General features: G+C 42.8%; 38 protein-coding genes (1 of these 38 cut by a window edge). 31 read left to right on the top strand and 7 right to left on the bottom strand.

Annotated features, from left to right (window positions below; all coding sequences use genetic code 11):
• The first annotated feature begins 5 nt into the window (after positions 1–5).
• The 7 genes from MHI37_RS22135 (at position 6) to spoIIP (ending at position 7,915) form a co-directional block, all read left to right on the top strand.
• Positions 6–1,010 carry a globin-coupled sensor protein gene (locus MHI37_RS22135; RefSeq protein WP_076337217.1) on the top strand — a complete coding sequence of 335 codons (1,005 nt, stop codon included), beginning with the start codon at positions 6–8 and terminating at the stop codon, positions 1,008–1,010.
• A 227-nt stretch (positions 1,011–1,237) separates the two neighbouring features.
• Positions 1,238–2,695, top strand: coding sequence for a circularly permuted type 2 ATP-grasp protein (locus MHI37_RS22130; RefSeq protein ID WP_076337216.1), 1,458 nt, complete (start codon positions 1,238–1,240; stop codon positions 2,693–2,695).
• A 20-nt stretch (positions 2,696–2,715) separates the two neighbouring features.
• Positions 2,716–3,714 carry an alpha-E domain-containing protein gene (locus MHI37_RS22125; RefSeq protein WP_076337215.1) on the top strand — a complete coding sequence of 333 codons (999 nt, stop codon included), beginning with the start codon at positions 2,716–2,718 and terminating at the stop codon, positions 3,712–3,714.
• On the top strand, positions 3,711–4,601 hold the full coding sequence (locus tag MHI37_RS22120; protein ID WP_076337214.1) for a transglutaminase family protein: 891 nt from the start codon (positions 3,711–3,713) through the stop codon (positions 4,599–4,601). The genes MHI37_RS22125 and MHI37_RS22120 overlap by 4 nt, the downstream gene beginning before the upstream one ends.
• A 157-nt stretch (positions 4,602–4,758) precedes the next feature.
• Positions 4,759–5,382 (top strand): YhcN/YlaJ family sporulation lipoprotein, encoded by a 624-nt coding sequence (locus tag MHI37_RS22115; RefSeq protein WP_076337213.1) that lies wholly within the window; start codon positions 4,759–4,761, stop codon positions 5,380–5,382.
• Between the two features lie 88 nt (positions 5,383–5,470).
• Complete coding sequence (locus tag MHI37_RS22110; RefSeq protein ID WP_306010674.1) at positions 5,471–6,205, top strand: polysaccharide deacetylase family protein; 735 nt, start codon at positions 5,471–5,473, stop codon at positions 6,203–6,205.
• Between the two features lie 450 nt (positions 6,206–6,655).
• On the top strand, positions 6,656–7,915 hold the full coding sequence (gene spoIIP, locus MHI37_RS22105; RefSeq protein ID WP_144023692.1) for a stage II sporulation protein P: 1,260 nt from the start codon (positions 6,656–6,658) through the stop codon (positions 7,913–7,915).
• 99 nt (positions 7,916–8,014) lie between these two features.
• On the opposite strand, the gene MHI37_RS22100 is transcribed toward spoIIP, so the two are convergent.
• The 3 genes from MHI37_RS22100 to MHI37_RS22090 are packed head-to-tail and all read right to left on the bottom strand — an operon-like array spanning position 8,015 to position 11,614.
• The gene (locus MHI37_RS22100) at positions 8,015–9,118 is read right to left on the bottom strand and encodes a Ger(x)C family spore germination protein (protein WP_076337211.1); all 1,104 of its coding nucleotides are present in this window, start codon (positions 9,116–9,118) and stop codon (positions 8,015–8,017) included.
• Positions 9,111–10,199, bottom strand: coding sequence for a GerAB/ArcD/ProY family transporter (locus MHI37_RS22095; protein ID WP_256710540.1), 1,089 nt, complete (start codon positions 10,197–10,199; stop codon positions 9,111–9,113). The genes MHI37_RS22100 and MHI37_RS22095 overlap by 8 nt, the downstream gene beginning before the upstream one ends.
• 2 nt (positions 10,200–10,201) lie before the next feature.
• Positions 10,202–11,614: a spore germination protein gene (locus tag MHI37_RS22090; RefSeq protein WP_076337210.1), complete on the bottom strand. Its 1,413-nt coding sequence runs from the start codon at positions 11,612–11,614 to the stop codon at positions 10,202–10,204.
• A gap of 486 nt (positions 11,615–12,100) precedes the next feature.
• Between MHI37_RS22090 and MHI37_RS22085 the strand changes: the two genes are divergently transcribed.
• Positions 12,101–12,868 carry a DUF817 domain-containing protein gene (locus MHI37_RS22085; protein WP_076337209.1) on the top strand — a complete coding sequence of 256 codons (768 nt, stop codon included), beginning with the start codon at positions 12,101–12,103 and terminating at the stop codon, positions 12,866–12,868.
• Positions 12,869–13,105: 237 nt separating this feature from the next.
• Here the strand turns inward: MHI37_RS22085 and MHI37_RS22080 are convergent, their stop codons facing one another.
• Positions 13,106–13,423 carry a nucleotidyltransferase domain-containing protein gene (locus tag MHI37_RS22080; RefSeq protein WP_076337208.1) on the bottom strand — a complete coding sequence of 106 codons (318 nt, stop codon included), beginning with the start codon at positions 13,421–13,423 and terminating at the stop codon, positions 13,106–13,108.
• A gap of 176 nt (positions 13,424–13,599) precedes the next feature.
• Between MHI37_RS22080 and MHI37_RS22075 the strand changes: the two genes are divergently transcribed.
• From MHI37_RS22075 to MHI37_RS21995, 17 genes are all read left to right on the top strand, one after another.
• Positions 13,600–14,718 carry an alcohol dehydrogenase catalytic domain-containing protein gene (locus MHI37_RS22075; protein ID WP_076337207.1) on the top strand — a complete coding sequence of 373 codons (1,119 nt, stop codon included), beginning with the start codon at positions 13,600–13,602 and terminating at the stop codon, positions 14,716–14,718.
• A gap of 4 nt (positions 14,719–14,722) precedes the next feature.
• The gene (locus MHI37_RS22070) at positions 14,723–16,267 is read left to right on the top strand and encodes a response regulator (protein ID WP_076337206.1); all 1,545 of its coding nucleotides are present in this window, start codon (positions 14,723–14,725) and stop codon (positions 16,265–16,267) included.
• Position 16,268: 1 nt separating this feature from the next.
• The gene (locus tag MHI37_RS22065) at positions 16,269–18,026 is read left to right on the top strand and encodes a sensor histidine kinase (protein ID WP_076337205.1); all 1,758 of its coding nucleotides are present in this window, start codon (positions 16,269–16,271) and stop codon (positions 18,024–18,026) included.
• Positions 18,027–18,163: 137 nt separating this feature from the next.
• Complete coding sequence (locus tag MHI37_RS22060; protein ID WP_256710539.1) at positions 18,164–19,519, top strand: extracellular solute-binding protein; 1,356 nt, start codon at positions 18,164–18,166, stop codon at positions 19,517–19,519.
• Positions 19,520–19,631: 112 nt separating this feature from the next.
• A complete protein-coding gene (locus tag MHI37_RS22055; protein ID WP_256710538.1) occupies positions 19,632–20,552 on the top strand; it encodes a sugar ABC transporter permease in 921 nt (306 codons plus the stop codon).
• On the top strand, positions 20,552–21,355 hold the full coding sequence (locus tag MHI37_RS22050) for a carbohydrate ABC transporter permease (protein WP_076337204.1): 804 nt from the start codon (positions 20,552–20,554) through the stop codon (positions 21,353–21,355). The genes MHI37_RS22055 and MHI37_RS22050 overlap by 1 nt, the downstream gene beginning before the upstream one ends.
• 23 nt (positions 21,356–21,378) lie before the next feature.
• The gene (locus MHI37_RS22045; RefSeq protein WP_076337203.1) at positions 21,379–24,198 is read left to right on the top strand and encodes a glycoside hydrolase family 2; all 2,820 of its coding nucleotides are present in this window, start codon (positions 21,379–21,381) and stop codon (positions 24,196–24,198) included.
• A 1,175-nt stretch (positions 24,199–25,373) separates the two neighbouring features.
• On the top strand, positions 25,374–25,667 hold the full coding sequence (locus MHI37_RS22040) for a hypothetical protein (RefSeq protein WP_144023691.1): 294 nt from the start codon (positions 25,374–25,376) through the stop codon (positions 25,665–25,667).
• A gap of 1,179 nt (positions 25,668–26,846) precedes the next feature.
• Positions 26,847–28,988, top strand: a complete 2,142-nt coding sequence (locus MHI37_RS22035; protein WP_179090225.1) for a helix-turn-helix domain-containing protein — start codon at positions 26,847–26,849, stop codon at positions 28,986–28,988.
• 220 nt (positions 28,989–29,208) lie between these two features.
• A complete protein-coding gene (locus MHI37_RS22030; RefSeq protein WP_083676289.1) occupies positions 29,209–30,114 on the top strand; it encodes an ABC transporter permease subunit in 906 nt (301 codons plus the stop codon).
• A 15-nt stretch (positions 30,115–30,129) separates the two neighbouring features.
• Entirely contained in the window at positions 30,130–31,008 is an 879-nt protein-coding gene (locus MHI37_RS22025; protein ID WP_083676288.1) for a carbohydrate ABC transporter permease, read from the top strand.
• A 60-nt stretch (positions 31,009–31,068) separates the two neighbouring features.
• The gene (locus MHI37_RS22020; protein ID WP_076337199.1) at positions 31,069–32,613 is read left to right on the top strand and encodes an ABC transporter substrate-binding protein; all 1,545 of its coding nucleotides are present in this window, start codon (positions 31,069–31,071) and stop codon (positions 32,611–32,613) included.
• Between the two features lie 323 nt (positions 32,614–32,936).
• Positions 32,937–39,212 carry a cohesin domain-containing protein gene (locus MHI37_RS22015; protein ID WP_144023690.1) on the top strand — a complete coding sequence of 2,092 codons (6,276 nt, stop codon included), beginning with the start codon at positions 32,937–32,939 and terminating at the stop codon, positions 39,210–39,212.
• A gap of 82 nt (positions 39,213–39,294) precedes the next feature.
• Entirely contained in the window at positions 39,295–40,968 is a 1,674-nt protein-coding gene (locus MHI37_RS22010) for an S-layer homology domain-containing protein (protein WP_076337197.1), read from the top strand.
• 92 nt (positions 40,969–41,060) lie between these two features.
• Entirely contained in the window at positions 41,061–42,383 is a 1,323-nt protein-coding gene (locus MHI37_RS22005; protein ID WP_076337196.1) for an alpha-L-fucosidase, read from the top strand.
• Between the two features lie 88 nt (positions 42,384–42,471).
• Positions 42,472–44,583, top strand: a complete 2,112-nt coding sequence (locus MHI37_RS22000) for a right-handed parallel beta-helix repeat-containing protein (RefSeq protein ID WP_076337195.1) — start codon at positions 42,472–42,474, stop codon at positions 44,581–44,583.
• 1 nt (position 44,584) lies between these two features.
• A complete protein-coding gene (locus MHI37_RS21995; protein WP_083676286.1) occupies positions 44,585–46,240 on the top strand; it encodes a GDSL-type esterase/lipase family protein in 1,656 nt (551 codons plus the stop codon).
• Between the two features lie 167 nt (positions 46,241–46,407).
• Here MHI37_RS21995 and MHI37_RS21990 read toward each other — a convergent pair whose 3' ends face one another.
• Positions 46,408–47,859, bottom strand: coding sequence for a SpoVR family protein (locus MHI37_RS21990; RefSeq protein ID WP_076337194.1), 1,452 nt, complete (start codon positions 47,857–47,859; stop codon positions 46,408–46,410).
• Positions 47,860–48,092: 233 nt separating this feature from the next.
• Between MHI37_RS21990 and MHI37_RS21985 the strand changes: the two genes are divergently transcribed.
• Positions 48,093–48,833: a YceI family protein gene (locus MHI37_RS21985; protein WP_076337193.1), complete on the top strand. Its 741-nt coding sequence runs from the start codon at positions 48,093–48,095 to the stop codon at positions 48,831–48,833.
• A 40-nt stretch (positions 48,834–48,873) separates the two neighbouring features.
• Here MHI37_RS21985 and MHI37_RS21980 read toward each other — a convergent pair whose 3' ends face one another.
• Positions 48,874–49,782: a GGDEF domain-containing protein gene (locus tag MHI37_RS21980; protein WP_076337192.1), complete on the bottom strand. Its 909-nt coding sequence runs from the start codon at positions 49,780–49,782 to the stop codon at positions 48,874–48,876.
• Between the two features lie 320 nt (positions 49,783–50,102).
• On the opposite strand from MHI37_RS21980, the gene MHI37_RS21975 reads away from it, so the two are divergent.
• The 5 genes from MHI37_RS21975 (at position 50,103) to MHI37_RS21955 (ending at position 56,965) form a co-directional block, all read left to right on the top strand.
• Positions 50,103–51,611: an alpha-N-arabinofuranosidase gene (locus tag MHI37_RS21975; RefSeq protein WP_076337191.1), complete on the top strand. Its 1,509-nt coding sequence runs from the start codon at positions 50,103–50,105 to the stop codon at positions 51,609–51,611.
• Positions 51,612–51,700: 89 nt separating this feature from the next.
• On the top strand, positions 51,701–52,621 hold the full coding sequence (locus MHI37_RS21970; protein WP_076337190.1) for an ArsR family transcriptional regulator: 921 nt from the start codon (positions 51,701–51,703) through the stop codon (positions 52,619–52,621).
• Positions 52,622–52,720: 99 nt separating this feature from the next.
• On the top strand, positions 52,721–54,451 hold the full coding sequence (locus MHI37_RS21965; protein ID WP_076337189.1) for an ABC transporter ATP-binding protein: 1,731 nt from the start codon (positions 52,721–52,723) through the stop codon (positions 54,449–54,451).
• 49 nt (positions 54,452–54,500) lie between these two features.
• Complete coding sequence (locus tag MHI37_RS21960) at positions 54,501–56,306, top strand: ABC transporter ATP-binding protein (protein WP_144023694.1); 1,806 nt, start codon at positions 54,501–54,503, stop codon at positions 56,304–56,306.
• 95 nt (positions 56,307–56,401) lie between these two features.
• A complete protein-coding gene (locus MHI37_RS21955) occupies positions 56,402–56,965 on the top strand; it encodes a YkvA family protein (protein WP_256710537.1) in 564 nt (187 codons plus the stop codon).
• 80 nt (positions 56,966–57,045) lie between these two features.
• Here the strand turns inward: MHI37_RS21955 and glsA are convergent, their stop codons facing one another.
• A protein-coding gene (gene glsA, locus MHI37_RS21950) for a glutaminase A (RefSeq protein ID WP_076337187.1) crosses the window boundary here: on the bottom strand, positions 57,046–57,671 show its 3' portion. Its footprint extends 316 nt past the window's final position; 626 of the gene's 942 nt are visible here — the last part of the coding sequence; the start codon falls outside the window, past its right edge — the gene reads right to left on this strand; its stop codon occupies positions 57,046–57,048.

Below are 57,671 nucleotides of genomic sequence, written 5' to 3'. Positions count from 1 at the left end.
GTTATTTGATTAAATTATCAGCAGAGCGTTTGAGACAGATTGAGTATATTGGCATTACAGAACGGGATTTAAAATATCTTGCTGAATGCAGACCTATTTTCCAGAAGATTGTTGATGAAGTGGTGGACCGATTTTATGAAAGCGTAGGCAAGCAGCCCCAATTAGTTGAGCTTATTTCCAAAGTCAGTACGATTGATCGTCTTAAGGAAACACAGCGGTGGTATTATATGTCGCTTACCGATGGAGTCATTGATCAAGCATTTATTGATAATCGTATAAAAATTGGCGATGTTCATTCTCGAATTGGTTTGACGACAGATTGGTATCTAGGTACATATATGACTTATTTGGACATATCAACAAATGTTTTGCAAAGAGTTCTTCCAGACAGTTGGCAGGAAGTCGTACATACTTTGACGAAGATGTTTAATCTAGATTCACAATTTGTATTGGAAGCCTACAACAAGCAAGAGCAGTTGAAAATTCAGGAGCTTGCGGATGACCGCTCCGCAATGCTCACTACGGTGACCAGTGCAGTGCAGGAGCTTGCTTCGCTTATGCTTGAATTGGACAAGGGTGCGCAATCCATTGCGGCAACTGCTATTTCAACCTCGCATTCGCAGGATAAGACGCATACACTAGTAGGAGAGCTCCGCGTTGAGCTTGACGGCATTCATGAAATGGGCACGTTAATTCGTGGGATAGCCGATCAGACGCATTTGCTCGGTCTTAATGCTGCGATTGAGGCTGCAAGGGCAGGCGAGCATGGGCTCGGCTTTGAGGTAGTAGCCAATGAAGTGCGCAAGCTTGCTTCATCGTCCCGGAATGCGCTTGAAGGTATACAAGCGAAGCTTGAGGAGATTGATAAGAAGTTATCCTCGGTGCGTAAGGAATCCGAACAAACCTCGATTGAAGCACGCGACCAAGCGGCTCGGTCGCAGGAGCTTGCAGCGTTTGTGAATATGGTCGATAAAGTTACAAGCGATTTGCAGCAATTAAACCAATATTAGAATGATACGCAGCTTAGAAAAAGCAGGAATTCTCTCATTCGGGGGTTCCTGCTTTCGTGTTATATAAGTTGACATACATTACCTAATTCAGTATGATAATCTTAACAATAAGAAGCGCATATCCCACTAATGTTAAGTTTTTTAACTAGTTATGTAACATATCATCGTAATTATTCACCGATCTACACCCATTTGGTATATTGCTCATCATGGAGGAGGCGGTTGTCATGTCGACGGCCAAACAGTCGCAATCGCAATATTATGATTCCCAATCTTTTTACGATGAAATGTTCGAAAAGGACTTATCTGTTCGAGCGCACTATGATAGTGTGCATAGATTATTCGGGAAAATCAAACCGGCAGAGCTGGCGATTCGTCAAAATGCAATTAACCAAAGAATGCTGGAGGAAGGGATTACGTTCACACTTTACAGCGAATCTCAAAACGAGCCGCTGGAGAGGACTATTCCTTTTGATTTCATTCCCCGCGTCATTCCTAAACATGAATGGGAAGTGGTTGAACGCGGGGTAAAACAGCGGATACGCGCGCTCAATGCATTCCTTCATGATGTTTATCACGGACAACGAATTGTATCAGATGGTATCATCCCTCGGCAGATGATTGTTTCAAATACTTATTTTCGACCGGAAATGGCTGGTCTACATGTTCCCTGCGGTGTATATATTACAGCATCGGGTATTGATTTAATTCGTGATGAAAAAGGCCGTTATTATGTTCTGGAGGATAATTTGCGATCTCCTTCCGGTTTTTCTTATCTTTTTAAAGGCAGGACGTTAATGAGCGAGCTTTTCCATGATTTATATTTATCGAGCTCCGTTCAAAGCATTGACCGCAGCTTAAATTGCTTTTTGAGCTCGCTTCGTGCTTTATCCCCTAATGGCAATCGCGATCCGCTAATTGTACTGCTTACCCCGGGTGCATATAATTCAGCTTATTATGAGCACACCTTTTTGGCGCAGCAAATGGGTATTCATCTCGTAGAGGGAAGGGATCTTGTCTATAAGGATCATAAAATATATTTGCGCGACTTGCGCGGTCTGCGCCAAGTAGATGTGATCTACCGCCGCATAGACGATGATTTTCTTGATCCGCTCGCATTCCAGCCAGACTCCGTTCTAGGCGTTCCGGGATTAATGAATGCTTATCGCGCAGGAAATGTTGCGATAGCAAATGCGCCTGGTACAGGAGTTGCTGACGACAAGGCGGTTTACGCATATGTTCCAGACATGATTCGCTACTATTTAGGTGAAGAGCCCCTCCTGCAAAATGTTCCTACCTATATTTTATCGCGCGAGGAAGAGCGTAAATATGTGCTGAATCATTTGAATCAGCTGGTAGTAAAGGAAACCTCGCTGTCAGGCGGATACGGCATGTTGATTGGACCATGTGCAACTTCAAAGGAAATTCAAACGTTTGCCGAGGCTATCGAGCGCGAGCCTGGGCGATATATTGCACAAACGACGATGATGCTCTCTCGGGCGCCTGTTATGGTGGATGGCGGCATGACGCCTCGTCATATTGATTTACGCGCATTTGCATTGATGGGAGAAGAGACACATGTCATTCCGGGAGGTTTAACCCGAGTTGCAATGAAGGAAGGCTCTCTTGTGGTCAATTCATCTCAAGGCGGCGGAGTCAAGGACACTTGGGTTCTTAATCGATAAATAAATTTGGAGGGAATGCGATGCTGAACCGGAATGCAGAGGCATTATTTTGGATTGGTCGTTATATGGAGCGTGCTGAAAATCATGCCAGGCTGATTGATGTTCACTATCACTTGCAGGTGGACGATGAGATGGTCAGCATCGAAGGAAAGCTTAATGCAGAAGCATCCGAGCCCTCCTACTCCAAGTGGGTAAGAATCGTTGATGCCTTAGGCAGTCGGGAAGCTTACGAGCAGCAGTATGGCAGCTATAATGAGCGAGATGTCCTCTTTTATACGACGCTTGATCGGGATAATGCGAACTCGCTTGTCTCCTGTGTCAGTCATGCCCGCGGCAACCTCCGCACGCTTCGCGAGAAGGTGCCAAGTGAGATGTGGGACGCGACAAATGGTTTTTATTTGTGGCTGAGGGAGAAGCAGCCGGATGACCTGTTGAATGAGTCTCCACATTTGTTTTTTGGGCGGATCAAGGAATGGACGGCATTGTTCCAAGGTGTAAGTCAATCGGTTATGCCCAGAGAGAACGAATGGCATTTCATTGAATGCGGCCGTTACTTGGAACGCTCGGAAAATACGCTGCGAATTATAAAAGCAGTAGGCAATGCGGCAAGCGGAGAGGGCTTTAATAGTGCGAGTGCCTATTCTTATTTGCAGGCTGTGCTTCGTTCTGTCAGCGGCTACCAAGCATTTCGCCGTTATTATGCAGACGGGATTTCAGTTGAAGCGATCGTTGAATTTGTTGTCCTAAATGATGCGTTTCCGCGTTCTCTCCATTTTGCGCTTCATACGCTTGATGATCATATGCGGGATATCGAGCTGCAGGATAAACAGCTGCGCACCGCACATGAGCGCGTGCTCCGTCAGGTAGGCAAGGTGAAGGCTGATTTGGCTTGTCTCGAGCGGGAGGATATGGTAATTGATCGCAGCGGCACGATCGTTGCGCATCTGCTTGATGCTTGCCAGCAGCTTGGTATGTCGTTTGCCAAAACCTTTTTTCGAATGGGGGAGGCAAGCGCATGAAGCTGAGTATATCTCATGTGACACAGTACGAATACGCAGAATCGGTTACGGACAGTGTCAATGAAATTAGACTGACACCCAGCACGAATGAGAGACAATCCTGCTATCAGCAGGCCATTTCCATTGAGCCGAATGCTTCGTTATTTACGTATGAGGATTATTTCGGCAACCGTGTCCATGCTTTCTCGGTCAATGGTCCACATAAGCGGCTTACGATACGCACTCAAATGACCGTTGTAACGAAGCAGGCGCCTTCTTCGGAGGAGAGAGCGCAATATTTAAGCAAACGCCCAGTAGAGCAGGCGTGGGGCTGGCTGCAAACAGAGGATGCGGCTAATCGCTTTACTGAATTTCTGCTTACGACAGAATACACAGCCGTTACCGAAGAGGTTGAGCAATTTGCGAATGAGCTGGAAGGCTTAACCGAGAGCGGCCCGCTGAGTGTATTGGACTGGCTTAGTGCGTTATCGACCAAAATTCGCAATGAATTTATTTATGATCCGGAAGCGACGGATGTGAAGACAAGAGCGTCAGATATGTTTTTGAGCAAACGCGGCGTTTGTCAGGACTTTGCTCATTTGATGATTGCTAGCTGCAGAGCGTTTGGCATACCTTCCAGATATGTGAGCGGGTATCACTTTGTAGGCGATTTACAGGGCGGAAGCGCTGATTTTGAGCAGGCCTCTCATGCATGGGTGGAGGCATTCGTGCCTGGCCTTGGCTGGTGCAGCTTTGATCCTACGAATATGGACCCTGTTGGCGAACGGTATGTGAAGCTTGGACATGGACGGGATTATAAGGATATTGTGCCAGTTAAGGGTGTATATCGCGGAACAGGCGAGCAAATTTTGCATGTCGCCGTGGACGTCACAAATGTTGAGGATTAATACATGAATATTCCAATGTGAAAAAGGAACGGTAAGCCGCAGTTGCGGTTGAGCTGTTCTTTTTTTTGTTTGAACAAGCGCAGGTGAAATGTTTTTTCCATGTATGATGGCTCGTAAATAGTACACATTATAAGCATCAAACAGGAGGTGCACAGAATTGAAAAAAACGATTAAACCCGTATTGACGTCTGTTATGGTGCTCGCATTAGGTTTCTCTTTAGCCGCATGTAGTCAAGACCATACCGTAAAACAACAAACAAGAAGAGTGGAAAACAGTCTGAATCGTGTTGAAACGAAGAACGTTCCTAATGGTACAAGAATGCTGGATAACCGACACTATGGGACTAATAGAAACTATGGTACAGATGGGACTTACTCACCGAATAGCGCTTATGCACCGAATGGAATAAATAATAATACAATGGATGGCCGCGTGACTGGCAATAATTCATCAATAGGCGCTGAGCAGTTAGTTGATCGAGCTGAGAAGGTTAGCGGAGTGAAAAAGGCGACTGTAGTATTGCATAATAAAGATGCGATTGTTGGTCTGGATATAGATAATGTGGGCAAAAAATCAATCATTGAAAAACAAGTTTATGCCGCTTTGAAAGGACAATATCCGCAATATGACATTCATGTGACCTCAGATCAAGGCATGCATCAGAAAATAAGATCAATGAATACCGATATGACAAGCGGACATCCGATCAAAACATTAGCGAATGACATTAATATTATGATTCGCGACATCGGCGATGCTTTGACTGCTCCTATGCGTTAAAAGCATTAAAGGAACGGTTGGCAGCTTCCTTGGAAGGAAGCTGCCAACCGTTCTTTCTACATATTGAATGCTGCTAGGAGGAAAAATAGTGTTCATAATCAAACGCAGCCTACTCTTATTGCTTATCCTCTTATTTATTGCAGGCTTCAGCATCCCGATAAAAAAAGATCGATTCTTTTATGAGCAAAGAGGCGAAATTGTATGGGAGGTTCCGACCAAGGATAAAAAACTTTCTTTAACCTTTGATGATGGTCCTTACCCGGAAATGACAAATAAAATATTGGATTTATTGAAAAAATATAATGCAAAGGCGACTTTTTTTGTTTTGGGAAATAAAGTTGAGCGATACCCGGAAACGATAAAGCGAGAGATTGCAGAAGGGCATGAGGTCGCTAATCATACATTTAATCATGTGTATTTCCAGCGTTCTATTAGTCAAGCGACGATTAAGGAAGAAATTGTAAGAACGGAAAATGCATTAGAGGCTCTAACGGGGAAAAAGCCGCTGCTGTTCCGCCCTCCGGGAGGCTATTACAATGAGCAGTCTATACAAATTGCTAAAGCGCTTGGCTACACGACGATTATGTGGTCTTGGCATCAGGACACGAACGATTGGAAGAGCCCTGGTGTGGACAAAATTGTCAACAAGGTGTTGAACAATGCTCGAAACGGAGATATTGTGCTGCTGCATGATTATATTCCAGGCTCAATGCAAACGGTAAAGGCTTTAGAGACGATACTGTTTGAGCTTAGCAAACGCGGCTTCGAATTCGTGACCGTAACGGAGCTCATGAATACGATGATAAATATACCGATACAGTAAATTGCCAAACGATAGCTCGGGGATACTAGGTGAGGCTATAAATGGCTGCTGCCAAGGAAGCAGCAACGGTGGTTTTGTCAGTTATGAAAATAGGCTTAAGAGTATGAATGCGCTGCGTACGGCAGCAGCGGTCATACTCTTTTTTCTGCGGCTATAAGCAGACTAGCTTGGAGGCAGATTTGAACTCGTCGAAAATAACTTCTCATACTCTAGGCTAAAGGAGAGTAGTTACGAGGATTGCTGGAGAATGAGCATAATGTTTGAGCATGAGGTATGGAAGAGACGAAATATGCATGAATCTATCTTATTTAGTATTTATAGAGCTAATTCGCTATTTCCACTTAGGTTTTCCTCTCGATTTTGCTCTGCGAATTTAACGTCAAGAAGGATTTTCCTTTATTGCTGTCGAAATTTCGTAGAGTAAGTTTTTGGAATGGGGGAAAGCAAGCTTTGAGACTTCGAAATCAAATACTGAGTGGAACTGCTGTTTTTGTTTTATTATCCGGAGGAGCCGATGCCGCATATGCGTCTATTCAGAGCAGCTCGCTAGGAAAAAGCATCAGCGTGGGAGCACAGCAATATGTGCAGTCTAATTCCATTAAAAATAAAACAACCGTTGCTAATATTGTAAATACGACTAATTTGCGCAAAGGACCTGGGCTTGATTATGATATTGTAGCCAAGGCTAAGGCGGGAGACTCGTTGCCGATCGTAGGAACTAAAGGAGATTGGTATCTCGTATCGCTTTCAGGCAGCAGCAATGCTTATGTTGCTAATTGGGTCGTAGAAACCGATGTCGTTGACAGCAGCAAGATCTCTTCAAATGCTGGACAAAATTCAAGCAGCACTGCTGAGAAAAATAGTGTACAAGATAAGAAATCGGTTGTTAGTATTGTGGACACGACTAATTTACGCAAAGGGCCAGGCCTTAATTACGAGATTGTAGCCAAGGCAAAGGTGGGGGAAGCCTATTCGATCATTGGATCGAAGGGGGATTGGTACCAGGTTTCGCTGCCAAGCGGTGGAACGGCTTATGTTGCCAACTGGGTTGTAAAGACGGGCACTGCTAGCCAAAGTGATAATAAAGTGTACATCTACCATACCCATAATCGTGAGTCTTGGAAAAATGTTTCAAGCAACACGAAGGGAGTATCCATTGATGACCCTAAAGTGAACATTACGCTGGTAGGCAAGCAATTGGCGCAGAGCTTACAGAAAAAAGGAATCCCTTCTATTATAGAAGAATCTGACTTTGCGAATAAGATGACTGAGCAGAAATTAGGCTACTCACAGGCCTACTCCATATCGCGTAAAGCTGTTGATCAAGCGATTCAATCGAATTCTTCCTTGTCTTATTTCTTCGATATTCATCGGGACTCCGACGTTCCGCGCAGCAAAACAACGGCTTTAATTAATGGGAAATCATACGCACGCATTATGTTTGTCATTGGAGATGCTAATCCAAACCATAAAGAGAACAAAAAATTTGCCGAAGCATTGATTGAACTGCTGAATAAGAAATACCCGGGCTTATCGCGAGGTATTTTACTGAAAAGCAGCCATCAAGGAAATGGGGAATACAATCAATCTATCTCAAATGGGAGCTTGCTGCTTGAAGTGGGAGGCGTCAATAATACATTACAAGAAAGCTTGCTTACAGCAGAGGCTTTTGCGAATGTATTCGCTGAATATTATAAATCTAATAAATAAAGGTAAAGATGACGACGCTCACTGAATAGATGAAACAAGTACTAGCCATCTGTGAGTTAAGAAAAAGTAGGGCGTGGGAAATGCTGCGCCCTACTTTTTTTAATAGCGAAACCCATGATCCGTGATCTTAATGTTTACTATGCATTGTACATTTATTTGAGGATATAGCTCAGGCCACCCCAATGATTTCCACGCTTTATGCGTCATGCTATTTCTGACATGGGTTCCTATTCCCAAACTGTCGGCGTTCTTCTCCTGCAGCAGTTTTACGATGCGATTTGCTTGTTGAGTTGTAATCATTGAAATTTCCTGCTCAAGCTTCTTTTTGTCAGAATCATTACTTAGTTTTAATTCACCGATGTATTCGATTACAGATGCTGTCACCTTAGCCCTTACCTCTACATTGATGTTTCCGTTTTTTTCATGCTTAATGGAAATTTTTCTTGAGCTTTTTAATGAGGATAACATTAACGCTTTACTATCTTTTGTTTGTTCGCTCAGATCCATGCTCATTTCACCATTGTCTAATTTACCATGTAAAAAAGCATAGGTCATTAAATCATCTGGATTTATTTTGCCTACATATATGTCATCTTTAAAAAGAGCGATTCCATCGAGGATGATGCTTTTCCCTGTATCTTTAATGATAGGAGCAACTGGATCAACTCCATCATCATAATAATCACGAGTAAAGGAATACAAAGTTGCATCCGATATCGTTTGATTGTTAACTTCCTTTTGAATAAGCCGATCGATATATTTGCTTGTTTGCGGGAATTCTGGATAGTTTTTTTTGTGCAAGCTTTCAGCGTCCCCGTTAACAATTATAATTTTTAATTTCTCGGCAATAGTCGGATCTCTCATGAACGTATCCATATAACTCCAAATCCCCGTTTTTGCTAATGAAAGACCAAAGAGAGTGAGGCGTGCTTGTCCGCTTACTAATATAAGATTAGTTTGTCTAGCAAATATGGTTCGGGCTTCTTTACTGCTTTCTGCTACAGTTGAAAAAAAACCCCGGTTTGCTTTTATCACAGGATTAGCAAGAGGAATACTTATTGCATTCTTTATTTTTCCATCTTCTGCTAGATCATAGCTTATGGATTGAATGAATCCAGTTTCCTCTAAAATACGCTGGTCCCTGCAGCCAATAAGTAGAATCGGGAGGATGAGCAAACATTTCAATAAGCGATTTTTATTCACTAGGCTCGCCTCTTTTTCCTTGAATTAACAAAATAACGATTAAGCACACTGGAAGCAGATAGGCCACACCTAATTCAGTAAACCCCAAAATCGCTAACCACTTTTCCGCATGATTTAATGAGTCTGAAAAAAAGGAGATGCCAAAAGAGAAAGCAAGGATAATAATCGTAATGGCTTTGTTATTAATAGAAAAAACTCTCTGGATTACTACCCTTGCACTCCACCAATACATAACTGAAGTTATAATAATGGAGAACATTAGAAAGGCATAAAGCAAATTTTCTGTCCCCTGAATGAAGGGGAATTGTATGTATGCCATCATATTGAGCAATGGAAACTGAAGTGTTTTTAAATGCTCGTGACCATAGAAACCGAAAGCGATAAAACAGATATATAAATAACTCAAGGTAACCATGAGATTGCCGATCTGAGCAGCTCTCATTAATTTGGTCTTTTTGTTGGTGTAAGGGAATAGCAGCAGACATAGCTCATACCCTAAAAATGCTATATAGATTGTAAAAAATCCATTTATTGATAAATCAGCCTCTTTAAAAACAAAGGGAGTCAACCTCGAGAATTGGAAATCATTATAAAAATAAAACATGAGTATCAGCATCCAAGTGATGAACCAAAAAAAGACGGTTGCTGCTTTTGAAATATTGTACACATTCTTGATAATTAGGAAAAATGCAAGCACAACTAATACTAGTTTTAATATCATTGGATTTGTCGTAGGAAATGCAATCATTTTAAATATAAGGATATACTGCTTGCCCACGAAACAGCCGATTAGTGCCCATAATGTAGCCAAAGTAAAATAAAAGGGATAAAGGATTAGCTTTGGTATAGATTTCTCTAGAATTTCGAATATAGATTTCCCTTTTCCTAATTGATATACACCAGAAATTAAAAGCAGATTTAAAGAAATGATCACAGAAACAAGAACCAAAGCCAGCCAGCCATTGGTTCCAAAGTTTTGAGCTAAAAGACGAGGCAGCGTAATAATAACCGTACCTGTTTGAATCATGTAGATTAGTATTGCGACATGAAATTGAGATAATTTTTCCTTCAAAAGGATCATCCTTACTTTTTCATTCTATTTCTTATTGGATTAGGTGATTTGCTTTGGGTAGGTCTATTCTTGAGAAATCTGAATGGAGCAATAATAAATGTATCCAGCCAATCCTTCGGTTGGAAGGGGGCAACAGGAGTGAGATAAGAAGAACCGAGACTAGTAATACCACTCAAATGAATGACAATCGCAGCAATCCCTATAGCTAAACCAAAATTCCCCCATATGCCTGCTAAAATAATTAATCCAAACCGAAGAAGACGAATTGATGCGCTCATAACATAAGACGGCGTAACATAGGATGTTATGGCAGAAGAGGCTACAGCAATAATGAGTATATTGCTTGTCAATCCGGCCTGTACTGCTGCTTGTCCAATAACGATACCGCCAACGATACCAATGGTTTGTCCAATTTTGGTTGGTAATCGAGCTCCTGCTTCTCGGAGTAATTCAATAGTCGTTTCCATGAAGATTGCTTCAAAGATGGGCGGGAATGGTACTCTACTTCTAGATTCTGTTAAGGTCAAGAGCAAGTTCTCGGGTATCATTTCATAATGGTAGGTTGTTATCGATACATATAGTGCAGTAAATAACAGCGTAATTGCGAGTGCAACTAGGCGTAGTATTCGACTTGCTGTACCTAGCATCCAACGTTGATTATAATCATCGGAAGATGAGAAAAACTCAAAAAACGAGTTGGGTGCGCTTAACGCTGAAGGGCTCCCATCCACAAATCCAACCACTCTGCCTGCAACTAATTTTGATGAAATTGCTTCTGGACGCTCAGAAGTAAGAAATTGCGGGAAAATCGAATAGGGAAAATCGTCAATAAACTGAAGAAGCATACTAGTATCAAATACGGCATCAATTTCAATGTTTTTAATTCTATAAACAATCTCATCCACATAATCCATATTCGCAATATCTTTGATATACAAAATATAGACGTCCGTTTTGGTGATTTCTCCGACAGATAACTTAATTACTTTCAGATGAGAACTCTTAATACGGTTACGAATTAGAGCGATGTTTACTCCTGCCTGTTCAGTAAAAGCGTCATGAGAACCGGTAATGACTGACTCTGTCTCTGATTGAGTAACAGAGCGGGACTCTACTCCGAATACATCTATTACATATACATCCTCATTAAAATAAACAGCTACTTGACCTGCTAAAATATCCTTAATGAGTACCTTGGAATCTGTAATGAATGAAAACTGTGATTGCTTTAATAGCGCAGAAACTTCTTCCTTTTGCACGTTTAATAGAGGATTCATTACTTCACGAAACAGCTTATCCTGATCCACTTGATGACTAAAAAAGACTAAATCAATATCTATTTCAGGATAATTTCTATGCGTAAGATCCGAACAATCCTTAAACTCTAAAAGTGTATGTGAAAGTTTGCTGTTTGGATTATTCATAAGGATGATTCACCTCTGATTACTAAATGTTACTGATCAGTATCTCCAACCGTAAGCTAGGTAAACAATCATTGTTCCTTAATTCAAGAAAGCTCGGTACTGGAGCCCATCTCCGAGGAACGCAACTCGATCCGGACAAGCTTTGAGAATTGAATAAATCGATCCTCGCACCTTCTCAGCATTTTGAAACGGTGAAATGTTAATTATGCGGACTTAGGCTTCCAACGATCATGGTTTGTCGGTCTAGTGAGGTGTTCAATCGAGTCAGGGAAGAACTATCCTTCTAGGTTAGTTCTTCCCTTTTTTTAATACGCCAAAGTGAGAGGCATCTGATCAGTGAACACAAAACATGAAAATCCACAAAAGCTAATTTCTCTTTTTCCAAAACCATTACGCCTTTATTATAATTAAAAGATACTCCATTTGATTACGTATTTTAGTTAAGGGAATCGTATGATAAAAGGGCGTGGAGGGAGAAAAACATAATTGAAACCTATAGTACAACTACTGCATTTTGGCTATCATCAGGCGATGAGCTGCATATTTCCTATTGCTATCTTCGGAACTTTAGCTCTCTCCAGTGTAATAGAGATCCCTTTCATTTATCGTTATGATGCCATTCTCCTTATATTGCTTGGCGTGCAATACCTCATGTACCTTAGCGGATTAGAGACGCGTGATGAAATCAAAGTAATTTGTGTATTTCATTTTATTGGCTTGGTGCTGGAGATATACAAGGTAGGGATGGGATCGTGGTCATACCCTGAGCCCGGTTATACGAAGCTGCTCGGTGTGCCGCTCTATAGCGGTTTTATGTACGCAAGTGTAGCGAGCTTTATGTGTCAGGTATGGCGGAGACTTCGGATGGACATGACCGGCTGGCCTGGGCTTATGCCTTCAGTGCTGCTAGGAGGAGCCATCTATTTGAACTTTTTTACACATCATTTTATTCCTGATTTCCGCTGGTGGCTGACGGCGCTTGTATTTATTGTCTTCTGGAAAACATGGATCATATATCGGGTAAGGACGATAACCTATCGAATGCCCTTAGCACTCGCTTTTATCATTGTAGGCTTCTTCATCTGGTTAGCCGAAAATATAGCCACATTTTTTGATGCTTGGAAATACCCTGACCAGCATCAAACCTGGCAGTTGGTTGGTTTCAGTAAGATTAGCTCGTGGTTCCTTTTAGTAATCATTAGTGTCATTATCGTTGCTCAGCTTAAATATGTTAAAGCTGGTCGAACATTATAAAACCCGATCGATTAAGATCGGGTTTTTGTATCGTTATATGCATAATAGCTCCGGATTAAGTTGCAGCGGTTGACGCTTTTTTAAAAGTTTATCTGTCTTGTAAAGGAGGGGACTGATCCATCCAGTTCCATTCATTGTTCTGGATGAACTGACTGACCGCCTGCTCAAACGATAATTCAGGTTCTCGGAAGCCTAATATGACTTGTGCTAGTTCCTTGCATTTCTCATAGGTCGGATTTAACAGCAGTTCATGGGAAAGCTAGTCGGTTCACTGCCTTTCTCGGCTGCCAGCTCCAGAAACTGCATATTAATGATTTTGACATCAACATAGCCGCCTTCATAGCTGCAAACCTCATGATTTGTGTAGGACAATCTATTTATCTTCTTACGTTCCTCAAATTCATGATCGGTGACAAGCAAATAAACGTCAATATCTGATGTCTCCTTAGCAGTGCCTTTCGCGATGGAGCCGGCTGTAATAACGGCTAGTATGTTTGGATCGAATTGCAGTGTTTCTACGAAATAGTCTAGTGATTGCTTATGGTGCGAATACATAATCTAACCTCGCCTTCATTTTTTGATGGTCAATCATGTCAAATAGATAAATTATTAAAAAACGTAATTTTTCCGAATATTGTCCATCATAAGCCGTAGATCGTTAATGGTACTTTTAATATCTACCTTGTATTGTATACTGAACTATACTAATTAATGAAGGGCGTGTGACTATTATGACAACAAACCATTCATCAAGCGAGACTACTACGAGGCATATTCCTTCTACGATGAACGCTATCATCGCATATACCGCCGGTGATTATCGATACGAAGTAGTGCCTACCCCACAACCGGGACCGGGTGAAATTCTGATAAAGGTAGAGGGCGTTGGGATCTGTGCGAGTGACGTCAAAGCTTACTCGGGCGCACCGATGTTCTGGGGCGATGAGACTCAGCCAGCCTATGTGAAGGCTCCCGTTATTCCTGGTCATGAGTTTGTTGGCCATGTTGTCGCGATTGGCGAAGGTGTAACTAAGGTCAGTATCAGCGAGCGGGTGATCTCGGAACAAATCGTACCCTGCTGGGACTGCCGGTTCTGCAATCGGGGACAGTATTGGATGTGTGAGAAGCATGATATTTATGGTTTTCAAACAAATGTAAACGGTGCCATGGCTGAATATATGTTGTTTCCCAAGGAAGCGATTGTTCATAAGGTTCCTGAACAGCTCACATTAGAAGAGGCTGTTCTAATAGAGCCTTATGCATGCTCGATGCACGCCGTTCAACGGGCAAAAATTGAACTCGGTGATGTCGTTGTCATTTCAGGAGCGGGAACCCTTGGCCTGGGGATGGTTGGAGCCGCCAAATTAAGTGGAGCAAGTACGCTAATCGTTCTGGATTTGTTCGAAGATCGTCTCGAGACGGCCAAAGCATTTGGTGCGGATATTGTTCTGAATCCGGCTAAGATCAATGTGGTGGATGAGATCAAGCGATTGACCGAGGGATACGGCTGTGATGTATATATTGAAGCTACTGGCCATCCACAATCTGTCGTGCAGGGTCTTGCGATGATTCGTAAGCTGGGCCGATTCGTTGAATTCAGTGTATTCAAGGATCCGGTAACCGTAGATTGGAGCATCATCGGCGATCGTAAGGAGCTCGATATATTGGGCTCACATTTAGGCCCCTACTGCTATCCAATCGTTATTGAAGGCATCGCAAAGGGAAGTCTGCCGACCAAAGGCGTCGTCACCCATAAGCTGCCGCTTGCGTCCTATAAGGAAGGCTTCGAGCTCGTTAAGCAGGGAAAAGATTGTCTGAAGGTACTTCTTCTGCCCGGCATATCGGAGTAACAGCATGAGCACCGATTTACTTAAGGTAATACTCGTCGACGATGAGCTGCTGGCCATAGAACATCTCCGGCATTTGGTACCGTGGCACGAGCTTGGCTTTGAAATTGTCGCTGAAACTACCTATCCGCAGCAGGCGGTTGAATTACATCGCAAACATCGTGCAGATATCGTTTTTGTTGATATTAAGATGCCAGGCATGGATGGGCTTACGCTAAGCAGGGCTCTGCTTAGCGAGGCTGGAGGTACGAAGATTGTGTTGCTCACCTCTTACAAGGAGTTCGACTATGCGAAGGAAGCAATAAAGCTGGGAATTTCAGAATATCTGGTTAAGCATGAACTAAGCGCTGATCAGTTAACTTCATTGCTCAGAATCATGAAGGACGAACTGCTAAAGCAGGATCACAAAGAACGGTTGATACGCCGCCAATTGTTTCTCGATCTCGTGAAGGGCGTCAAACCGCTTGTCGAGCAAAAGCGTCTCTGGGCAGAGAATATGAGTACGCGAAGCCAGTTTCTACTTATGTTAATCGGGGTGGATCTTCCCGTTGGCCCTTTCTCTTCAACTCATCCCTATGCTCCACCGAGCCAGCTCCAGCTTTCAGATGAAGGTACGTATGAAGGAATTATGTGTTTTGATGCCATTCAGTTGGCACCCTGCCGATGGGGAATTATTGCTACGGTTTCAGAGAAAGGCGGATACAGCCATTTTCAACCGATTACGATGTCGATAATTAGAGATATACAGCAGCGATTTAAGCGAGAGACAGGTGAGACGATCTCTGCTGTAGTTTCTTCGAGCCTCTACACGCTTGACGAGATCAAGCATAGACTTATGCTTTATGAGCGAACGCTTGCATATGCACCATTTTATGGTCGCGAGATCGTGATGCACCCAGAAACGGTCATTTTCGGTGAAGATCGAGACATACAGGAGGCGAAGGATCATCTTGAGGCGATTCGGAGGAATCAAGAGCACCTCGATTATTCAGGTGCAGAGCTTATTGCTGCTGCCTTTGAGCTGGAGATCAAACGGTTACATATAAAAGGTGTTTATTGGCTCGGGGACAAGCTGCTGAACATGATACACAATTTTCGAGCAGCGCGAAATTTGCCCCTACCAGCTCAAGAGAGGTGTGAGAATTATACGTTTTTGGAAATGAGCGCTCATCTTCAGGCCTTATACAGAGAAAATGTACAGGAATGCCAGAAGCTGGAGTACGGACGCTATTCAAGAAAGGTTAGAGAAACATTGCATGCCATAGATACTAGGTACTCAGAAGGACTGACAATTGAAGAGCTTGCGGAACAGGTAGGGATTAGTGGAGACCGACTTCGTCGTACTTTCAAACAGGAGACCGGAACGAGTGCACTTGATTATCTAACGCAGGTGCGGATCAGGGAAGCGAAGAAGCTGCTTCAATTGGAGAAATACAAGATCGGTGAAGTTGCGGAAATGGTGGGTTATCGAGACAGCCAGTATTTCAGCCAGGTTTTTCGCAAAGCCGTGGGGGTTAACCCGCTGATGTATGTGAAGCGCGGAGGACATTAGGATGAGGACAAAAATTAGAACGAAGATTATCGGAGTTACCTCCAGTATTTTATGCGTGTCGCTGCTTTTTAGCGGATTCTTTACTTATTTTTATGTTACTCAAATCATTCGTGAGCAGTCGATTCAAGACAGTCTGGTTAAATTGTCTCAAAACGGATTGCAGTTGAAGCGTATTCAAGAGCAGACACAACAAATCGCTGAGTATATTATCGTGGATACGGAAATCCAAAATCTGATCTATCAAGAAAAACCATTAAGCATTGAGGATGATTATTTTCATAAGCTGACCGTAGGGGAGAAGCTAAAAAAATTTATTGTGTTGAACGATTTTCTCATGAATATTGTGATTATTCGTTCTGATGGAGAGATTTTCTCCAATAAAAGCGGCTATGCCGACTTTTTCTCTTCCTATCAGGAACAGGCATGGTTTAATCAATTACGCTTACCCGAATCGGGTATGCGTTTTTCTGTTCCCCATGAATCTTATTTTGTAAGCCAAAGTTATTCCGCCATAAGCTATGTCGTCCCTTACAAGCGAATAGGTGAAAACGATTCGGCCGCAACGAACACCCTCATTATAGACATCAAATATTCCAATCTCTTTAACACGATGGAGAAGAGTCTAGGAAATTATGAAAGAATCATGCTTTTCAATCAGCAGGATCAGCTCTTGTATGATAGCGGTACTGGTGAATTCCCATCATTGGCGCTTCATCACCCCGAGACAGATAAGCCTATGCCAGAATGGGAGGAGAGCGCGGATTATCTCAGCATCTATAATCGATCCATGCTGGAGGATTGGGTGCAGGTCGCGGTTATTTCCAAGGATAAGCTATTTGCAAAGGTAAAATCCATTCTGGTTTTTTATGTATTGATTCTTACAGTCAGCCTGCTGCTTATGCTCTCGTTGATGTTTCCGCTTATCTCCCGAATGATTCAGCCGATATCACGTATGGTATCAGCGATGCGACGGGTATCGGATGGGAATTTAAACAGTCAGGTTTCTATAAATAGTGGAGACGAATTAGAGATTCTGGGATATGGGTTTAACCGCATGGTCAAGGAGCTGCAAGAGCATGTACATCTAGCGATGGAGAATGAAAATGCAAAGCGGATCATGCAGGTTAAGCTACTCATGGCCCAGATTAATCCTCATTTTATCTATAATACACTCAACAGTGTCATCTATCTTTCTAATGCCAATCGCAACGATGAAGCCGTGAACATTACTCGTTTACTGATCAGTCTGCTGCAGGAATCTATTCATCGCGGAGATGATACCTTCTTCTCTACGCTTGGTGAGGAGAAACAGATTGCCTCTCGCTATCTCAATATTCAGACTGTCCGTTATCCACAGCGGTTCGAAGCAGTTTGGGAGATTGAAGAAGGATTGGAGCAGGTCAAGCTGCCTAAAATGATTCTGCAGCCTATTATTGAGAACGCACTCTTCCACGGTATTTGCGCCGAGTACCGAACCGAGCTTGGCTATATCCGCATTACTGCTATACGTATCGGTGGAGACATTCAGCTGAGTATAAATGACAATGGGAGAGGCATGCAGCCTAATCAGCTATCAAAGCTTAGGTCACAGCCCATAGAGAAACCTTCTGTAGAAGGCCAAGGCATTGGACTGTCTAATATTCGGGAGCGAATTCAATATCATTATGGAAGAAAATATGATATTGCGATCGAAAGCGAACCCGGCTGTGGTACAACCGTTACCCTCCTTTTGCCAGCAGAATCGAGTATTCCATCTTAAAGTCTATCGTATACCCGGATTTTCAACAAAATACCCGGATTGTCCGGGTATTGACCTTCTTGACATCCCTTATACTTAAATTTGTAAGCGCTTGCGAAAAGCTCGCAGCATTAGAGAAAAATTGAGGAGGATTGGTCATGAGCATGAAGTCCAAAAAACGAATCACAGTTTTTGTAAGCCTGTTACTAGTAATTGCATTAGCGCTGACAGGTTGCGGGGGCAACAACACAAATGAAGCAAGTAATCCGCAGAACGCATCGGGAGATACAGGGGAAACTGCATTACCGGAAAATATGAAAGCAACGATTAAGGTATGGGATTGGGACGAAGCTTTTCTTGAATACATGATTCCTGAGTTCAACAAAGTATATCCGAATATTAAAGTTGAATACTCTATTGTCAATCCAACTGACTATTTACAGAAGCTGCAAAGCGGTATTGCTTCCGGCTCAGACGTACCGGACGTTATTCTTGGCGAAATGACGTATCGCGGTCAATTGTTTGATCTGGGTGTGCTCGCTAATCTGGAGGAAGCTCCTTATAACCTTAATAAGGATCAGCTATTCGACTACCTACTGCCGCTGCTATCTAACAGCAAGGGCGAACTGTTAGCCTTAGACCAGCAGATTACGCCGGGCGGACTTGCTTATCGTCGTGATTTAGCTAAGGAATACCTGGGAACCGACGATCCAGATGAGCTTGCGAATATTCTGACCGACTGGAACGTTTTTACACAAAAAGGAATTGAAGTGAAGGAAAAGAGCGGCGGTAAGATTGCGATGATGTCGGGACTTGGCGATGCATTCCGTGTTCTGTATGGCCAGACAGCTAGTGAATATATTACTGACAATGAAATCGATCTAACCTCAAGGGTTAAGGGGCCACTAACCACCTTGTTCCAGATGCGAGATGCTGGCATTCTAGGTAAGCTGGAAACGGATACACCTGCATGGTCTGCTTCATTCGCTAAGGGAGAAACCATATTCTACCCACTGGCACCATGGGGTCCTAAATGGACCATAGCAGCTAATGACAAAGATGGTTCCGGACGCTGGGGACTAGTCAAGGCACCTGGTGGCGGTACTACAGTTGGTGGAACATCCATCAGTGTTTATAAAGATAGTAAAAACAAAGAAGCAGCATGGGCTTATATAAACTTTGTATACTTCTCCCATGAGGGTACAAGCAAGTCCTTTGAGAAATTCGGATTCCCGCCAGGTACAAAATCGTTCTATGAGAACAACGAGTTGATCGAGAAAGGCACAGAATACGATGAATTTTTCGGTGGACAAAATATTATGAAGTACTTCTCCGAAAATGTTGTACCTGAGATGAAGGGGCAGACACAAACCAAATACGAGAGCATCGTAGGAAATACATTCAATATGCTGTATCCACTATTTACGAAGGATACAACGATCAATGCAGATACTGCTTTGAATAAATATATTACAGAGGTCAAGAACAAGGTAACTGGTGTAACGGTAAAATAAAGCGCTAATACGGTTTTACGTATAACAGGCAGCCGTCCCTTTCAAGCTTCCACTGGAGGCGGGATCGGGGCAGCTGCCTCTTATTTCAAGTCGGTATCATGGAGGAATTAGTGTGAAAAAGTCAGGCGCGGGGTATTCCCGTAAAATTCAAATGTGGCCCTATTTATTCGCTCTTCCATTCGTGCTGAGCTACCTCATATTTCAGTTGTTTCCGGTCGGCTATTCCTTCTTCTTAAGCTTGTTTGACTGGAATGGCGTGTCGGATCGTGAATTCATCGGCTTAAAAAACTATTCGGATCTGCTGTTTCATGATCCATTGTTCTGGAAATCGTTAAGAAACACGATTACCATTATGATGCTTGCCATACCACTTACAATCGGAATCGGCTTGCTGCTGGCTCAATTGACTTTCCAACTGGTGAAAGGCAAACGTTTTTTTCAGACGGCTATTTTCACTCCATACATTACAACACCTGTTGCTATTGGATTTATCTTCTCTTATATGTTTGACTGGCAGTCAGGTATTCTCAATACGATTCTAACGAAGATAGGTGTGCTGGCTGAGCCTTATTACTGGCTGCAGACACCGTTTACTGCCCAATGTATTATTGCGCTTATGTTCGTTTGGAAGAACTTCGGTTATTTTATGACAATATATTTGGCAGGCATGACCGCCATTCCACAGGACGTTTATGAAGCAGCGAAGATGGATGGCTCATCAAGTGTGAACACCTTCTTCAAGATTACATTGCCGCTTCTAAAAAATATTTCTATCTTTCTCATCGTAACAACCATTATTACGGGCTTCCAGCTCTTCGATGAGCCTAAGCTGCTTTATGGCGGCTGGGGGGCCAATACGATTGGCGGACCAGATAATGCTGCTTTGACGGTTATTTGGAAGTTTGTAGACAATTCCTTCATTTCTGATTCCCGTATGGGTTATGGTTCTGCAATGGCCTATATGCTGTTTATTTTTATTGTTATCTTCTCTCTAATTAGTTATCGCGTGACGTCGGGAAAGGCGGATAAATAATGAAAATCATTTCTCGCAGCTTTCTGATTATTTTAACGATATTATCTCTCTTTCCCTTCTATCTGATGATTGTGATGTCTACCCATTACAATGAGGATTTATTTCAGGGAATCCCGCTGCTGCCAGGCAGCTATATGTTTGAAAATTTCACAACGGTATTGAAGTCGAATTTTGTGCAGGTATATTCCAACAGTCTTATCGTATCGATCGGCTCCGTGGTGGCTGGTGTGCTGTTCAGTGTGCTGATCGGCTTTGCTATCGCCAAATATCAATTCAGGTTTAAGAAAGCACTCAATTATTTTATTGTTATTACGATGATGGTCCCTACACAGGTTGGCCTTATCGGCTATATTACGGAAATGCGAGTGTTGGGTCTTGGCAACACATTATGGCCCATTATTCTGATCTGGTTTGCGTTTCCATTCGGAGCCTTCTTCATGACACAGTTCATGCGGGATACCATACCTGATGAAGTCATCGAATGCGCGCGCATAGATGGTTGTACTGAGCCGCGTATTCTGTTTCAAATCGTATTTCCAATCATCAAATCCGGGTTAGTTACCTTGTCCATTCTGATCTTTGTCTGGTCATGGAATAACTATTTGCTCCCGCTCATTACTATTAACGATAGCAGATGGTATACGATTCCTGTATTTATATCCAATCTAGGCATCGTTCATCGTACAGATTACGCTGCGCGAATGGCTGCACTTACGATGACAACGATACCGCTTCTGATTATCTTTATCCTGGGCTCAAAAACCTTTATTAAAGGTGTAACTGCCGGAGCTGTTAAGGGCTAATACATAGGAGGAGGAATTAATTAATGACAAGAGAGATTATCCCCCTTAATGGGGAATGGCGGTTCCAGCTTGATCCTGAGGATAGGCTTCTGGGTAAATCTACGTCCGTTAATAAGCTTGAATCACTGATCCATGTGAATGGCTCTTGGGAGGAGCAGGGCTTCGGTGAGCCCTCCGCTCACCAGCCGATCGGAGCCTGGAAGAAAAAGCGAGAGTATATCGGCAGCGCCTGGTACGGCACAGTGCTTGAACTGCCGGAGCATCTAGAGAATCACAAATTCCGGCTGGTCATCTCCGGTGTGCATTGGCATACGGCATTGTGGGTGAATGGAAAAGCAATGGGCGAGCGCCAGTCACTCGTTAACGATCACCGATACGAGCTGAATGAGATTGCTGCTGCTGGCGAGAAAATCAAGCTATTGATTCGGGTTAATAATGAGATGCATATGGATATGGAAGAAACACATATTCATTCCTACCATACTGCGACGAATTGGGGCGGTATCACCGGCGGCGTTAAATTGGAGGCTATTCCTAAGGTTTCCATACAGCATATAAAGCTGGTGCCGGATGTAGAGCATAAGCAAATCACATTTGTGACGAGCCTTGCAGGCATGGCAAATGCTGACGGATTCAATGAAGCTGGAGACTGGTCGGTTGAAGCAATTGTCAACGTCCATAATGGGCTCAACGTAAACGCATCCGTCATCCCGGATCGCAAGGGTACAGCCGTTGTCACGCTAATGCTTGGTGAGGATGCGGTACTCTGGTCGGATTCCAATCCGCATCTTTACACAGCAGATATAGTGCTTAAACAGGACGGCCGGATGGTCGATAATCAGTCTAGACGCTTCGGACTGCGCTGTATTGAAACAGAGGGCACCAAGCTAAAGCTGAACGGCGAAGCCGTATTTCTACGCGGTTATGTGGACTGTTGTATATTTCCGCTTACTGGTTATCCAGTTTGGGATGTTGAAGCTTACCGCAGGCAATTTCAAATTGCCAAAAGTTATGGCTTTAATCATGTTCGGCTGCACAGCTGGAGTCCGCCGAAGCCATTCTGGTTAGCGGCAGATGAGGAAGGCATGCTGGTCCAGACCGAGCTCCCTCAATGGTCCAGACACTATATTACCCGTTCACATGAAGCCAATCCGAAGGCTCATGAATTCTACAGGGAGGAGCTTACGGAGCTGCTTCAATCCATAAATGAGCATCCATCCTTCATCTTATTATCCTTAGGCAATGAACTGATTGGCAAAGAAGGTCATGAGCAGCTCAATGAGCTTGTAAGGAAAGCGCGGGAGCTTGATCCAACTCGCCTGTATACAGATAATACCGGCTTTGGCCATCTGCCTGAGGGGGACAGAGAAGGGGATTTCTACATTCCGACCATGAATTGGCATCCACCGGTTAACACCGATTATGCGGCAACGCCTAACACGACACAGGATTTCGCTGCAGTTACACGCTTGGGAACTAAGCCAATGCTTGCACACGAGCATGGACAGTTCACGATGTATGTAAGACCGCAGGAAGCTGAGAAATATACGGGTGTGCTGGAGCCCTCATGGCTCGGTTACATCAATGAAAACCTGAGATACAAACAGTGGGAAGAGCGGCTTCCACAATTTCAGAAAATTACCGGCTCCTTGCTTATGCAATCCTTGAAGGAGGCAATGGAGCGAGCTCGGCGAACGCCGAATCTGGCAGGCATCCAACTGCTTGATATTCGTGACTTTCCCGGCCAGGGCCATGCGACAACTGGAATTCTTGATGTGTTCTGGGATGATAAAGGGATAGCGACAGCGGAGGAGGTACGCGCCTTCAATGGAGAGACCGTCCTACTGATGCGGAGCAGCGGACGCACTTTCTTTGCAGGAGAGCAGGCAGAAATTGATCTGGAGGTTTCTCATTTCGGTAGAGAATTACTGAACGAAGCAGAACTGTCGTGGAGCTTCACGGGAGAGTCAGGTGTCTTGAACATGGAAGCTGTATCTATAGAGTCTATCATTAACGGTAAAACAACAAAGCTTCCGCAGATCGTATTTCATATGCCGGAAATCGGTGCAGAGAAGATAAGCCTTTCAGTGAAATTAACGCAAAGTGGACGAGAGGTATGTACCAACGAATGGGATTTTTGGGTATTTCCTCGGCCTGTATGGCAAGAGCACAAAGGGAAGGTGCTTACCAACATCAACAATGTCCGCACGTTTCTGCAGGATGCCGTTTACAGCCAACAGATCGGTATTCATTGGTTAAGCTACCGGATGGCGGAAGAAACCAAGCTTGTCATTGCTGACCGGATGAGCAAGGAGCTGCTGCAATTTATGCAAGATGGCGGCAATGTGTGGTTAATGCCAGCCAAGGAGGCCATACAGGATAGCGTCTCGATCCGTCATTTGCCAATTTTCTGGAACTATCTATGGTTTCCGAATCAGCGCGGTACGACAATGGGACTTATACTTCATAAGCATCCGGCGCTGGAGCGTTTCCCCCACGAGGGGCAAACGGATTGGCATATGTATGAGATGACTGAGCATTCCGTGGCGATCAGCTTGGATTCCATGCCATCGATTGAGCCGATTGTAGAGGTCATAGATCATTTTGCCCGAATGAAATCACTGGCTACCGTATTCGAATGTGGCGTAGGACAAGGCAAGCTGTTTGTGTCGACACTACGGCTGACGGACGATGCTGTTAACAAAAGACCGGAAATGCTGTTTTTATTCAACGAAATTTTTGCCTATCTGATGAGTGAGCAGTTCAAGCCTAAGAAGAGGATCAGTGCGGCCGAGCTTCTTGCACAATTCCCAATAGCCGCTGTCAATTACGATGTACTCTAAAATTCGGATTGTGAAAATTGTCGAGGAACTGTTAGAAAAGAGATCAAGAGTTAAAGAGATTGTATGCTGCTACGACTCTAATATGAAAGAATACTCCGCAATGAACCATAGCTGAGGAAACTGTTTGAAGGGACTATCGAATGACGTTAGTCCCTTATTTACTAATTAAGTATGAATACATGTTCCTGAAATAATAGGAACAAACGTTTCGTGGAAAACGGTTTTAACTGGTTTAATCAGCAGAAATACATGGCTATTCCTGGGATGGTAAAATAGTTAGGGTAGTCTAAAATCATATTTATAAAATTTCATCGTTAAAATGTAAAAAAAGGAATTTGTGATCAGTTTGTAGAATATGGAATTTAGTATGAAAAATTTTGGAGGTTCTCAGATGCTTAAGCGGAATTTATATTTGTTTTTTTGGACTGTTGGGTTCTTTGGAGTATTATTTCTGTCAAACAAGTCTTTTGATTACTTTGATACGAAATATAAAGAAACAATGAATTATGCCTACAATTTATGGTCTTGGGGAACAATTCCAATCTTAATTGGAATTTATTTTTCTTTGTACAGAGGTATTCCTAAGGTTTTTACAGTAAATAAATCACATCTTATAATCCTTGTTTTGAGTTCTATAGTAGCCTCATATCCATTTCTCGCTTTTTACTTAAAGTTGTCTGGATTGGCTTTTATTTTTAATGGATTATACAATTACAACGGACACTATCTAGTGGCGTTTTTATTTGGTTTTTCTTTAATCAGCAGTTTTTGTAAATTTAAATCCGACTAAACACATAAAATTAATTGATTGATTATTCTAGTTGAACTAATATCATTTTATATAATAAATATAAAATTTTAGGATGTTTTGAAGTTGAGGGAAAAGATTGTTAGTTTGTTTTTATCAACGTTAGTTGCACTTTTATTAGTATCCCGATAATGGCCTCATCTCCGAATGCTCAATCCAAATTATTAGAGAGGCATACAGAAATAAAGGATCAAGATGAATTGGTAGAAAGAGCGAAGAATAATGTTTCAGATTTACCAATTGGCAACCAGCTTACTGAAGAAACAGTTTATTCTCAGGACAACGAGAGTACTTTATATGTTACTAAATATAAAACGGCACAATTTACGTTTCTTATGTTTATGATAGTAACGGATTCGTATATTGGTTGCTGGATCACGTTGATGGAGGATGGGGGATATATGCCTCGGGTATCACTTTGACAAATCAAGAAGTGATATATGGAGTTTATGGAATTCCAGTTGGAGGAGGTTTGTTTCAAAATAGCGTAACTAAGAATCCGACATCTCTCACATTTAATTATTTTGCGCCATCAACTTGGAAAGCAGTTTTATCTACAGGATCTGGTATAAGTAAACCAAATGTTGGAGTAACTTCAACTGCTACTCTATCTGGTTTCGGTTCTACATGGTCTATTCAATTATCAAATATTTTCGCGTAATAATTGATAATAAAGCAATGCTGTATAAAGTAAGAGGGAGCAAGAACTGATTTAAATATATAGTCCAGACTAAGCCCACTCTTCACGTGTTGGCTTAGTCAATAGGTCGCGGAAAGCAATCAGTTATGTCAGGCAATAATATTAAGATTGGATGTAACACGAAACCGAGGAGAAGCCACCTTCAGCCATGAAGGTGGCTTTAATACGTCAATTCATTCGACCTTATGCAATAAGACTTGATCTTTGCGGTCAGATTGGACTCTAACACACCTCTTAGTAAATGCTCCTATATTGCTCATATAAATGAGATTAACGACAAAGTCCACTTTTGTTTCAACATTCAGCAGATTCACGACCCCCAAAAAAGAACTTATGTTAAGAGAGGTATTACGAGCATAAGCGTAAAAATAAAGTGGGGACACGACCGGAGTAGCGCAAAGCGATCAATTGCAGGAGCCCCATGGTGATGGATTGGCACATAATGAACCCTTCCATGGCCTGAAGGGTCAAGCGAATCCAACGTTTTGTAGTTGGAGCTGATTCCTGGTTGGTCCTCGATGCTGAGCCGATTGCAGGTAATGTATATTGAATTAATAATCTCTATACCTGAAGAAGCAACCGATCAATAATAACTTGAGAGGTTCGCTTGAAAGTCTTCATAAAGGTAGTCACCCGAGAACGGATGACATAGAACCTTTCTTGTTTCTTGATGAGTTTTTTAGATCCACGTGGATACTCGCTGAATGCTAGGTCTTGCATTTATAAATATGTGAGAACTTAGAGTATACTTTCGTAAGGTAAATATGATTTGTAGTAGAGAGGAGAATCACTTGGTCATAGCAGATATTCTGGTTTACCAATGAAGTTGAACCGGATTTCTTATAAATTGGAGTGTTTGTTAATTCGGACAGTGGCTAGTTCATCGCAGAACTGTTATGTTTCTAGTATATTATGGGTGTACTTTACGATAAGGATCGGTGATGATTGGTTATGACTCTATTATATAGAATTGGTTCCAAAACGATAGTGAAAATCTTCATAATCATTACGATGTGCAGCGTATTATTAGTTGTGTTTTTCTCGAATATTATGTTCCGGCAGATTGAAAAGCTTGGGCTGAATATAACCTACGATTATAACCAACGTATCTTGTCGCAAAATAGTCAGAATATAAAGTATATGAATAATGCTGTTAAGGATTTTATGACGGCTCAATTTTTGCAGCCAAACACTGCAAATTTAATGTATCGTAAGGAAGAAGAAAATTTTTTCACGCAATCCTTTATCAATAGTCTAGCATTAACAGTCAAGAGTAATGCTATGTTACACTCGGCTGTTATTTACAACCATTTCCTACAAGGATTTTATTCGACCTCAGGGAGTGGGGCATTTACCCATGATCCCGAAGTTGAATTGTTGATCACGGAAGGCCAGCATTACCCAATATTAGAACCTATTCCACGGCTATTACCACTTGTTATGGCGACTATGAATCGAGAAGTGTTTACCTATCTATTATATGATGATGTCGATGAGCAGAAAGTGCCCATGGGTGCATTAATAGTCAATGTTAATATGGATTGGCTTCGAAACAACCTGAACGAATTTAGTCGAAATGATCGATCAATCATGATCATAGACAAGGATGGTAATGTTATTGTTGATGGCAGTAGTCAGCTCGCAATGTTCGATCGCATTCCAGAATCATTATTCAACCGAATTATAGCGGAAGACGAAGCAGGGTCAAGCTTTATAATGGAAATAGACAACAAGAAACGTGTCTTAACATACCTCTTGATTCCAGATACAGAATGGTACATTATCTCCAATGAACCGTACGAAACTGTATTCAAGCCCATTCGTTATGTGCTTAATCAAACGATTTGGTATACATTCTTTTTTATTTTCCTTGCGGTCATTGTAGCTTTATTCGTATCTCGAACGATTTATCGACCCTTCGGGAAATTAGTGAAATTAGTGAAAAACACATGGGATGATCCGTCAACACCCGTTAATTTCCAAGATGATCATGAGTATTTAACATCCATATTCAATATAAGCCTTCGAGAATTGGGCGACTACAAAAAAAGGAAAAGCACGGCGGATGAAATTATTCGTGATAACGCCTTCAAGTCGATATTATTAGGGAATAGCGTAGCGAATAATCCAATGAAAGATGTACGTAATAATGAGATTCAAGATTTACTGCTTAATGTAAGTCATTATCGGCTCATCCTCATTCAAATTGATCAGTTCCATGTTCTTAATAGTATGAATGTGGAAGAAGAAAAGCTGATTCACTTTGCAGTAACGAATGTAGCCGATGAAGTGTTAGGTGAAGAAAATCCATTTATTCAAGCCCATCTGGATAAACGTAATTTTGTTTATTATGTTCAATGTGATCCGGATGAGCCAGCTTTAAGCAAAGCTTTGGAAGATCATATTCATCAAATTCAAAGCTTAATCAACCGGATTTCAAGAAAATTATCGGTATCTGTTGTCTATTCGGCGGTATTGGATGATCATTCAGCAATCAGAGAGCAATTTTTGCGCTTACAGAGTCGATTTGAAGATCGTTTCTTTGTAGGTTATGGACAAATCTTAAGAGAACGGAATCAGGATTCCACTTTTGAACAAAGGGAGTTCGTATTTCCAAGTCAAAGCGTTGATCAATTAATGGTCGATATTCGGAGTGGTCATTTGGAGGAGGCTAGTTCTAGAATAAAGGAAACTATTGATCAGGTAACTGTAAATTATGATCGAGATGCCACCGTTTTCCCCATATTGCGAATTGCTTTTATGATCAATCGTATGGTGCATGAACTTAATACGAACAGAATGCAAGTCATTGAATATAATTTCAATGAATTTTGTGCAGATATTCTTAAAGCAGATGAATTAAAGCAAATTGCACCTTTATTCCTTGAGATGATTGAAAGTATTATGGCTCGTTTACAGCCCGATACAGAACAGAAGCATAGTTTGTTAATTAGCTCGGTATTGCATTATATTGAACAGGAAAGTGATAGCACTGATTTAAGCTTGAAAGCAATCGCCGCTAGCTTTAACATTTCGGCGAATTACTTAGGACAGATATTCAAGGATGAGGTTGGGAAGTCAGTGGCGCAATATATTCATGATCTTAGAATGGAACACGTGCTTGAACTTTTGAAAAACACGAGCAAAAGTGTGAAAGAAATAGCAGCCAAAGTTGGATATAATAACGAAGCGACTTTCTATAAACTGTTCAAAAAACAGTATGGAATCACTCCAGCAGAATATCGACACAATTTGGTTTTGAAACAGAACAATAAGCTTTAACTAATCTAATCTTCAATAAATGATAATAATTGGAGAACCTACCAGAAATAAGGGTAGGTTCTTTGTGTAATTATGAAGGTTGATTTAAATAGTAGAGAAATTCGGTTAATTAACAGTGAAAAAAATAGGATTTAGTAAATCAGATAGTATGAATAGGGATATTCGATTTGGTATGTTGAATTCACAAAATGAATGATCGATGAATGAGGAGGTGATTTGAATGCAGATGAAAAAATCGATACACCGTAGTTTACTCATTATGTGTTTCCCAGCTATCGCGCTGCTCTTTCTATTCCAATACGTGCCTATGTTCGGAGTTATTCTAGCTTTTAAGGATTACCGTTACGATCAGGGCATTTGGGGCAGCGATTGGGTAGGCTTTAAAAATTTTGAATTTTTCTTTAGCTCACAAGATGCCTTCCGTGTTACCTTTAATACGATTTTCATGAATCTTCTTTTTATTGTTACTGTGACCGTAGGAGCTATATTCTTAGCCATCATTCTAAGTGAGATTACTCGAAAGACGGCGGTTAAAATTTTTCAAACCACACTATTTTTCCCTTACTTCTTATCCTGGCCGGTTGTTGCGTTTATAACCTTTGCCTTTTTAAATGTAGATTTGGGTATATTGAATCGTTGGTTAGAGAAATTGGGATTCGATTTTATCCTATGGTATCAGAAGCCGGAGCTGTGGCCGTATATTCTGACAATCGTTAACTTTTGGAAGCAGGTCGGCTACAACACCATCATTTTCTATGCAGGGATAATGGCTATTGATCGTTCTTATTATGAAGCAGCTGAAGTAGATGGTGCAACTAAAAATCAGATGCGGTGGAAGATTACCGTTCCATTGTTAACGCCTCTAATTGTAATCTTAACTATTCTTGCTCTAGGTGGTATCTTCCATTCAGACTTTGGCTTGTTCTATATGGTAACCAAAGATACAGGTACCTTATATTCTACAACCTCTGTTATTGATACGTATGTATACCGTTCATTTATTGCTGTAGGCGATGTCGGCATGTCTGCTGCAGTTGGTTTCTACCAAGCGATTGTAGGATTCCTACTTGTCATAACGGTGAACACGATTGTACGTAAGATTAATGCAGAGAATGCGCTCTTCTAGAAAGGAGAACTTAAGATGACATGGATATCACGGATAAGCTCAGCGATTCCGATTCTATTACTGACCATTGTCTCAGTAGCATGTATTCTACCGTTAATATTGGTTATTTCCATTTCATTCTCGGATATTGACAGTATCTATAAGCACGGGTATACCTTATTCCCCAAGGAGTTTAGCTGGGAGGCCTATTCCTATATTTTAAGTGACACCATGGTCATAATGAAGGCTTATGCAGTATCCATATTTATTACGATATTTGGTACCTTATTCTCCTTGGCTGTGCTTTGTTTAATTGCCTACCCCCTGTCCAGGAGAGAATTTAAATTTCAACGTCCTGTCATGTTTTATGTATTCTTCACGATGCTGTTTAATGGCGGGCTTGTTCCTTGGTACATCGTAATATCCAATTATTATCACTTGAAGGATACCCTCTGGGTGCTCATTCTGCCGTATGCGGTAATCCCTTGGTTTTTAATTCTATTAAGAACTTTTTTTGCAGCTATTCCAACTGAAATTATTGAAGCAGCACGAGTGGAAGGCTGTAGCGAATATCGCTTATTACTTCAGATCATATTGCCAATATCTAAACCGGCATTGGCCACAGTCGGATTATTAGCTGTTCTGAGATATTGGAATGATTGGTGGTTAAGCTTGCTCTTTATCGAAAATCGCGACCTATATCCACTACAGCTGTTGATGCACAAAATCATGTCCAATATCCAAGAGTTAGCGAGATCTGCTGGACAGCTAGGGATCGTGGAGGTTGTGAATTTCCCTTCGGAGTCGGCACGAATGGCGATGGCCATTATCGCAGCTGGTCCTATGCTGTTTATATTCCTCTTCTTTCAGAAGTACTTCATTAAGGGATTAACAGTAGGAGCATTGAAGGGCTAAAGTCGGGCTATTCTCCCTGTGGGATAGTAAATAAGTAAGATAAATATGAGGAGGGTCAAAATGAAAAAGGTTACAAGAAAAGGTGCTTTATTGCTGCTAGCTGTCATCATGCTTTTGTCATTAGCTCTAGCTGCATGCGGTAACAACAATGAAGTCGCGAAAGAAACTGCATCTCCAGCTGCTTCACCTACGGGGACAGCAGAAGGAGATGCAGAAGTGAAAGAGGAGCTGCCTTTCGTCAATCTCACATGGATTATGCGTGCTGCTGAAGAAGCAGATACGAAGTTAGTTATTGCAGAGATGAATAAAGTATTCAAAGAGAAAATCAATGCAGAGGTGGACATTAAGTTCATCGATCCAGGTTCATACAATGACAAAGTAAGAACAATGATTGCTGCCAATGAGAATTATGATGTCGTTATGATTGGTTCTGGTATTGGAGATTTCTACGGTAGTCAATCCAAGGGCGCATTCTTGCCGATTACAGATTTAGTAAAAGAGTATGCCCCAGGCACGTATGCAACCATTCCTGAAGCTTTCTGGGGAGCGGTTACCGTTAAGGGTGATATTTACGCAGTTCCGAACTATCAGATCGTAGCTAGAAATAATGGTTTTAAGGTCCAAAAGTTAATGGCAGAAAAATATAATTTTGATATTACCAAAATGACTAAAATGGCAGATCTTGAACCCTTCCTTGCAGCAATCAAGGAGAATGAACCGGCAAGCGCAGTACCAGTTCTAAATTATAAACTCGGTATGTTCAACGATGCTTTGACCCATTATGGGTTAGAGCAAATTGGAGGATTTGATACACCGGGCGTAATAAGTATTGATGGAACTGACCATAAAGTGTTTAATCAATTTGAATCTCCACAGTTTCTTGAGCATATTAACTTAATGAGAGATTGGTACAACAAAGGATATATTCCACGTGATGCAGGTACATTAACAGAAATCCAGCCATTATTAAAAACGGGTAATGTCATGTCAAGCTATTCAAATAAGGCACCGGGAGACGAAGCTGCGTCGCTCTCACTTGTTCCTGTGGAATATCTATTCCAGCCGCTTGACACGCCATACGTGACGACAGGAAATATTGCGGCTACCCTGCAAGCGGTTAATCGTAATTCGAAAAATCCTGAGCGTGCAATGATGATGATCGAGCTCATGAATACCGATGTTGAATTGTACAACTTGATGACCTTTGGCATCGAGGATAAGCACTACAAGAAGGTTGGAGACAAGAAGATCGAATTAATTGCGAATGCTGGATATTACCCTAACAAAGCATGGGCATTCGGGAACCAGTTCAATGCTTACTTACTTCCAGGACAACCGGATGATGTGTGGGAGCAGACGATTGCACTTAATAGCTCGGCTAAAGCTTCTAGAATACTCGGTTTCATCTTTGACCAAGAACCCGTGAAAGCAGAGATTGCTCAATCTAAGTCCGTTGTAGATGAGTTTGCACCTTCACTATGGACAGGTTCAGTTGATCCTGAAAAGTATATGCCAGAGTTCATTGAGAAACTAAAGTTAGCGGGAGCAGAAATCATCATAGCAGAGAAGCAAAAACAATTAGATGCTTGGTTAGCTACGAGGTAAGCTATTACTCATAACAAACGAATAAGCTCCCCCTGTATTTTAGTGGGAGCTATTCGTACAACGCGTTATTCAACAGCAACTCTTCCGAATAGGCTCACTCTTGATAGATGTAGGGGAAAATGACATGGATATGTTGAACAAGAAATGAAAGCGGATACAATTGTGTTGGCACTCAATACTTTCTTGTTAAAATAAAACTGGAATGGGTGATTTCTTTGAATTGGAAATTTCCAAGGAAACTAAGCCTCATCATATGTTTTGTATTAGTCTTTCAATTACTATTTACTGGTAGCTATGCATCTGTAACTCATGCTGCAGATATCATGGTCAATGATACCTTCAACGATCAAGCAGGCAATCAGGACTTAGTCGGTTGGAGTAAGAATGCGGGAACCATGCAAGTCGTTTCAGTCACAGACAGCACCTATGCAACCGAAAAGTCGCTGCAGATTTTAAACAATAGTACTACCGTATTTGCCGAATATGATCGAACCTTTACACCCCTGAGTGGAAATGTACTTATGCAATTCAAAATGAAATTCACGGATCCGAACTATGGAACTGCATCCGGAATAAGCAAGGTAATCAGATTTTACAATAGTAGTAATGTTCAGCTTGGCGAAATTACTTTTGTTCAAAACCAAGGTGCCTTACTGAAATATACAAACAGCAATACGATTTATAAGATACCCAATTCGATCGGTATCCAGAAGGATCAATGGTTTTCCATAAATATTGTATTTGATTTGGCGAATGCCCAGTATGGCGCTTGGATGGGAGATACGCAAGATCCAGTGACATTATATCCACTTTACAATATTAGCAGTGACATCAAAAAACTCAAATATATTTTTAGGAATGAAGATACAGAAACTGAAATTGATGATGTTAAGATATCTACGTTAACTACGGCAGAATTGGACCTGATTAAATCCGGGGTTGAAGAACCGCCACAGGAACCTATAAATCTATGGAATATGGATCAATTGACCCAGGCTCCTGAAGTTGAATCGGTTACAACAATTAAGGATACGGCTAATTACACCGTAAAATCCTTACTGTACAAAAATGAACCTTACATGGGGGCAGATACAAAAATATTCGCTATTTATGGATACCCAAAAAGCGCTTCGGCTACGCAAAAAGTTCCAGCTATGCTATTGCTTCATGGAGGCGGGGGTTATGCTTATCAAGAATGGGTTGAACAATGGACAGCGAAAGGATATGCAGCTATTGCTATTGACATGAACGGTAGCGCTAGCGAAGGAGTAGGAGGTCCTACGACTTCAGAAGTTGACCGATTTACGAAGATCTCAAACGAAAATCTGAAGGAAATGTGGTCATATCATGCTACCACGGCTGCAATCAGGGCTGTTTCCTTCTTGTACAATCAGCCGGAGGTAAATCCCGATAAAATTGGAGTGATGGGGATCTCTTGGGGTGGCTACTTTACGAATATGGTTGCCGGATTGGACCCGCGCTTAAATTTAGCCATGCCCGTGTACGGTAGTGGATTTATTTATGAGGATAGTGCCTGGAAGAGTATCCTCGACACGAAGCTTACTGCTAGGCAAAGGCAGCTTTGGATTGATTATTTTGATCCAAGCAGCTATTTGGATCATGCGCAAATGCCTATGCTGTATGCTAATGGAACAAATGACGGATTCTATCCGGTGGAAATCTGGCAGAAAAGCTATCAGCTTGTTCAAGGAGAGGTTTCATTAAGACTCATAACCGATAGTGTGCATGGCAATCGCGAAAACTGGAATGCTCCGGATTTCGTAGCGTACGCCGACATGCATTTCAAAGATGGTGCAGCACGTCCAAAGGTTGTTGATCAAGGTCTGGTCGATGAACATGCCTGGGTTAATTACAGCTCACCAGAAGATTTAAATGCTGCAATGCTGATTTACACAACAGATATAGGTGTTGGTCGCACATGGGAACAGACTTCGGTAAGCATTAACCATACAGAAAAGATGATAACGACTCATTTGCCAGCAAATACGAAGGCCTATTATTATAATCTCATCGATTCCATAGGAAGTATTGTAAGTTCAGAGATTATGACAACAAGTTCAATCATTGTTGGGCCAGAGGAGCCAGAGCCAGAGCCTGAAAATTTAGTGATCAACGATACCTTCAACGATTTAGCAGGAAATCAAGATTTAATTGGTTGGAGTAAGAATGCAGGAACCATGCAAGTTGTTCCAGTAACAGATATCGATAAATCGTTACTGATCATTAACGACAGCGCTACCGTGTTCGGTGAATACAATCGAACCTTTACACCCCTAAGCGGAAATGTACTTATGCAATTCAAAATGAAATTCACGGATCCGAACTATGGAACTGCTTCCGGAATAAGCAAGGTAATCAGATTTTACAATAGTAGTAATGTTCAGCTTGGCGAAATTACTTTTGTTCAAGATAAAGGTGCCTTACTGAAATATACAAACAGCAATACGATTTATAGGATACCCAATTCAATCGGTATCCAGAAAGATCAATGGTTTTCCATGAGTATTGTATTTGATTTGGCTAATGCCCAGTACGGAGCTTGGATGGGGGATTCGCAGGATCCGGTGGCATTATATCCACTCTACAGCACTAGCAACGACATCGCTAAGCTAAAATGGATTTTCAAGAATGATGATCCAGGAAACGAAATCGATGATGTTAAGATATCTACGCTCACCACGGCAGAATTGGACCTGATTAAAGCTGGTAATGTGTACACACCAACGGTCGAAGCGATTCGAATGGAAATTAATGCGGAAGTGGAGCTCTATGTTGATCCTACGAACGGCAATGACAATAACCCAGGCACACTTACCGCTCCATTCGCTAGCCTTGAGAAGGCTAGGGATTATGTTCGTACAATAAATAGCAATATGTCGGGTGATATTGTTGTTAATCTGCGCGAGGGGACATATAAACCGCAGAGCGTAACGGTATCTAATATTCCATTAATTAATAAATTGGACAGTACGGCTCCCGCATCGAGCTTTCCGCTTAGGACGAGCTCGTTAGTTTTTGATGATAGAGATTCAGGAACAAACGGTTTTAACATTATCTATAAATCCTATGAGGATGAAACATCTGTGATCAGCGGGGGAATGCAGATTAATGACTGGTCCATACACGATGCTGATAAGAATATCTATAAAGCCTATATAGGGACTGAAGTGGAGACAAGACAGCTATATGTTAATGGTACAAGAGCTATCCGGGCAAGAAGTACTGGAGGACTTGCGAGTGGAACCTACAATATAGATTCCTATTCGAATGGGAACCCTGCTCATACAACAACGGATTTGTCTATGGCAAGCTGGGGCAACATTCAAGATGTGGAATTTGTTTATAAGAACATATTCACGGTTTCACGTTTAGGAATTGATCAGGTCAACGTTGCCAATGATCGCTTGAATATTTACATGAAGAAGCCGGGGAGCTACTATGTCACACATAAAGGCGGAACTTCAGCTGTTCTGCCCAGTTATATTGAGAATGCATATGAATTGTTAGATAGTGAAGGGGAATGGTATCTAAACCGCTCCACGGGATATTTGTACTACAAGCCAACAGCAGGAGAAGATATGTCGACTGCAAACGTAGTCGTTCCAGTTGTAGATGAACTGCTTAAGCTACAAGGGAGCTCGGTGAATAACCCTATACACCATATTCAATTTCGGGATATTAAGTTTGAATATACGGGTTGGTTAAGACCTAATGGAGTGAATGGGCATTCCGATACACAGAATAATCATATTCGGGAATGGGGATTATCACCTGACTATAACGATCTGTTACCCGATGCGGCAATAACGTTAGAATATGCAAGATTGATCCTGTTCGAACGCAATGACTTTTCGAAGATGGGGATTACAGGGATTAAAGTTGTTAAAGGCAGTCAAAATAATTTGATTCGTGGCAATCAGTTCCATGATATATCTGGAAATGCGATTAGCGTAGGCGATCCGTCTTGGCGTGGGGAGGAGAACAAAAACAACATCAATCCGGACAACTTAGGATATTTGCTATATAACAACGATATTCTGAATAATGTTATTCATGACATTGCTCAGGAATATCAATCGGGAACAGCGATTTCAGCTGCATATCCGATTGAAATGGATATTAGCAATAATGAAATTTACAATGTTCCCTATAGTGCGATTCATTTTGGTTACGGGTGGGGTGAAGTTCATCCTGTCACGCAATCTAACCGAATCCAGAATAATTATATCGATACCTTCATGCATGATATGACCGATGGAGGGGCGATCTACGCGATAGGTGCCACGAATGGCACGACTACCCATCCTAACGTGATATCCGGGAATTTTATTCGAAATCAGGGAGAACCGAAATATGGTGCGCTTTATTTTGATATGGGAAGCTCCAACTGGGTAGTTGAAGATAACGTTATGGAGAATACACCGATCTGGGCACATGTGAATATCGCCAATTCAGCAAATGAGAATATTTCTATTAACAATAGCTATATTACAGGTGGAGATCTATTGTTCAGACCAGAGCTAAATCAACCGAACATCCAAATTTCTGAGCCTCAGGTTTACCCTGATGCTAACTGGCCATTAGAGGCAAGGCAGTTGATAGCAAATGCGGGTCTGGAGAGCGGTTACGCTCATCTTAGACAGGATTTCTACGATCTGAGCGAAGTGCAATTTTCTAGCGAAGATTCGAATGTTGAAAGCGGTTATACGGTTCAATTATATGTGGAAGGTAAGACAATAAGAGGCGTCTATGCGGATTTAACACAAGCTCAGATTGTATATGGTAGCAGTGATACACAAGTCGCAACAGTAGATGAGAATGGTTTGGTCTCCGCTTTAAGCTTTGGCGTAACAGAGATTACAGCCGAAGTAACTTCTAATGGGATTACAAAGGTTGCCAAAACCTTCATCTATGTTGATGATGAATTAGCTCTCATAGAGTTAAACGCTCCTTATTCTAAATTGAAGGTCGGGGAATCTCAGCAGCTAACTGCTGTAGGTGTAACGGCAATCGGTGGAACTGTTCCGATTGTATCGCTCACCTATACATCGAACTCATCTGCAGTCACGATAGATGAAAGCGGCAGTATGACCGGAGTTGGTGCGGGTATAGCTGAAATTTCAGTGTCAGGAACTTATGCTGGAATAAGTAAAACTGCGATATTCGAAATTGAGATTATTGATGCACCAAGTGGAGATGTGGCTTTGGACTATCCGTATTGGTATGTAAGTGGTTCCGGAACAAAAACAATCACACCGGATAGTATTAAGCTTATAACACCATCGGGTTATGCTGTGTATCAGAATAAATTTTCGAATGAAATATTAGATTTCAATATGAACATTGATACGACAGATAGTGATTGGCCTTCTATAACACTTCGTAGTCCAACTGACACGATCAGGCCTGTGAATGCAGGGAATTCAGGTTATGTCATTTCCTTTAGGAAGAGCGTTCTTGAGGTTCAGCGTTTTAATAATGGTGTACGAACCGTTATTTATGGGAATATCGCGGGATCTCCAAGTCTAGGCGGTGATGCGATTCTGAACACCATGGTGCAGTTTAGGGAAACACATCACATTCAAGTTGGAGCGATAAACGAAGGTGAACATGTAAGGATCAAATTAATTGTAGACGGTATAACGGTTGTCAATTATCTGGACACCGCGAGCAATGCTTTGACTGAGCCAGGTTATTTCGGTGTTATTGTCGGTGCTGGTTCCATGACATTAAGTAATTCTGAAGCGCTAAATATTATGGCTGTTGCATTGACAGGTGATGACTGGGCAGATGTGGGGGACACCTACACGCTCACCTATGGACTGATCGGCGCGACAGATGTGTCAGCGCAGGATGTCACGCTTTCTTATGATAGCCAAGTGTTTGATTTGATTGACGCAGTATCGTTGGAATCTAACACAGTAATTGCGAGCACATACAGCAGCACTCCTGGAACGGTAAGGTACATCCTAGCGACAACCGGTTCCGGGAATGCATTGAACGGCGATGTGCCTGTGCTGAATCTGACCTTCCAGGCGAAAGTCGCTTCAACTGATTCGATATTTGTCATCAACCAAGCGGTACTGGCAGACGGCAATGGGAATGAGCAACAGAACGTGCTTGTGCAGAAGTCGGTAACAGTTGTGGAGAAGATCGATCGGGCAGCGCTGCAGGCAGCCGTGCAAGCCGCGCAAAGTTTGTATGATAGCGCAATAGAAGGCTATGCCAACGGTCAGTATGTGCTGGGAGCAAAGGCTGCGTTGAATACAGCTCTGATAGAAGTTCAAGTCGTACTAGATGATACGGATGCAACGAATGCCGAACTGGATCAGGTGGTCGTGCAACTGAATCAGGCTATGGTCTCGTTCGAGAGCATGGTCATTACTGCAAATACCGGTGATGTGACCGGATCAGACGGACGGATCACCATCGCCGATCTGGGTTATGTGGCATACCATTTTGGAGAGAGCTCTGCGGGCAATGACTGGGCTGCGATTAAGATCGCTGACATTGACAGCAGTGGTGCAATTGACATCTTCGACCTAACCTTCGTGGCCAGAAGGATCATCGGAAACTGATTTGCTTAATGGTATACGATAGATAATTTGGTCATATGCGGGGAGTGTGATTCTGCATTCCCCACCACAGGAGGTGGCAAACATGAAGAGGACATGGATTTGTATACTGCTGGCAGTTTTTTTCATGATGACAGCATTCGGAGAATTATCCTACGCGGCAGATACAATTAGCCCGGCAAAGTTTACGATTTCCCTGGACAAAACGGACATCAAGCCGGGTATGACGGCAGCGCTTAGCTTAGCGGGTGAAAATCTCAACGATCTATATTCTTACGAGATTGTACTCGCCTATGACCCGCAGATTGTGGAGTTGAAAGGTGCACATTCTAATTTGCAGGGGTTTCCGGTTGGACCGATCAAGAACGGCAACAAGGCGACTTTTGCCTTCACCAAAACTGGAAATCGCTCGGGGGAGAACGGAAACGTATTGTTGGGCAGCTTTACATTCAAGGGATTGACCGACGGACAGGCAGTAATCGCACTGGAATCGGTGAAGACTCTTAACTCGCAGTTGTCTCGCTCAGACTTATATACGGGCAATTCTGTTAGCCTGAAGATTAGTGCGGCTGACGGCAATCCAAGCGGGACTGGTAATCCAAACGATCCAATCAGCATTGGAGATCCCGACGATACAACTCATGAGTGGGGGACAATTACAGTTTCCGGCGACACTAGGGTACTGATGATAGATCCAGTACGAATAGCTAGCGCCATTCAAAGTTCCGAGGAAGCCATTACGATTGATTTAAGCTCCATCGGGAAAACATTCGGCAAGGTGCTGGTTATTCCGCTGTCAGTGCTGACCCGAATTCAAGATAACAACAAGGATATTATTATCAGGTCGGGCGAGGTAAGTATGGTACTGTCGAAAGTTTCTCTTAAGTTGGATGGAATCACGGACTATATACGGATATCAATCGCGGACAGAGATGCGTTTGCCGTAGCCCCAGGAGCTGGGCTGAAGCCCGTTACCAATATCTTCGATATTTCCATTAAGGCCGGGAACATGGATGTGAAGATCGACAAGCTGGTGGAAGTCACGCTCGGTCTTGGCGAAGAATATGACTCACGGAAAGCGGGCGTATATTACCATAATGAGACGACTGGAGAATGGGAGTACGCTGGCGGCAAGATAAGCAAGGACAAGAAGTCTATTACCTTCAAGGCGAAACACTTTTCCGAGTATGCGGTGCTCGAATACCACAAATTCTTTGCTGACATTGACAGTGCCCATTGGGCTAATGACTTTATTGGAGTATTGGCAGCGAAGCATATTGTCTTCGGCGTGGATGATACACATTACAATCCGAACGACAAGGTGACAAGAGCCGAGTTTGCTGCTATGGCGGTACGAATGTTGAAATTGCCTGAAGCTGAGTATAAGGGAGAATTCCGGGATGTCCACTCAGGTGCCTGGTATGCAGATATGATTGCTGCGGCCAGTCTGTCAGGTATTTTAGCCGGCGACGGAACCTCTATGCGTCCTAACGATAATATCACACGCCAAGAGATGGCGATTGTGGCCATGCGGGTCTATGAGAAGCTGGGTGCACCCATAGATAACAAGCTCGCGGTAGCTGCATTCGCGGATGGCGTAAGCATCGCACCATGGGCGGGGGAATCCGTTGCCAGTGCGCAGCAAATGGGCATTATTAACGGAAAGCCAGGATATTTATTTGCACCGCTTGATGATACAACAAGAGCAGAAGCGGCAACGATCCTCTATCAGCTTCTAGAGAAGAGTGGCGGATTATAAACGCTCTATAGATCCATGATAATATACATTTGCGAAATAGGATTGATCTATTTCGCAGATGTATTCATTTTTTTCGAAAAAGGAGAAGAGAAATGACTATAAGAGAAGTATACGCAGATATAACTATTGAAAACCTAGTGTCCACAAAGGAAACAAGTGGAGGAGCTGCAGGTAATAAAGCCAATAAGGAAGAAGAGTTTCGCGATCTTGCTTTTGGAATGTTTATACATTGGAGCTTGGACAGTGTAATGGGTTCTACCGTTAGTCATTGGATGTGTGGTGCGGAGGAACGCTTAATCGATCAGTTTATTGAGGATAAGCCGAAGGAATTCAATCCTAAATACTTCGACGCTGATGATATCGCAGATCTGGCAAGACAGGCAGGTATGAAATATATGTGCTTTACAACGAAGCACCATAATGGTTTTTGCATGTACGATACACATACCACAGACTTTAATATTATGAATACACCCTTTCAAAGAGATATTACGAAGGAAATCGTAGAAGCTTTTCGCCGAAAATCCATTGTGCCTGGATTCTATTTTTCACCCTTTGATTTCCTATGGAATTATAAGAAAGGACACGAAATGCATTTTGCGACACCGGAGGTTCTACCGAAAAATAATCCTGAGTTGATGGAATATAACCAAGCCCAGCTGAGAGAATTGTTAACAAACTATGGTGATATAGGACTTGTATTTTTTGACGGACCACCTGAAGGGTTAAAGGAGATGGTTTGGGATATACAGCCTGAGTGCCTTGTTACCAGAGGTGAAATGCAAACTCCGGAAAATAACAATCCTACAGAGCCAATGGATTTTGCATGGGAAGCCTGTTATTTTATGGGGGACAGCTGGGGGTATAAGCCATATAAAGACAATTATAGATCGCCGATGGAGCTTATAGAGCTGCTTATAAAAACTAGAGCAATGGGAGGTAACCTCCTTCTAAATGTAGCACCTGATTCTAAAGGTAGAATACCAAAAGAACAAGAAGAAATATTGCGTGAAATTGGACTGTTTTTATTTTTTAATCAAGAGGCCATTTACAAGGTTCGACCCTGGAAGGTATTGAATGAAGGAAACATATGGTACTTAAAGGCGAAGGATGAAAACACCGTATATGCTTTCGTATTGGGAGAAGCATGGAATCATGGATGTGATTTCAAGACTAAGATGGAAAACTGGAAACACATTACAATAAAGGGTGTTCGCGCTACAGAAGCTTCTCAAATCGAGCTAGTTGGTCAGACAGGCAGGGTGTTAGAGCATCGTCCTGACATTAACCCAAAAGCGAAATGGGATCAGGATGAGAATGGACTCCATATTCAAGCCATGCTCACCTACCGTCCATATGATAATAGACAATGGCCGTATCCTGTGGCTATTAGAATAACAAATGTAGAAATGTGAAGCTTCCTCACGAGCCCAATCTATTGCTCGATCTCGTGTATCCGAATAAGTATGTTGAATTCACATGTGAATGTTGAAGGAGTAGATTATGGTGCTTAAACAACAGTTAGAAGCAGCGGCGGAATTTTATGTTTCAACTAATGGAGACGATTCTCACTCAGGAGAGAGGCACTCGCCTTTTGCAACAATAGAAAGAGCGATTCTTGCTGTACGTGGTATAAAAGATAAGATGAAAGGTCCCATTAACGTATATGTCAGAGGAGGGACGTATTATTTGGAAAAACCTCTGGAGTTTAATCCAGAGGATTCAGGAACTGAAGCATGTCAAATTACTTACCAGGCCTATCCTGGTGAAACTCCAACAATAAGCGGCGGGCAACTGGTGAAGGGAAAATGGGAAACTTATCGGGACGGAATTATGATGTGCAATCTGGACAACTATTCTTATAATGGTTCGGCATTCACACAATTGTTCGTGAACGGCAAGAGGCAAACAAGAGCACGTTTTCCGACAACAGGTTACCTGCATCCGAATTCAACAGATTTAGAATGGCCCCACCAGTTCATCCATTATGACCCAAAGACATTTACATCCCGACAATGGGCTAAGCCCCAAGAAGCGGTTATGCATATCTTCCCTACATCAGAATGGGGAAACTTGCAATGGGCATTAAGTGATCTAGATGAACAGACGCATAAGATTCAATTAGGCCGTGGCGGCTTTCAAATCAATGAAATGATGCAAGGCCAAAATGCGAGCGGCATCAACGAACATTCGCGCTATTACATTGAGAATGTGTTTGAGGAATTGGACTCTCCAGGTGAGTGGTATTTGAATCATGAATTAGGAAAGCTGTACTGGTTTCCTCAGGCCGGAGCGGATATTCAATGTGCGATAGTGGAAGCACCTCGTCTCAAGCAGGTTATTGTGTTCAGAGGCACGCAGGATCGTCCTGTCCATCATATTACGATTTCAGGGTTTCGAATAGCCCATACTATGAGCACATTCTTGGAGTTATATGAGGCACCTTCGCTAGGAGACTGGGCCCTGCACCGTGGGGGAGCAGTTTACATGGAGGGTGCTGAGGATTGTGTTCTCGAGCATTGCTTTATGGATGCTGTTGGAGGCAATGCAGTATTCCTCAATCAATATAATCGAAGGAACAAGATTTATGGCAATCGAATAATGGATGCAGGTGATAGCGGAGTCTGTCTTGTAGGTTCTAAAATTCATACCTTAGGCAGTCAATATGCGTATCCTGCCGAAAACGTAGTTTCTAATAACTTAATTCATCACATCGGCGTATTTGGTAAGCAGACAGCTGGTGTGTTTCTTTCAGTCAGCAAAAATAATTGGATAAGCCATAATCATATTCATCATGTTCCACGCGCCGCTATTTGTATAAACGACGGCACATGGGGCGGGCATATTATCGAATTTAATGATATTCATAATACCGTGCTGGAAACAGGGGATCACGGGCCTTTCAACTCATGGGGAAGAGATCGTTTCTGGTGCCTGAACCAATCTCATGGACCAGATTCTCATGGCGCGGGTCAAGTCAAGCTCGATGCCCAGAAGCCAGTGATCATTAGGAATAATCGATTTAAAGACGATAAGGGCTGGGGAATTGATTTAGATGATGGTTCTTCAAACTATCATGTTTATAATAATTTATGTATAGGCATATCTATTAAGCTGCGTGAAGGCGATTATCGCTTGGTAGAGAATAATATATTTGTTAATGCTGCTAACCCACCAGGCATTCATATCGGTTATGAACATAATTCAGATCGCTTTGTTCGGAATATTATCGTCATGAATTCTGAAATGGATCGACCCGAGGCTGATATTGACTTTAAGAATGAGCAGTCGAACGGAGCAATCTATAAGTTCATTGGACCTCCTATAGATGGCAAGTGGCTGCAGGAATTGGACTACAATCTCTTCTATAATGATATAGGGGAATTTAAAGCTATTATTCACTATCGACCTTTGAGGACAAGGACAGAGCAATTCAATTTGGAGCAGTGGAAGGAGCTTGGTTGGGATACACATTCAGTCTACGCTAATCCGTTATTTCGCGCAGCTGATCAGGGTGACTACTCCGTGCTTCCGGAGTCTCCAGCGCTTAAGCTAGGCTTTAAGAATTTTCCAATGGATAGATTCGGACTTTTGCCAGACTTTAGGGGGAAGTAAATTGCAAAATATTCTAAATAAAGGCGGATATGTGCCGGATACCAAAAAAATTGTTTTTTTAGGTGATAGCATAACCGCTGATGGAACTTTCATAGCGTATATGAAGCATTATTTTATTCAACATTTGCCACATAAAACTCTGGATTTCATTAATCTGGGTGTAAGCGGTGAAACAGTGTCTGGTCTAAGTGAACCAGACCATCCTTTTCCACGACCGTGTGTATTGGATCGCTTAGACAAAGTCCTTGAACTATGTAAACCGGAATGGGTCGTTGTATGTTATGGGATGAATGATGGTATCTACTATCCGCTGTCATATGAAAGATTTGAAGCTTATAAAAAAGGTATGCTGGAGCTTATCAGCAAGATAAAAGAGTATGGATCCAGGGTTATAGTTATGACACCAACTCCTTTTGATTCCATTTCAGCAAGAACAAGCAACCTGTTATCTGATGGTATGCAGTATAGCTATCTGGAGCCATATAAGGACTATTCAACTGTGTTACACCATTATGGTGAGTGGATAAAAGAGAACTTGGTTGGGACAGCTGATAAGGTTATTGATTTATACGGGCCTCTATCACAGTTTATTCTAGAAGAAAGAAATCAAAATCCAGGCTTTCTTTTTGGGGACGGAATTCATCCGGATAAGGATGGTCATTGGGTTATGGCAAAGGTGCTTTTGAAAGGTTTATTTCATATATGTCTCGAACGTAAACCTAGTTATTTAACAGCAGATGACGGTACAGTACCTGCATTCGAACTGACTATGAAACGACACAGAATATTGAGCTCAGCTTGGAAGGAATATGTAGGGCACACTAATCCCAACAAGGTGGAGGCTTTGCCAATCAATGAAGCTATAGCAGCCGCAGCACAATTGGATATTGAAATTAATGAAGCTATCCTTTCACAGGAGGAGTCCTTTAAAGATAAGATATCGAATTGGAAAAGCTATAGGCGACATGATTTCTATTTGAATGGAAGAGAAGCTATTCTCGTAGAACCCAAAAGTGCGGCTGCTGGAAATCCGTGGATTTGGAGAACGGAATTTTTTGATGCTTTCTCCTATGCCGATATGGCCATGCTTGAAAAGGGATATTGTATAGCCTATTATCGAATCAGCAATCTATATGGCTGCCCTGAAGCTGTTGTCATGATGCATGACTTTCATAATTATCTGATAAAATCATATGGGCTTTCTAATCAGGCTGTCCTGTTTGGATTTAGCAGAGGAGGCCTTTATGCATTCAACTATGCGGCAACCTATTCTAACATGGTATCCGCGATTTATCTGGATGCACCTGTCCTTGATCTTCGAAGCTGGCCAGGCGGCGAGGGGGAAGGTGAAGGGTCACCCGGAGAATGGGAAGAATGCAAAATTATATATGGATGGAATGATCGTACATTATCCAGTTTTATAGAATCTCCGATTCATAGAGCAGATGAGGTTATAAAGGCAGGCATACCTGTAATTATTGTAGCAGGTGAAGCCGATACTGTTGTTCCCTATAAAGAAAATGGAGCCATATTAATAAAACAGTTAAAAAGAAGTGGTGGTCAAATAAAGCTGATATTGAGGCCAGGTGTGGGGCATCATCCCCACAGTCTTGAAAATCCCAAGGAGATCGTTGATTTTATTCTTGATACTGTCTAAATAATCAAGAATTGCTATGACGCTTTATACTAACTACTAGGAGGCAAGTTCCTTCAGCTCCTCTATACGAACAACAGAAAACCCGATCGAATTAGATCGGGTTTTTGTATTATCTATTTGCATGATAGCTCTACATTTGTAGTGTTTAAAAAGAATGTGATAATAAACTAAACAAACTTCCGACTTGTCTTCTTCCCATCACAGCTGAACACAATCTTTTTATCCTCAACGAATGTTTCCAAGTGCACGTTCTTCCCCCATAGCTGAACGACATGCGGCAGTGTGCGCTCCACGTATTTGAGATCCAGCTCCATGCCCTCGTATTCATGCACGAGATAAAGCTCACCAACCCGGTTGAAATCCCCATCCTTCACCATTAGACTCGGAAAGCCGCCGTTAACCTTGGAATAGACGAGCTGGTCGCGAATATTTTCCCACGACTTGTCGGTGATCTTCCATTCGGGTCCTTTTTTCTCGAAAATATAGAGATCAAGGTCGTTGACTAAATCCTTAGTCAAATAATTGCGAATAAATGAAATGTCAGAGTCGAGCTCGCGAACCTCGAACATCTTTTCTCTGCCTTTACCGGGAACGCGTTTGAAGCGGGCCTGCTCCTCTTTGGTTGGGTTGTCGAAACGGCGTTCAATATCCTCGAATATTTTCAGACCCAAATAGTAAGGGTTCAGCGTATGCCTTGATGGCTGGACGACGGAGGAGTTCAGCTTGGCAAATTCAATCGTCTCATCGCTGGTGAGATCGAGCTCGCGGATAATACGCTGATGCCAGTAGGAGGCCCAGCCTTCATTCATAATCTTCGTTTCCAGCTGCGGCCAGAAGTAGAGCATTTCATCGCGGAGCATGGATAAAATATCTCTCTGCCAGTCCTGCAAAGTAGGCGAGTATTCCTCAATAAACCAAACGACGTCCTTCTCAGGCCTTGGAGGGAAACGTTTGGCATCCGCAGCCTGGGATTCTGCAGCAGCTAAGGCAGCAGCTGTCCGATCAGGATCAAGATTCCATAAATCATCATAAGAGGAAGCGGGAATATTCCATTCGGAGCGCTCGCTGTCTTTTTGCACCATCTCAATGTAACGTTTCTTATCTAATTGGTAAGGCTTAATAAGCGTAGGATCAACATGCTCCTGAATCGCAAGGATGGCATCAATGAATTTCTCGACCGCCTCGGTGCCATGATCCATTTCATATTGATGAATGCGGTCAGCGGTAGCAGACATGCTTTCAACCATATTGCGATTGGTCACCCCAAAGCGAGCGTTGTTTTTGAAAAAATCACAGTGTGCAAGGACGTGAGCGACGATGAGCTTGTTCTGAATTAAGGAATTGCCATCAAGCAGGAAAGCGTAGCAGGGATTGGAGTTAATGACGAGCTCGTAAATTTTACTTAAGCCAAAGTCATACTGAAGCTTCATTTTATTGAACGTCTTTCCAAAACTCCAATGACTAAACCTAGTCGGCATGCCATAGGCGCCAAACGTATAAATAATTTCAGCAGGGCAAATTTCATAACGCATTTGGTAAAAGTCTAAGCCAAAGCCTTGCGCGATTTCTGTTATTTCATCGATGGATCGCTCTAAGGCACGAATCTCATCTTGTTTCATACGTCATCCCTCCGCATTCGGAAATACGATTCATACCCATAGTATGAAGAAGTGGCCAAGGTTATGACGATGAGACGAGGAATGTCTGTCATATCGCCTTAATCAATCATTTTCATTTTCCTTTAAGTTTCTATTCAGCACAGGCTCACAAATTTCTATTATTCTATAACCAGTGGATAAGCATAATGGATTGAACGCAGATCATTTTCACAAGGAGATGAAGGAGGGAAATTATGAAGAATAAAAAATTAATAGCGATAGCGGCAGTCATAGTTATCGTCATTAGCGGGGCTGTGTATTATGTTTATGATGGCCTGACAGGCAATCATGTTGAAATTGAAAGTGTCATCGCGCAATCACCGCCTGAAAGCACGGCCGAAGAATCAGGTGAGATAGACGGAGAGTCGACAACGACAGAGCCGGAAACACAAGGTACAGCGGATGCAGGCGAGGCTGCAGAGGTTGACGGGGAGTGGAATATTAGCTCGGAATCGAAGGTTTATTTTTCGGTGACCACTTCAAGGGATACGGTGAACTATGCCCTCGATAAGGTTACCGGTACTTGGAATCTGAACTCCAAGGATGCTGCTGAAACTAAAGCAGAGGCGATGGTTGAGGTGACAAGCATGGATTCAGGCAATTCACAACGAGATAAGCATATTTCGGAAGCTGCATACTTAGATACAACACAATTTCCGACTGCGGCCTTTACCGCTAATTCCTTCACGGGCCTGCCTTCAGAATGGAAAACAGATGAGGTTTACAATATAAGCATGACAGGAGATTTAACGGTAAAGGGGATAACGAAGGAGGTTGCGTTTACTGGACAAGCAGCTTATGTTCAGGGGCTGTTAAAGCTTGAAGCAAATACAGTAGTGACCTTTGACGATTTTGGCATGACAAATCCGCATACGGTCGTTATGGATACGGAAAATAATCTCACGGTTGAGCTGCGGCTGTCCTTAAGCAAATAAAGCATTCCGCATGTCCAATTCATGGAGAAGAGCCTCCCGCCTATGGGAGGCTCTTCTCGCATTGCTTAATATCATACATCGCATGGTCAGCATTACTTATCAGCTCTTTTAAGCTGTTCCCTGTACCGCGCGAGTAGCTAATGCCGATGCTTGCAGAAATTACAATGCTGCGACCATTAATGGAAAACGGTTCAGAGATGGAGTCTTTGATTTTGCTTTTCACCGTATCGATATCCTGATCAACTAAATGTTGAAAGCAAATAACAAACTCGTCTCCGCCGTATCGGATGAGAATATCTGATTTACGAACGCTCTGCTTAAGTCTTGTGGCTATTTGGTACAACAGCAGATCACCTATGTCATGGCCGAAACAATCGTTAACTTCTTTGAAATCGTCAATATCAATGAACATTACGCTGAACTGCTTGTCCTCACCGCTGCGATACATATGGGACAAAAAACGTCGATTGTACAGACCAGTCAAACTATCCGTTACGCTTGCGTTCTCTAAATCTGAAATATAACCAAAAAAAGCCGCCATGGATTTGAGTAAGGCTAGCTGCTGTTCATTTAATTGGATCGGTTTATAATCTATTGCGCAAATGGCACCCACCGATTCATGATCTGATGTCTTAACTGCGATGCCAACAAACGAACAGGCTTCAAACTGCTGAGTAATCGGGAGAAAGGCTGTTAGCGGATCATCATAGCTGTTAGATATGCTCAGTATAGGTGCGTTATGGTTCAAAACGAGGCTGGTATAGCTTTGTAATAAAGTGAGCTGTGTGTTGTCTTGATTCGAATGATCATGGCGTTTGAACGCTTTCAATATATTGCTTCCGGTTCCGTTAGTCGCTACAACCACTAGTGTGTCTAGATGAAGAAAATGCTTTAGTGTATCCAGTATATGGTCGGCTGCGTCTTCTAGTGAGCTTATAGGACTGCTCATGATCTCAACTCCTGCCGTAGTGTTGAAACTTAGGAATTTCCTTATAGTTCCATAGTAGTCTAAAATGAGGTCTAACTCAAGAAAAATTACAGGATTATAGGGAAAACGAACTAATTTTTGCGAATGTTACATACCATTGACCCACATAACATCACTTTCCTATCACAAGTAAAATTGGATTAATAAATTTATGATTTCTAACCACTTAAAATTAACACTTGCATTAACCACATTCCTATAGTTAAATAAAAGTAAGGGTATTGATTAATGAAATAATTACTAAGTAATAAAAACATTAATTTATGACGAGGTGGATGATCATGGCAAATAAGGCTACGATGATCGTAGATAAGGATTTTCAAATTGGTGAAGTAGACAAACGCATATATGGTTCATTTATAGAGCATCTTGGCAGAGCGGTATACGGAGGGATCTACGAGGCAGATCATCCGCAAGCAGATGAACAGGGCTTTCGTACTGACGTGCTTGAGCTTGTTAAGGGAATAGATGTGCCTATCGTTCGGTATCCTGGAGGAAACTTTGTATCCGGCTACAATTGGGAGGATGGCGTGGGTCCCGTAGACAAGCGTCCGAGCAGGCTTGAACTGGCATGGAGAACGATTGAGCCAAACTGGATCGGCTTTAATGAATTTATGGATTGGTGCAAGAAGGCGAACACGGAAGCGATGATGGCTGTTAACCTTGGTACTCGTGGAATTGACGATGCACGCAACCTGATTGAGTATTCCAATCATAAATCGGGCTCTTATTGGAGTGACCTGCGAATCGAGCACGGCTACAAAGACCCGCATAATGTAAAAACGTGGTGCTTGGGTAATGAGATGGACGGACCTTGGCAAATTGGACATAAAACGTCTGTTGAATATGGTCGCCTGGCTAACGAGGCAGGTAAAGCGATGCGCTGGGTTGATCCGACGATTGAGCTTGTTGCGAGTGGAAGTTCACATATCGGAATGCCGACTTTCCCTGAGTGGGAAGCTACGGTGCTCGATCTGGCATATGATACGGTTGACTATGTATCTATTCATCAATATTATGGAAATCCGCATAATGATACGAAAAACTTCCTGGCGCAGTCGCTGAGCATGGATTCTTACATTAATACCGTGATTTCAACCTGCGACTTCGTGCAAGCAAAAAAACGCGGTAAGAAAAAGATCAATCTCTCCTTCGATGAGTGGAACGTATGGTTCCATTCACATGCACAAGATAAAGAGCTTGATCCTTGGCAAATCGCACCACCGCAGCTCGAGGACGTATATACTCATGAGGATGCGCTCGTTGTTGGCTGTATGCTCATTAGTATGCTCAAGCGCGCCGATCGTGTGAAAATGGCATGTATCGCACAGCTGGTTAATGTCATTGCGCCAATTATGACGCAAAACGGCGGCCCGGCTTGGAAGCAAACGATTTATTATCCTTATATGCATGCAAGCATATTTGGACGCGGAACGGTATTGGTACCGCTCGTGAAATCACCTAAGCACGATACAAAGGATTTCACAGATGTTCCTGATTTAGAAACTGTAGCTATTCATAATGAAGAGAAAGAGGAAGTGACCATCTTTGCGGTTAACCGCAATCTTGATGAAGCGCTGCCTTTTGAAATTGATCTTCGCAGCTTTGGTGCTTTCCAGCTTATCGAGCATATTGTGCTTGAGCATGAGGATCTGAAAATGACGAACACGGTGGATGCGCCTAATCGGGTAGCACCCCATACGTCAGGTAATGCTGCTCTTGCGGACGGCGGGAAAATTGAAGTGACGCTTGGCAAAGCATCGTGGAACGTTATTCGTATTAAGCTATAGGTGGAACAAACAGGGGATCCAGAAGCCGCTATTGCGGCTTTTGTGATGCCCTTCTATTATTAATGAATAGAGAGAGGAGTTGACCTAAGATGATAAATGCTAATACAGATGAAGCTTGGCTCCCTTTATATGAAGCATTGGCAAGTCCGGTAAGGCTATCCATCATTAATCTGCTAGCAACGGATATGATGAACGTGAAGGAGCTTGCCGAGGCAGTCGGACTTAGCAGCGCTATTGTGACGATGCATATTAGAAAGCTGGAGAAGGCAGGCATCGTTCAAACGAAGATGGTTCGGAAGCAAGGAGGAACGCATAAAATTTGCACGCTCGCTGAGCGATCCATCGCCATAGAGCTTCCACAGTCAACCGTGGATTTGAAAAAGGTGCATGATGTCAGTGTGCCCGTGGGTCATTTTACACAATTCGAGGTGTTCCCAACCTGCGGCATAGCTACTGTCGATAAGATGATTGGGCAATTTGATGATCCACGCTTCTTCCTGGAGCCGGAGCGAATGAATGCAGGCATTTTGTGGTTTGGCAAAGGTTACGTAGAATATAAAGTGCCGAATTATTTAATGCCGGGACAACGCCCCACAGCACTGGAAATCACATTGGAGCTAGGCTCGGAAGCGCCTGGAGTCAATGAGAACTGGCCATCGGATATTAATTTCTCGCTCAATGGAATGGACATCGGCATGTGGACCAGCCCTGGAGATTACGGTGATGTGAGAGGTCGTTTCACACCAGCATGGTGGGGGGACCCTGTCAATCAATATGGGCTGTTGAAGGTTATTCGTATCCAAGAGGACGGCACAGTAATTGATGGACAGCATATGTCGTCAATCAGCATTGATGAAATCGGACTTGAGCGAAATTTTTGGACCTTTCGTATAGCGGTTCAGGAGGATGCTGTTCATGTTGGCGGCTTAACCCTGTATGGCAAAGGTTTTGGCAACTACAACCACGATATTTTGTTTCGAGTCTTCTATGAGGACGTGCGCGGCGTTTAGGGCAGCTTAGCTGCCTTGAAATGGCGTGCCATTTTCAATTCTAGCAGATATAATGAGTAGGATAGGTAATTTAAGCCATTCTTACTCGGAGGATTAGAGATGTTGACGATGTTCGCTTTTCTTAAAAAATACCGATTTGCCGCTTACTTTGCTCTTTTTCTAATGTTTGTTGAGCTCATAGTTGAGCTTCTGCAGCCTTATATTATTTCGAGAATTATTGACGATGGTATTGGAGAGAACAGCATAGCTACCGTGCTCAAATGGGGCGGCTTCTTGGTGGGCTGCTCAATCGTCGCTTTCGCTGCAGGTATTCTCAGCTCCTTCTTTGCCTCTCATGTAAGTCAAAGCCTCGGGTTTGACCTGAGAGAAAAGCTGTATGAAAAGGTGCAATCGTTCTCATTCGCTAACTTTAATCGTTTTCCAGAATCCTCGCTGATTACAAGACTCACAAACGACGTAACGCAGCTGCAAAACACTATATTTATGGGTCTTCGAATTATGCTGCGGGCTCCGCTGCTCGTAATAGGAAGCATCGTAATGGCATTTATCGTACAGCCCAAGCTAGCTATTTGGCTTGCTGTAGTCATTCCGTTTCTCGGTGTTTTTTTGTTATGGGTGCTTAAGAAGGGGGAGCGTCTATTTCGCGCGGTACAGCAGCATCTGGATCATGTAAATAGCGTAATGCAGCAGAATCTGATCGGTATGCGAATCATTCGAGTATTCGTTCGGATGAATCATGAATCACAGCGCTTTGCTCGCGCCAGCGGACAACTGACGGACCGGACAATCGCAGCGCTTCGTTTGACGGAGATGACGATGCCGATCATTTTGCTGGCGATGAACGCGAGTGTGATGGCAGTGCTTTGGTTTGGACGAATTGAGCTTAATACGAACGGCGCTTCTGTAGGCGAAATCGTTGCTATTGTAAACTATGCGACAAGAACGACAGGAGCTCTGTCGATTATGTCGATGATCGTGGTCAACTTCTCCAGAGCGCGCGCTTCTGCGCAAAGAATGGAAGAGGTTGTTCTAACCGACATAGATCTCACGGATACAGAAAACAGTGATGACTCCGTTGCGATTAAGAATGGGTATGTGTCTTTTGAAAATGTTTCGTTTCAGTACCCGGATTCAGATCAGCGCGTGCTCCATCAAATAACGTTTGCGGCTAAGCCTGGCGAGACGATTGCCATTATGGGAGCTACAGGCTCAGGCAAATCCTCGCTTGTCCAGCTGATCCCGAGGCTTTACGATGTACAAACGGGCGATATTCATTTGGATGGCATAGACAACCGACTGATGAAGCTTAAGCAGCTTCGTGGGCAAATCGGCTATGTTCCACAGGAAATCATGCTGTTTACAGGTACAGTGGAGCAAAACATCCGCTGGGGCAAGGAAACTGCGACACATGAAGAAATTGTGGAGGCAGCGAAGCTTGCCCAGATTCATGACACGATTATGAAGCTGCCGGAGCAATACGATACGATCGTGGGGCAAAAAGGGGTCAATCTGTCTGGCGGACAGAAGCAGCGGTTGACGATTGCGAGGGCGCTCGTAAGGAAGCCGATTATTTTGCTGCTGGATGACAGTACAAGCGCACTGGATGTTCAGACAGAAGCAGCGCTGCTGCAGGCGTTAAAGGTAATGAAATGCACGACTTTCCTCGTCACGCAAAAAATTAGCTCAACGGTATCGGCTGACGCGATCTTGCTGCTCGATGAAGGGCAATTGCTCGCAAAAGGGAAGCATGAGCAGCTGATTAGGGAATCAAGCTTATATCAGAAAATTTACGAATCGCAGTTCGGGAAGGAAGGTGTGTCCCGTGCTTAAACAATTTAAAGAGCCTTTTCAATATCGCAAAACGAATGAAGCGTTAGGAATGACATCGGGCGAACCGCTTGCAGCAGACAAAGGCAAGAAAAAACCGCGTGCTAAAAACACGGCCGAAACGTTGAGACAAATGTGGGGTTATCTCATTGCTTTTAAAGGAAAGCTAGCCGCAGTCATTGTCATGGTATTTCTTAGCTCATGTTTTTCATTGCTTGGACCATATTTGGCTGGAACGGCAATTGATCAGTTTCTAATGAATAGAGATAGCGGATTTGTTGTTTTTCTAATCGGTATGGCGGTCGTTTATGGTCTTCATTCGATTACGATGTGGCTGCAAAGCATTTGGATGATCACGATTTCGCAAAAAACGGTCTACCGTATGCGTGTTCAACTATTTGATCATTTGCATCGGCTGCCTATTCCATTTTTCAGCAAGAGACAGCATGGGGAACTGATGAGCAGGATGACCAACGACATTGAAAATGTGAGCTCCTCCTTAAATAGCTCGGTGATACAAGTATTCTCTAGCGTGCTTTTACTTATTGGTACAGTCAGTGTGATGCTGTCGCTTAGTCCGGTCTTAACGCTGCTGACGTTTTTAGTTGTCCCGTTAATGCTGCTTGGCATGAAATGGATCACGAAGCAGACAAGTCGACTGTTTAAAGCGCAGCAGCGCAACCTAGGCGATTTGAACGGTTATATAGAAGAGACATTGTCCGGTCAACGAATCGTAAAGGCCTTCTCGCAAGAGGAGACGGTCATTGCAGCGTTCAAAGTATACAATGAGCGCATTCGCGTATCCGGCTTTTGGGCACAGACCATCTCGGGTTTTATACCGAAGCTGATGAACGCGCTTAACAATTTAAGCTTTGCCTTCATTGCCGGAATCGGTGCTGTTTTTGTGCTGAATGATGCCATTACGGTTGGAGTTATCGTTATATTCGCAGAATATTCGAGACAATTTACGCGGCCGCTTAATGATTTAGCCAATCAGTGGAATACATTATTATCGGCGATCGCTGGCGCGGAGCGGGTATTTGACGTGCTTGGCGAGGAGGAAGAGCGTACAGATGAAGGGGAAGCTAGAGCTCTCGCACATGTGAAAGGTCATGTCGTATTCGATCGTGTCACCTTCGCTTATGAGGGAAGAGAAGCTACGATTAGCGAAGTTAGCTTTTCGTTGTCTCCGGGCGAGACGATTGCGCTAGTAGGTCCGACCGGTGCAGGGAAAACGACACTTATTCAGCTGCTATGCCGATTTTATGATCCAAGCTCTGGCAGCATTAGAATTGATGGTCATGACAGCCGTGAGCTGAAACGCGAGAATTTGCGCTCACATATGGCTTTTGTTATGCAGGATCCTTTTTTGTTTGAGGGGACCATTCGCGATAATATTCGGTACGGCAAGCTGGATGCGACAGATCAAGAGGTTGAGCAGGCGGCGAGGCTGGCGAATGCTCACTCCTTTATTGTGCGGCTGAAGGATGGCTACGACGCGATTCTTAAAATGGACGGCAGCGGCATTAGCCAAGGCCAGAAGCAATTGCTCGCGATAGCAAGAGCCATCCTAGCTAATCCGTCTATCTTAGTGCTGGATGAAGCGACTAGCAGCATTGATACGGTCACTGAAATAAAAATTCAGGAGGCGCTGCACCGTCTGATGCAGGGGCGAACAAGCTTTGTTATCGCGCATCGGCTCAATACGATTCAGCAAGCTGATCAAATTGTAGTATTGAAGGACGGTACTATTATAGAGAAAGGCTCTCATGTAGAGCTGCTTGATCAAAAAGGCTATTATAGTGCACTCGTAAATGGACAGCTGCAAAATGGCATGCTTGGCGAGCTGGTCGAATGAACGATAGCTTAATTTGGGACAGCTAGTCCCAATGTTCTTGCAACTATTTTCAGAGCGATACAGTATAAGTAGGTATAAACAAGGAGGTGGCATGAATGACGATAGCCGAATGTGCGAGCTGTGGAAGCAATAACGAAATGAGTGCCGGCAAGCTGATGGATGCGGTTTGCTTCTCTTGCGGGGCGAAGCTGATACAGGAAGCTGTACCTTTTGAAATTACGGACAAGGAGCTTGCTCAGTCCTTGGATATAAAGCAAGACCATCAGCCCGAGGAAGTCGATGTTAATAAGTGGATCGGGAAGATTGGAGATCACGAGAAGCAAACGAAATACGTAGAAGATGGCTTCTGGTCGAAAGTAAAGCGGCATGCAGCTAAGGTTCCTTTTGCGAAGGAAGTTGTGACGCTCTATTATTGCTCGGCAGACCCGAAGACGCCGATCGCTACCAAAATCACTGCAATCGGGGCGTTAGCCTATTGGATTTTGCCAATTGATCTCATTCCTGACTTTTTGCCGGTAGTTGGATTTGTTGACGATGCGACCGCGGTATTTGTAGCCTATAAAGCGATAAGCGGACAGATTACGGAAGAGCATCGCGAGAAGGCGGAGCAGTTTTTTATTTTGAACAAAAATGTAAAGCTGATCAATCAAGAGTCTTAAGGAATCATGATCACCGATAAAAGGACGTCCAGCGTATTCGAATATGCTGCACGTCCTTTTGTGTGTATCTTGAACGGCTATTAGAACAGGCTCCAATCAAACTCCCGTGACAAAATCTCAAGAAGAGAGACGCCTGCGATGCTGTTCCCTTTACGATTCAGAGAGGGACCGACTACTCCGATTCCGTAACGACCGGGCACTAACGATAAAATACCGCCGGATACTCCGCTCTTGGCAGGCAGGCCGACCTGAATAGCAAATTCTCCTGAGGCGTTGTACATCCCGCACGTAATCATAAAAGTTTTGGCGATCTGCACATAACGGCGAGGAATAAGCTGTTCACCGGTCAGCGGGTTTTTGCCGTTATAAGCTAGCACTAGAGCCATTTGCGCGATATCCGCACAATTTACGCTAACGGAGCAATGCCGGAAATAAACGTCTAATACATCCTCTACAGATCCATTAAGCACGCCTTTGTCTTTTAAGAAATAGGCCATAGAACGATTTAAGTTGGCGGAATCCGATTCGGAACGGTAAACATCATGGTCATAGCTCAGCTTGCTATTATTAGAGATTAAGCGAAGAAACTCTAGTAAGCGATTCGATTTTTCGGACGGATTTTCACCAGCGATTAAAGACGAAATAGCGATAGCACCGGCATTGATGAGCGGATTAAATGGTATGCTGGGCTGCACGAGCTCGAGCT

The organism is Paenibacillus sp. FSL H8-0548 (assembly GCF_038630985.1).
Classification (GTDB): Bacteria; Bacillota; Bacilli; order Paenibacillales; family Paenibacillaceae; genus Pristimantibacillus.
The sequence above is the reverse complement of the archived record's forward strand: the minus strand, read 5'-3'. Positions and strand labels throughout refer to the sequence as shown.

Bases quoted from the DNA above. Each gene is read 5' to 3' on its own strand.
- MHI37_RS22130 (WP_076337216.1), top strand. From the start codon at position 1,238: ATGTCGACGGCCAAACAGTCGCAATCGCAATATTATGATTCCCAATCT.
- MHI37_RS22125 (WP_076337215.1), top strand. From the start codon at position 2,716: ATGCTGAACCGGAATGCAGAGGCATTATTTTGGATTGGTCGTTATATG.
- MHI37_RS22120 (WP_076337214.1), top strand. From the start codon at position 3,711: ATGAAGCTGAGTATATCTCATGTGACACAGTACGAATACGCAGAATCG.
- MHI37_RS22095 (WP_256710540.1), bottom strand. From the start codon at position 10,199: ATGATCCTTTTGAAGGAAAAATTATCTCAATTTCATGTCGCAATACTA.
- MHI37_RS22090 (WP_076337210.1), bottom strand. From the start codon at position 11,614: ATGAATAATCCAAACAGCAAACTTTCACATACACTTTTAGAGTTTAAG.
- MHI37_RS22080 (WP_076337208.1), bottom strand. From the start codon at position 13,423: ATGTATTCGCACCATAAGCAATCACTAGACTATTTCGTAGAAACACTG.
- MHI37_RS22075 (WP_076337207.1), top strand. From the start codon at position 13,600: ATGACAACAAACCATTCATCAAGCGAGACTACTACGAGGCATATTCCT.
- MHI37_RS22070 (WP_076337206.1), top strand. From the start codon at position 14,723: ATGAGCACCGATTTACTTAAGGTAATACTCGTCGACGATGAGCTGCTG.
- MHI37_RS22065 (WP_076337205.1), top strand. From the start codon at position 16,269: ATGAGGACAAAAATTAGAACGAAGATTATCGGAGTTACCTCCAGTATT.
- MHI37_RS22060 (WP_256710539.1), top strand. From the start codon at position 18,164: ATGAGCATGAAGTCCAAAAAACGAATCACAGTTTTTGTAAGCCTGTTA.
- MHI37_RS22050 (WP_076337204.1), top strand. From the start codon at position 20,552: ATGAAAATCATTTCTCGCAGCTTTCTGATTATTTTAACGATATTATCT.
- MHI37_RS22045 (WP_076337203.1), top strand. From the start codon at position 21,379: ATGACAAGAGAGATTATCCCCCTTAATGGGGAATGGCGGTTCCAGCTT.
- MHI37_RS22035 (WP_179090225.1), top strand. From the start codon at position 26,847: ATGAATAATGCTGTTAAGGATTTTATGACGGCTCAATTTTTGCAGCCA.
- MHI37_RS22030 (WP_083676289.1), top strand. From the start codon at position 29,209: ATGCAGATGAAAAAATCGATACACCGTAGTTTACTCATTATGTGTTTC.
- MHI37_RS22025 (WP_083676288.1), top strand. From the start codon at position 30,130: ATGACATGGATATCACGGATAAGCTCAGCGATTCCGATTCTATTACTG.
- MHI37_RS22020 (WP_076337199.1), top strand. From the start codon at position 31,069: ATGAAAAAGGTTACAAGAAAAGGTGCTTTATTGCTGCTAGCTGTCATC.
- MHI37_RS22015 (WP_144023690.1), top strand. From the start codon at position 32,937: ATGGTCAATGATACCTTCAACGATCAAGCAGGCAATCAGGACTTAGTC.
- MHI37_RS22010 (WP_076337197.1), top strand. From the start codon at position 39,295: ATGAAGAGGACATGGATTTGTATACTGCTGGCAGTTTTTTTCATGATG.
- MHI37_RS22005 (WP_076337196.1), top strand. From the start codon at position 41,061: ATGACTATAAGAGAAGTATACGCAGATATAACTATTGAAAACCTAGTG.
- MHI37_RS22000 (WP_076337195.1), top strand. From the start codon at position 42,472: ATGGTGCTTAAACAACAGTTAGAAGCAGCGGCGGAATTTTATGTTTCA.
- MHI37_RS21990 (WP_076337194.1), bottom strand. From the start codon at position 47,859: ATGAAACAAGATGAGATTCGTGCCTTAGAGCGATCCATCGATGAAATA.
- MHI37_RS21985 (WP_076337193.1), top strand. From the start codon at position 48,093: ATGAAGAATAAAAAATTAATAGCGATAGCGGCAGTCATAGTTATCGTC.
- MHI37_RS21980 (WP_076337192.1), bottom strand. From the start codon at position 49,782: ATGAGCAGTCCTATAAGCTCACTAGAAGACGCAGCCGACCATATACTG.
- MHI37_RS21975 (WP_076337191.1), top strand. From the start codon at position 50,103: ATGGCAAATAAGGCTACGATGATCGTAGATAAGGATTTTCAAATTGGT.
- MHI37_RS21970 (WP_076337190.1), top strand. From the start codon at position 51,701: ATGATAAATGCTAATACAGATGAAGCTTGGCTCCCTTTATATGAAGCA.
- MHI37_RS21965 (WP_076337189.1), top strand. From the start codon at position 52,721: ATGTTGACGATGTTCGCTTTTCTTAAAAAATACCGATTTGCCGCTTAC.
- MHI37_RS21960 (WP_144023694.1), top strand. From the start codon at position 54,501: ATGACATCGGGCGAACCGCTTGCAGCAGACAAAGGCAAGAAAAAACCG.
- MHI37_RS21955 (WP_256710537.1), top strand. From the start codon at position 56,402: ATGACGATAGCCGAATGTGCGAGCTGTGGAAGCAATAACGAAATGAGT.